General features: G+C 73.4%; 47 protein-coding genes and 1 pseudogene (2 of these 48 cut by a window edge). 18 read left to right on the top strand and 30 right to left on the bottom strand.

Annotation, left to right across the window (positions count from 1 at the left end):
- Positions 1-378, bottom strand: the 5' portion of a protein-coding gene (locus tag OG946_RS22970) for a cobalamin B12-binding domain-containing protein (RefSeq protein ID WP_047017636.1). Its footprint begins 36 nt before the window's first position; only the first 378 of its 414 coding nucleotides appear in the window; the start codon lies at positions 376-378; its stop codon lies off the left edge, out of view.
- A gap of 289 nt (positions 379-667) precedes the next feature.
- Between OG946_RS22970 and OG946_RS22965 the strand changes: the two genes are divergently transcribed.
- On the top strand, positions 668-2,470 hold the full coding sequence (locus OG946_RS22965) for a M23 family metallopeptidase (RefSeq protein ID WP_326797901.1): 1,803 nt from the start codon (positions 668-670) through the stop codon (positions 2,468-2,470).
- Positions 2,471-2,545: 75 nt separating this feature from the next.
- On the opposite strand, the gene pcrA is transcribed toward OG946_RS22965, so the two are convergent.
- Positions 2,546-4,999, bottom strand: a complete 2,454-nt coding sequence (gene pcrA, locus OG946_RS22960; protein ID WP_326797900.1) for a DNA helicase PcrA — start codon at positions 4,997-4,999, stop codon at positions 2,546-2,548.
- Positions 5,000-5,231: 232 nt separating this feature from the next.
- Here pcrA and OG946_RS22955 point away from each other — a divergent pair, with 232 nt between their 5' ends.
- Positions 5,232-6,392, top strand: a complete 1,161-nt coding sequence (locus OG946_RS22955) for a C40 family peptidase (RefSeq protein ID WP_326797899.1) — start codon at positions 5,232-5,234, stop codon at positions 6,390-6,392.
- Between the two features lie 60 nt (positions 6,393-6,452).
- Here the strand turns inward: OG946_RS22955 and OG946_RS22950 are convergent, their stop codons facing one another.
- Positions 6,453-6,806: a hypothetical protein gene (locus tag OG946_RS22950; protein WP_326797898.1), complete on the bottom strand. Its 354-nt coding sequence runs from the start codon at positions 6,804-6,806 to the stop codon at positions 6,453-6,455.
- A gap of 310 nt (positions 6,807-7,116) precedes the next feature.
- Between OG946_RS22950 and OG946_RS22945 the strand changes: the two genes are divergently transcribed.
- A complete protein-coding gene (locus tag OG946_RS22945; RefSeq protein ID WP_326797897.1) occupies positions 7,117-8,166 on the top strand; it encodes a C40 family peptidase in 1,050 nt (349 codons plus the stop codon).
- 38 nt (positions 8,167-8,204) lie between these two features.
- Here OG946_RS22945 and OG946_RS22940 read toward each other — a convergent pair whose 3' ends face one another.
- Positions 8,205-8,945: a response regulator transcription factor gene (locus OG946_RS22940; RefSeq protein WP_326797896.1), complete on the bottom strand. Its 741-nt coding sequence runs from the start codon at positions 8,943-8,945 to the stop codon at positions 8,205-8,207.
- Between the two features lie 40 nt (positions 8,946-8,985).
- Positions 8,986-10,287, bottom strand: coding sequence for an ATP-binding protein (locus tag OG946_RS22935; protein WP_326797895.1), 1,302 nt, complete (start codon positions 10,285-10,287; stop codon positions 8,986-8,988).
- 132 nt (positions 10,288-10,419) lie between these two features.
- Here OG946_RS22935 and OG946_RS22930 point away from each other — a divergent pair, with 132 nt between their 5' ends.
- Both OG946_RS22930 and OG946_RS22925 read left to right on the top strand, forming a co-directional pair.
- Positions 10,420-11,919, top strand: coding sequence for a PspC domain-containing protein (locus tag OG946_RS22930; RefSeq protein ID WP_326797894.1), 1,500 nt, complete (start codon positions 10,420-10,422; stop codon positions 11,917-11,919).
- On the top strand, positions 11,906-12,346 hold the full coding sequence (locus tag OG946_RS22925) for a hypothetical protein (RefSeq protein ID WP_326797893.1): 441 nt from the start codon (positions 11,906-11,908) through the stop codon (positions 12,344-12,346). Before OG946_RS22930 ends, OG946_RS22925 begins: the two co-directional genes overlap by 14 nt.
- A gap of 50 nt (positions 12,347-12,396) precedes the next feature.
- Here OG946_RS22925 and OG946_RS22920 read toward each other — a convergent pair whose 3' ends face one another.
- The 3 genes from OG946_RS22920 to guaA form a co-directional block, all read right to left on the bottom strand.
- Positions 12,397-12,939, bottom strand: a complete 543-nt coding sequence (locus OG946_RS22920; protein WP_326797892.1) for a DoxX family protein — start codon at positions 12,937-12,939, stop codon at positions 12,397-12,399.
- A 126-nt stretch (positions 12,940-13,065) separates the two neighbouring features.
- Positions 13,066-14,499, bottom strand: coding sequence for a hypothetical protein (locus tag OG946_RS22915; RefSeq protein WP_442814451.1), 1,434 nt, complete (start codon positions 14,497-14,499; stop codon positions 13,066-13,068).
- A gap of 83 nt (positions 14,500-14,582) precedes the next feature.
- Entirely contained in the window at positions 14,583-16,157 is a 1,575-nt protein-coding gene (gene guaA / locus OG946_RS22910) for a glutamine-hydrolyzing GMP synthase (protein WP_326797891.1), read from the bottom strand.
- Between the two features lie 289 nt (positions 16,158-16,446).
- On the opposite strand from guaA, the gene OG946_RS22905 reads away from it, so the two are divergent.
- Entirely contained in the window at positions 16,447-16,773 is a 327-nt protein-coding gene (locus OG946_RS22905) for a chorismate mutase (protein WP_326797890.1), read from the top strand.
- Between the two features lie 41 nt (positions 16,774-16,814).
- Here the strand turns inward: OG946_RS22905 and OG946_RS22900 are convergent, their stop codons facing one another.
- Positions 16,815-17,273 carry an ATP-binding protein gene (locus OG946_RS22900; RefSeq protein WP_326797889.1) on the bottom strand — a complete coding sequence of 153 codons (459 nt, stop codon included), beginning with the start codon at positions 17,271-17,273 and terminating at the stop codon, positions 16,815-16,817.
- Positions 17,274-17,457: 184 nt separating this feature from the next.
- Here OG946_RS22900 and OG946_RS22895 point away from each other — a divergent pair, with 184 nt between their 5' ends.
- Genes OG946_RS22895 through OG946_RS22885 form a run of 3 tightly spaced genes read left to right on the top strand, consistent with a single transcriptional unit; the run spans position 17,458 to position 19,478 of the window.
- Complete coding sequence (locus OG946_RS22895; RefSeq protein ID WP_326797888.1) at positions 17,458-18,300, top strand: DUF5919 domain-containing protein; 843 nt, start codon at positions 17,458-17,460, stop codon at positions 18,298-18,300.
- On the top strand, positions 18,297-19,082 hold the full coding sequence (locus tag OG946_RS22890; protein WP_326797887.1) for an inositol monophosphatase family protein: 786 nt from the start codon (positions 18,297-18,299) through the stop codon (positions 19,080-19,082). The genes OG946_RS22895 and OG946_RS22890 overlap by 4 nt, the downstream gene beginning before the upstream one ends.
- A gap of 15 nt (positions 19,083-19,097) precedes the next feature.
- Positions 19,098-19,478, top strand: a complete 381-nt coding sequence (locus tag OG946_RS22885; protein WP_326797886.1) for a hypothetical protein — start codon at positions 19,098-19,100, stop codon at positions 19,476-19,478.
- A gap of 77 nt (positions 19,479-19,555) precedes the next feature.
- Here OG946_RS22885 and OG946_RS22880 read toward each other — a convergent pair whose 3' ends face one another.
- Positions 19,556-20,344: an SDR family oxidoreductase gene (locus OG946_RS22880; protein WP_326797885.1), complete on the bottom strand. Its 789-nt coding sequence runs from the start codon at positions 20,342-20,344 to the stop codon at positions 19,556-19,558.
- Positions 20,345-20,465: 121 nt separating this feature from the next.
- Here OG946_RS22880 and OG946_RS22875 point away from each other — a divergent pair, with 121 nt between their 5' ends.
- Entirely contained in the window at positions 20,466-21,104 is a 639-nt protein-coding gene (locus OG946_RS22875) for a TetR/AcrR family transcriptional regulator (RefSeq protein ID WP_326797884.1), read from the top strand.
- 213 nt (positions 21,105-21,317) lie between these two features.
- Here OG946_RS22875 and OG946_RS22870 read toward each other — a convergent pair whose 3' ends face one another.
- The 10 genes and pseudogenes from OG946_RS22870 to OG946_RS22825 form a co-directional block, all read right to left on the bottom strand.
- Positions 21,318-21,695, bottom strand: a complete 378-nt coding sequence (locus tag OG946_RS22870; protein WP_326797883.1) for a VOC family protein — start codon at positions 21,693-21,695, stop codon at positions 21,318-21,320.
- 69 nt (positions 21,696-21,764) lie between these two features.
- Positions 21,765-22,079, bottom strand: a pseudogene (locus OG946_RS22865) (ankyrin repeat domain-containing protein); the annotation flags it as partial.
- 64 nt (positions 22,080-22,143) lie between these two features.
- On the bottom strand, positions 22,144-24,396 hold the full coding sequence (locus OG946_RS22860) for a hypothetical protein (RefSeq protein WP_326797882.1): 2,253 nt from the start codon (positions 24,394-24,396) through the stop codon (positions 22,144-22,146).
- A 402-nt stretch (positions 24,397-24,798) separates the two neighbouring features.
- Complete coding sequence (locus tag OG946_RS22855) at positions 24,799-26,424, bottom strand: succinic semialdehyde dehydrogenase (RefSeq protein WP_326797881.1); 1,626 nt, start codon at positions 26,422-26,424, stop codon at positions 24,799-24,801.
- 175 nt (positions 26,425-26,599) lie between these two features.
- The gene (locus tag OG946_RS22850; RefSeq protein WP_326797880.1) at positions 26,600-28,195 is read right to left on the bottom strand and encodes a serine/threonine-protein kinase; all 1,596 of its coding nucleotides are present in this window, start codon (positions 28,193-28,195) and stop codon (positions 26,600-26,602) included.
- A gap of 47 nt (positions 28,196-28,242) precedes the next feature.
- The gene (locus OG946_RS22845) at positions 28,243-29,451 is read right to left on the bottom strand and encodes an RNA-guided endonuclease InsQ/TnpB family protein (protein WP_326797879.1); all 1,209 of its coding nucleotides are present in this window, start codon (positions 29,449-29,451) and stop codon (positions 28,243-28,245) included.
- A 163-nt stretch (positions 29,452-29,614) separates the two neighbouring features.
- Positions 29,615-30,865, bottom strand: a complete 1,251-nt coding sequence (locus tag OG946_RS22840; RefSeq protein WP_326797878.1) for an APC family permease — start codon at positions 30,863-30,865, stop codon at positions 29,615-29,617.
- A 115-nt stretch (positions 30,866-30,980) separates the two neighbouring features.
- Positions 30,981-34,706: a protein kinase gene (locus tag OG946_RS22835; protein ID WP_326797877.1), complete on the bottom strand. Its 3,726-nt coding sequence runs from the start codon at positions 34,704-34,706 to the stop codon at positions 30,981-30,983.
- Positions 34,707-34,843: 137 nt separating this feature from the next.
- On the bottom strand, positions 34,844-37,048 hold the full coding sequence (locus tag OG946_RS22830; RefSeq protein WP_326797876.1) for a serine/threonine-protein kinase: 2,205 nt from the start codon (positions 37,046-37,048) through the stop codon (positions 34,844-34,846).
- 249 nt (positions 37,049-37,297) lie between these two features.
- Complete coding sequence (locus OG946_RS22825; RefSeq protein WP_326797875.1) at positions 37,298-39,004, bottom strand: glycerol-3-phosphate dehydrogenase/oxidase; 1,707 nt, start codon at positions 39,002-39,004, stop codon at positions 37,298-37,300.
- 262 nt (positions 39,005-39,266) lie between these two features.
- Here OG946_RS22825 and OG946_RS22820 point away from each other — a divergent pair, with 262 nt between their 5' ends.
- From OG946_RS22820 to OG946_RS22810, 3 genes are all read left to right on the top strand, one after another.
- A complete protein-coding gene (locus tag OG946_RS22820; protein ID WP_326797874.1) occupies positions 39,267-40,544 on the top strand; it encodes a nucleotide sugar dehydrogenase in 1,278 nt (425 codons plus the stop codon).
- Between the two features lie 124 nt (positions 40,545-40,668).
- A complete protein-coding gene (locus OG946_RS22815; RefSeq protein WP_326797873.1) occupies positions 40,669-41,121 on the top strand; it encodes a hypothetical protein in 453 nt (150 codons plus the stop codon).
- A 118-nt stretch (positions 41,122-41,239) separates the two neighbouring features.
- Entirely contained in the window at positions 41,240-41,761 is a 522-nt protein-coding gene (locus tag OG946_RS22810; protein ID WP_326797872.1) for a hypothetical protein, read from the top strand.
- Positions 41,762-41,860: 99 nt separating this feature from the next.
- Here OG946_RS22810 and OG946_RS22805 read toward each other — a convergent pair whose 3' ends face one another.
- The 5 genes from OG946_RS22805 to OG946_RS22785 all read right to left on the bottom strand — a co-directional run bounded on the left by OG946_RS22805 (position 41,861) and on the right by OG946_RS22785 (position 47,161).
- Positions 41,861-42,268 (bottom strand): hypothetical protein, encoded by a 408-nt coding sequence (locus tag OG946_RS22805; RefSeq protein WP_326797871.1) that lies wholly within the window; start codon positions 42,266-42,268, stop codon positions 41,861-41,863.
- A 477-nt stretch (positions 42,269-42,745) separates the two neighbouring features.
- Positions 42,746-43,861, bottom strand: a complete 1,116-nt coding sequence (locus OG946_RS22800) for a GuaB3 family IMP dehydrogenase-related protein (RefSeq protein WP_125936682.1) — start codon at positions 43,859-43,861, stop codon at positions 42,746-42,748.
- 53 nt (positions 43,862-43,914) lie between these two features.
- Positions 43,915-45,420 carry an IMP dehydrogenase gene (gene guaB, locus OG946_RS22795; RefSeq protein WP_326797870.1) on the bottom strand — a complete coding sequence of 502 codons (1,506 nt, stop codon included), beginning with the start codon at positions 45,418-45,420 and terminating at the stop codon, positions 43,915-43,917.
- Between the two features lie 225 nt (positions 45,421-45,645).
- Positions 45,646-46,248, bottom strand: a complete 603-nt coding sequence (locus OG946_RS22790; protein WP_047017609.1) for a sigma-70 family RNA polymerase sigma factor — start codon at positions 46,246-46,248, stop codon at positions 45,646-45,648.
- A 301-nt stretch (positions 46,249-46,549) separates the two neighbouring features.
- The gene (locus tag OG946_RS22785; protein WP_026276081.1) at positions 46,550-47,161 is read right to left on the bottom strand and encodes a response regulator transcription factor; all 612 of its coding nucleotides are present in this window, start codon (positions 47,159-47,161) and stop codon (positions 46,550-46,552) included.
- A gap of 413 nt (positions 47,162-47,574) precedes the next feature.
- Here OG946_RS22785 and OG946_RS22780 point away from each other — a divergent pair, with 413 nt between their 5' ends.
- Positions 47,575-47,976 (top strand): WhiB family transcriptional regulator, encoded by a 402-nt coding sequence (locus OG946_RS22780; protein ID WP_326797869.1) that lies wholly within the window; start codon positions 47,575-47,577, stop codon positions 47,974-47,976.
- A gap of 69 nt (positions 47,977-48,045) precedes the next feature.
- On the opposite strand, the gene OG946_RS22775 is transcribed toward OG946_RS22780, so the two are convergent.
- Positions 48,046-49,014 carry a LysR family transcriptional regulator gene (locus tag OG946_RS22775; RefSeq protein ID WP_326797868.1) on the bottom strand — a complete coding sequence of 323 codons (969 nt, stop codon included), beginning with the start codon at positions 49,012-49,014 and terminating at the stop codon, positions 48,046-48,048.
- A gap of 88 nt (positions 49,015-49,102) precedes the next feature.
- Between OG946_RS22775 and OG946_RS22770 the strand changes: the two genes are divergently transcribed.
- From OG946_RS22770 to OG946_RS22760, 3 genes are all read left to right on the top strand, one after another.
- Complete coding sequence (locus tag OG946_RS22770; protein ID WP_326797867.1) at positions 49,103-49,771, top strand: MOSC domain-containing protein; 669 nt, start codon at positions 49,103-49,105, stop codon at positions 49,769-49,771.
- Between the two features lie 110 nt (positions 49,772-49,881).
- Entirely contained in the window at positions 49,882-51,450 is a 1,569-nt protein-coding gene (locus OG946_RS22765; protein WP_326797866.1) for a multicopper oxidase family protein, read from the top strand.
- Positions 51,451-51,507: 57 nt separating this feature from the next.
- Positions 51,508-52,287: an SDR family NAD(P)-dependent oxidoreductase gene (locus tag OG946_RS22760; protein ID WP_326797865.1), complete on the top strand. Its 780-nt coding sequence runs from the start codon at positions 51,508-51,510 to the stop codon at positions 52,285-52,287.
- A gap of 230 nt (positions 52,288-52,517) precedes the next feature.
- On the opposite strand, the gene groL is transcribed toward OG946_RS22760, so the two are convergent.
- The 4 genes from groL to OG946_RS22740 all read right to left on the bottom strand — a co-directional run bounded on the left by groL (position 52,518) and on the right by OG946_RS22740 (position 56,678).
- Positions 52,518-54,143 carry a chaperonin GroEL gene (gene groL, locus OG946_RS22755; protein ID WP_326797864.1) on the bottom strand — a complete coding sequence of 542 codons (1,626 nt, stop codon included), beginning with the start codon at positions 54,141-54,143 and terminating at the stop codon, positions 52,518-52,520.
- Positions 54,144-54,268: 125 nt separating this feature from the next.
- On the bottom strand, positions 54,269-54,577 hold the full coding sequence (groES, locus tag OG946_RS22750; RefSeq protein WP_047017603.1) for a co-chaperone GroES: 309 nt from the start codon (positions 54,575-54,577) through the stop codon (positions 54,269-54,271).
- 236 nt (positions 54,578-54,813) lie between these two features.
- Entirely contained in the window at positions 54,814-55,749 is a 936-nt protein-coding gene (locus OG946_RS22745) for a polysaccharide deacetylase family protein (protein ID WP_326797863.1), read from the bottom strand.
- A complete protein-coding gene (locus tag OG946_RS22740) occupies positions 55,746-56,678 on the bottom strand; it encodes a polysaccharide deacetylase family protein (protein ID WP_326797862.1) in 933 nt (310 codons plus the stop codon). The genes OG946_RS22745 and OG946_RS22740 overlap by 4 nt, the downstream gene beginning before the upstream one ends.
- A 111-nt stretch (positions 56,679-56,789) precedes the next feature.
- On the opposite strand from OG946_RS22740, the gene OG946_RS22735 reads away from it, so the two are divergent.
- On the top strand, positions 56,790-57,671 hold the 5' portion of the coding sequence (locus tag OG946_RS22735) for a class I SAM-dependent methyltransferase (protein WP_326797861.1). Its footprint extends 327 nt past the window's final position; only the first 882 of its 1,209 coding nucleotides appear in the window; the start codon lies at positions 56,790-56,792; the stop codon falls past the right edge of the window.

Raw genomic sequence — 57,671 nt, 5'->3', positions numbered from 1 at the left:
CCACTCCACCACTTCGGTGGTCGCCGCGCCCGGCGTGAAGATCGCCGCGACGCCCAGCCCCTTCAACTGCGGGATGTCGTCCTCCGGGATGATCCCGCCGCCGAACAGCTTGATGTCCAGCGCATCCCGCTCCCGCAGCAGCTCCACGACCTTGCCGAAGAGCGTCATGTGCGCCCCGGAGAGGATGGAGAGGCCGATCGCCTCGGCGTCCTCCTGGATCGCGGTGTCGACGATCTGCTCCGGCGTCTGGTGCAGGCCCGTGTAGATGACCTCCATGCCGGCGTCGCGCAGGGCCCGCGCGATGACCTTGGCCCCGCGGTCGTGGCCGTCGAGTCCCGGCTTGGCCACCACCACGCGGATCGGACCGGTGCCACTCATCGCTGCCTCCATCGCGCCGTCCCGCGCGTCCGTGAGTCCTTCGAGGGTGTGAACGAACGTTATCCCCAGCATCGCGCACCCCGGCCGACCGCAACATCCGGGGAGGGGGAAATCACACGGGCGGCCACCGGCAAATCGGACAGCCCTGGCCCCGGTCCTACCCTCGGGTACTCGAAAAATCGGGCAAGTGCCCCGAACGCGCCCCGGTGAAACCAAGGAAAGATTGTCGAGCCGTGGGACGCCCGGTACAGTCGCGGCAGTCTCCTGCTCCCGAGGCGAAAGAGAAGTGGTGAACGACCGTCCCCCGCCGGGCTTCCCCACCCCGGCCTCTCCCGCTGGCGACGCCTCCGCCTATGGCAGCCTCGACAGCTACGGGTACGGCTACGACACCTCCGGCCACGGCGGCGGTTCCGGTGAAGAGCCTCTCCATCACGGCTATCAGAGCTACGACGAGAGCTATGACGGCTACGACGCGGGCCACTCGGCCGCGTACGACTCGGGCACATACGCCACCACCGGCTACGAGACCGGCGGCTATCTGACGCCCGACGCCGCCCCGTCGTGGGACACCGGCGCGCAGTCCGCCGACTTCGGCGTGTACGGCACGAACGGCCTGTACGGCACGGCCGATCCCTACGCCACCGACGCCCACGCCTCCGGCGGCTACGACGTCTCCCCGCTCTGGACGGAGGCCGCCACCGACACCCCGGCCGCCGGGGTTCCGGCCGGAGGCATCCCGCGGCAGGCGGGCCCTGCCGACGAGTACGACTACGGCTATCCGTCGGCGAGCGCCCCGGCCGCGCAGTGGAACACCACGGGCGAGTGGTCCGACTGGGACACCGGCGCGCGGTACGACGGCACGCAGTACGACGCCGCGCAGCAGCACGAGGCCGCGGCGTACGACGGCACGCAGTACGAAGCCGTGCAGCACGAAGTCCCGCGGCACCCGGGCACGCAGTACGACTCCGCCGCCGGCTGGGACACCGGCCACTACGACACCGCGGCGTACGCGGAGGCGGCCACGGACACGACGGGGTACCCGGACGCCACGGCGTACGCCGAAGCCACCGCATACCCCGAGGCGTTCGGCGACACCACGGCGGCCACCGCCGCGTACGACGAGCACGCGGCCTACGCCCCGGACCTCGCGAACGCCGCGCACGCCGACCCCGACGCGACCTCCGCCTGGGACTTCGCCGCCCTCGCCGAGCACGACGGCATCGAAGGCATCGGCGGCCCCGACAAGCCGGACGGGTTCGACCACCCCGACGCGCCCGAGACCCCCACGGCGCCCGACGCCGACCCCGCCCCCGCCGCCGCGCGCCGCCCGGCCGGCGTCCCCGTCGGCCGCGCCGTACGCGCCCGCCGCCGCTGTCCCAAGCGCTCCGCGCTGCTGACCGTGGCCGTGCCGTCCATCGCCGTCGTCGGCGTGGCCGGTGTCGCCGCCGCGAGCGTCACCGGCAAGGGTGGCGCCGAGGGCGACGGCAAGACCACGCAGGCGGCCCCGGACACGGGCTCCGCGAAGGTCTCGAAGGCCAACGCCGCGCTCGACACGCAGCTTCGCGGCGTCACCGAGGACGCCGACGACTTCGCCGACCGCGCCAGCCGCACCCAGGAGCGCATCGACCTCAAGGAGAAGCAGGAGGCCGAGCGGAAGCGGGAGGCGGAGGAGGCGGCGCGCAAGGAGGCGCTGCGCCCGAAGTTCGCGGTCCCGGTCGACAGCCCCGGGCTCAGCGCGTACTACGGCCAGGCGGGCGTCAACTGGATGTCCGTGCACACCGGCATCGACTTCCCCGTCTCGTACGGCAGCGAGGTCAAGGCCGCCACCGACGGCACGGTCACCACCCGCTACGACTACTCGTACGGGAACATGCTCGTCCTCACCGCCGCCGACGGCACCGAGACGTGGTACGCCCACCTCGACAGCTACGCCATCACCACCGGCCCCGTACAGGCGGGCGACGTCGTCGCCTACTCCGGCAACTCCGGCAACTCCACGGGACCGCACCTGCACTTCGAGGTGCACCCCGGCGGCGGCGCCGCCATCGACCCGCTCGCCTGGCTGCAGGAGAAGGGCCTCGACCCGCAGTAGGCCGCGCGTGCCGCCGGCGCCGCGCGGCACCGCCGGACCGCATCACGGCCCGCGACAACCGAGGGCACGCGCGCCCTACAGCTTCTCCACCGGCGCGTACCGCAGCAGCAGCTTCTTCGTCCGTCCGCCGTCGCCGAAGTCGATCGTCGCCTGCGCGTTCGCGCCCGAGCCCGACACCTCCACGACCGTCCCCATCCCGAACTGGTCGTGCGTCACCCGGTCCCCCACCGACAGCGCGATCACCGGCCGCTCCGTCGCCCGCCCCGTGGCGAAGCCCGAAGGGCCCTGCCGCGTACGGGCCGAGGATGTGGACGACGCCAGCGCCGCCGCCGCGGACTCCATCGGCGACCGCCCCCCGCCGCCGCCCCGGGTGGCCGAGGCGCCCGTACGCCGCCACTCCACATAGGCCGGCGGGATCTCGTCCAGGAAGCGCGACGGCGGGTTGTACGACGGCTGGCCCCACGAGCTGCGCATCACCGAGCGCGTCAGATACAGCCGCTCCTGCGCGCGCGTGATGCCGACGTACGCCAGCCGGCGCTCCTCCTCCAGCTCCTTGACGTCGCCGAGGGCCCGCATGTGCGGGAAGACGCCGTCTTCCATGCCGCTGAGGAACACCACGGGGAACTCCAGGCCCTTGGCGGTGTGCAGCGTCATCAGCGTTATGACGCCGGAGCCGTCCGTCTCCTCCTCCGGGATCTCGTCGCTGTCGGCGACCAGCGCGACGCGCTCCAGGAAGTCGGCGAGCGTCCCGGGCCCCTCCTCGCCGCGCTCCTGCTCGAACTCCAGGGCCACGGCGGCCAGCTCCTGCAGGTTCTCGATACGGGTCTCGTCCTGCGGGTCCGTCGACGCCTGCAACTCGGCGAGATAGCCCGTCTGCTCCAGCACCGCCTCCAGCACCGTGGCGGGCCCGGCGCCGGACTCGACGACCGTGCGCAGCTCCTCCATCAGCGTGTTGAACCGCTTGACGGCGTTGACCGAGCGGGACGCCATCCCGTACGCCTCGTCGACGCGCACCAGCGCCTGCGGGAACGAGATCCGCTCGCGCTGCGCCAGCGCCTCGATCATCGCCTCGGCGCGGTCGCCGATGCCGCGCTTCGGCACGTTCATGATGCGGCGCAGCGGTACGGAGTCCTCGGGGTTGGCGAGCACGCGCAGGTACGCGAGGACGTCGCGGACCTCGCGGCGCTCGTAGAAGCGGACGCCGCCGACGACCTTGTAGGGCAGGCCGACGCGGATGAAGACTTCCTCGAAGACACGGGACTGGGCGTTGGTCCGGTAGAAGACGGCGACGTCGCCGGCGCGCGCCTCGCCGGCGTCCGAGAGCCGGTCGATCTCGTCGGCGACGAACTGCGCCTCGTCGTGCTCGGTGTCGGCGACGTAGCCGACGATGCGGGCGCCGGCGCCGGCGTCGGTCCACAGGTTCTTGGGGCGGCGGGAGGCGTTGCGCTCGATGACCGCGTTGGCCGCGTTGAGGATCGTCTGCGTGGAGCGGTAGTTCTGCTCCAGCAGGATCGTGCGCGCCTCGGGGTAGTCCTCTTCGAACTGCAGGATGTTGCGGATGGTGGCGCCGCGGAAGGCGTAGATCGACTGGTCGGCATCGCCGACGACGCACAGCTCCGCGGGTCCCTCCGGGCCCGTCGTACGTCCCGCGCCGCCGTCCTCCGCCGCGGTCCCCTCCTCCGCCGCGGCCGCGGACCCGCCCTCCCCCGGCGCCTCGGCCGGCGGCCCGACCAGCTCGCGCACCAGCATGTACTGCGCCCGGTTGGTGTCCTGGTACTCGTCGACCAGCACGTGCCGGAACCGGCGGCGGTAGTGCTCGGCGACGTCCGGGAACGCCTGCAGCAGGTTCACGGTCGTCATGATCAGATCGTCGAAGTCCAGCGCGTTGGCCTCGCGCAGCCGCGACTGGTAGAGCGCGTACGCCTCGGCGAGGGTCTTCTCGAAGCCGTCGACGGCCTGGGCGGCCCAGCTCTCCTCGTCGATCAGCTCGTTCTTCAGGCTGGAGACCTTGGCGCTGAGCGCCTTCGGCGGATACCGCTTCGGGTCGAGGTCCAGGTCCCGGCAGACCAGTGCCATCAGCCGGCGCGAGTCGGCGGCGTCGTAGATCGAGAACGAGGACGTGAAGCCCAGCTTCTTCGACTCGCGGCGCAGGATGCGCACGCAGGCGCTGTGGAAGGTGGAGACCCACATCGCGTTCGCCCGCGCGCCGACGAGCTCCTCGACGCGCTCCTTCATCTCCCCGGCCGCCTTGTTCGTGAACGTGATGGCGAGGATCTGGCCGGGGTGGGCCCGCCGCTTGGCGAGCAGGTACGCGATCCGGTGGGTCAGCACCCGGGTCTTGCCTGAGCCGGCGCCGGCGACGATCAGCAGGGGCGAGCCGGTGTGCTCCACGGCGGCGCGCTGCTGCTCGTTCAGCCCCGTGAGCAGCGCTTCCGGGTCCGTCACGGGGCGGGGCGCGCCATCGCGGTAGTACGGCTCGGGGGTGCTCGCGGCGAGGGCGAGATGACTGTCGTCGAAGAGGCTGCTCATCGTCCACAGAGTCTAGGGCGCCGCACCGACAACCCACTCCCGCAGCCCTTCTTTCCACCCCGGCCGGGCGACCCGGCGGCCGGCCCCACCGCCCGACCGGGATGTCCCCCTTGCACGGAACCGTGCCTCGGATCACGAAACGGTTTCGGGCATATCGAACATCAGACTTCACAGCAGTCCCACCGAGTGGCTACCGTGCACGGCACTGCCCGGACGGAAGGAGTGGCCTGCCTTGGCTTCCCACCGAAAGCCGCGGACCCGGATCCTCGAGTCGCCTGCGGGGCGCCGTACCGCCGTCGGCGTCGGCTCCGCGGCACTGGCCTCAGCGACGCTTCTCACCCAGGAAGCCGGCGCGACCCCGGCCGAGCGGTCGATCGAGGACGTGCAGAAGGAAGTCGACCACCTCTACCACGAGGCGGAGCGGGCCACCGAGCGCTACAACGGCGCCAAGGAGCGCACCGCGCAGCAGCGCACCCGGGTCGAGCAGCAGCTCGACGAGGTGGCCAAGGAGACCGCGCGGCTCAATGAGTCGCGGCGCGAGCTGGGCCGGCTCGCGGCCGCCCAGTACCGCACCGGGGGCGTCACGCCCACCGCGACGTTCATGCTCGCGCCCGACCCGCAGACCTACTTCGACCAGGCGCACCTCATGGAGCGGCTGACGAACCGCGAGAAGGCCGCGGTCGACCAGTTCCAGGTGCGCCAGGCCCAGGCAGCCAAGAAGCGCACGGAGGCGCAGGAGAGCCTGCGCAACCTCACCGACTCGCAGGAGCAGCTCCAGGAGTCCAAGCAGGAAGTCCAGACCAAGCTGTCCGACGCGCGCAAGGTGCTGGACCGGCTCACCGAGGCGGAGAAGGAGCGCCTCGCCGAGCTGGAGCGCAAGCGCGAGGAGGAGGCGCGGCGCAAGGCCGAGGAGGCCGCGCGCCAGGCGGAGTTGGAGCGGCAGCAGCAGGCCGAGCAGGAGCGCCGCGAGCAGCAGCAGCGCGAGCAGGAGCAGCAGGAGGAAGAGGAGCAGCAGGAGGAGCCGCCGCCCGCGGACCCCGGCCCTTCGAAGTCGGAGCAGGTGCTGGCGTTCGCCGAGGCCCAGTTGGGCAAGCCGTACGTGTGGGGGGCCACAGGCCCGGACTCGTACGACTGCTCGGGCCTGACCCAGGCGGCCTGGCGGGAGGCGGGCATCTCACTGCCGCGTACGACCTACGACCAGGTCAACGCCGGCACGCAGGTGGCCAAGGCGGATCTGCAGCCGGGCGACCTGGTCTTCTTCTACGACGACATCAGCCACGTCGGGATCTACGTGGGCAACGGGCAGATGATCCACGCCTCCAAGCCGGGCGACGACGTGAAGTACGAGTCGATCGACTACATGCCGTTCCACAGCGGGGTGCGCCCGGCCTGAAGGCGTGGGTTGCAGGAGGTTGGTGCAGGGGTTCCGAGGGCCGGAAGAACGGTCCCGCCCTCAGGTCCAGGTGGTGGCGATGACGACGTTGGCCATGGTCAGGAGTCCGATGGCGGCGAAGTAGGGCTTCGGGATGCGCTCTTCCTTCCGCTTGATGAAGACCATGACGAGGATCGCTATCAGGATCAGGCTCTTGACGCTGATCTTCGTCTGATTGAGTTCCACGTCATCGGCCTCGTTGAGGCCGACGAGGATGAATCCGGTCACCAGCATGACCAGCGCGCCGTGCACCATCGAGGGCGCGATGCGCACGTCGCCCGTGCTCAACGACTTCAACTGGGTGAGCCAGCCGCCCAGCAGCGCGGCGACACCGATGATGTGCGAGGCGACGAAGAGGTTGATGAGTACATCCATGAGAGGGGAGCGTAGCGGTCCGTAACAGCTCGCCCCAATGGGGGTGACTACTTCCGGAACATCGGTCACGGATACCAACCCGCAGATCACTAGACCGTGTTCGGTCGATCACAAATTGTCACCGCCAGACAGGTCCGGTAAGTCTCTTTCATCCCCTCCTCCCGCGCCGCGCCCTCGGCTTAGCGTCTCCGCTCAGGTGGTCGGCTTCTCACCGCCGCCCGCGTCACCGGCGCGGCAGCCGGCCACCCCCGCCGAGAGTCGGCGGCGGTCCGCTCCCCCGTGCGGGCCGCCGCCGGACCGCTAGGAAGGGGTGAACGCCCGAGTGGCGTCCCACAGGAGGACCAGGGCCCGTGCCGCCGGGGCGATCGCGCTCGTCGGCGCCGCCACCGCCACCGCGCTCGGCGGCTTCGCGCACGCCGACCCGCAGCCGACACCCGCGGAGGTCAGGGCCAGGGTCGACCGGCTGCACCACGAGGCCGAGCAGACCGTCGAGGAGTACAACGGCGTCAGAGAGAAGGCGGACCGTACCGAACGGGCCCTGGACGACCTCCGCGACGAGGCCGCCCGCAAGACCGCGCGGCTCAACGACGCCCGCAACGCCCTCGGCTCCTTCGCCACCGCCCAGTACCGCAACGGCACCGCCGACCCCACCCTGCAGCTCGCCCTCTCCGCCGAGCCGGAGGACTACCTGCGCCAGGCCGCCCTGCTCGAACGGGTCGGCAACCGGCAGGCCACCGCGCTCGAAGGCGTCGGGCGGCAGTTACGGGAGGTGGAGCAGGTGCGCGCGGAGGCCCGCGACCGGCTGGCGGAGCTGAAGGACGCGCGGGCGGAGCTGAAGCGGCACAAGAGCGCGATCGAGGACAAGCTCACCGAGGCCCGCGGGCTGCTCGACACCCTCACCGCCGAGCAGCGCGACGCCGTCCTCGGCGCCGACGGGCACAGCGGCGCGGGCGGCGCGGCGGGCGACCGGGCGGGGCGCGGCGCCGCGCGTGGGCCGGTGCAGGCGCCGAACGCCCGCGCCGCGCGCGCCGTGTCGTACGCCCAGGGCGCGGTCGGCAGCCCGTACGTCTGGGGCGCCATCGGCCCCGCCGCCTTCGACTGCTCGGGACTCACCCAGGCCGCCTGGGGCGCCGCGGGCGTCTCCCTGCCCCGTACGACCTACACCCAGGCCGCGGCGGGCAGCACCGTCCCGCGCTCCGCGCTCGCGCCCGGGGACCTGGTCTTCTACTACTCCGGCCTCAGCCACGTCGGCATCTACGCGGGCGGCGGCCAGATCATCCACGCGCCCCGGCCAGGGGCGACCGTGCGCTACGCGCCGGTGGACTCGATGCCGTTCGTGACGGCGGTACGTCCCGCCTGAGCCCGGGGAGGCGCGGGGAAGCGCCGGGGGGCGGTCCGTCAGACCAGGCGGCGGGCCGTCGCCCAGCGCGTCAGCTCGTGCCGGTTCGACAACTGGAGCTTGCGCAGCACCGCCGAGACATGCGATTCGACGGTCTTCACGGAGATGTAGAGCTGCTTCGCCACTTCCTTGTACGCGTACCCCCGGGCGATCAGCCGCAGCACCTCCCGCTCCCGCTGCGTCAGCCGGTCCAGGTCCTCGTCCACCGGCGGCGCGTCCGTCGACGCGAAGGCGTCGAGGACGAAGCCGGCGAGCCGCGGCGAGAACACCGCGTCGCCCTCCGAGACCCGGAAGATCGCGTCGACGAGGTCCGTGCCGGTGATGGTCTTCGTCACGTACCCGCGCGCGCCGCCGCGGATGACGCCGATCACGTCCTCGGCGGCGTCCGACACCGACAGCGCCAGGAAGCGCACCGGCGCCTCGCCGCTCGGCGACTCCCCCATCAGCCCGGAGCAGCGGCGCAGTACCTCGACGCCGCCGCCGCCCGGCAGGTGCACGTCGAGCAGCACGACTTCGGGGCGGGTGGCGGTGATGACCGTCACGGCCTGCTCGACGTCCGCCGCCTCGCCGACGACCTCGACGCCGGTCTCGTCGGTCACCCCGATCTCCGCCTGCACCCCGGCCCGGAACATGCGGTGGTCGTCGACGAGCACGACCCGCACCCGGCGGCCCTCCTCCGGGCCCGCGCCGCTCACCGGGGTCCCTGCCGCCGGTGTCCCGCCCGCTGCGTCGTCCGTCATCGTCCGCTCCTCACTGCGCCCACCGCGTCCGCGTACGCGCTCACTCCGCGCGCTCCATCTCCAGCTCCACCTCGGTGCCCCCGCCCGCCGGCGTGCGCAGCCGGGCGGTGCCGCCGTTGCGCTCCATCCTGCCGATGATGGACTCGCGTACGCCCATTCTGTCGGCCGGGACCGCGTCGGGGTCGAAGCCGGGACCGCGGTCCTTCACCGAGATGAAGACCTGCCGCCCCTCGACCTCCGCGAAGACCTGCACCGGCCCCGCCTCGCCACCGTACTTGGCCGCGTTGACCATCGCCTCACGCGCCGCCTGCAACTGCGCGCTCAGCTTGTCGTCCAGCGGGCAGTCGCCGACGCACACCACCTCCACCGGCACCCCGTGGTAGTCCTCCACCTCCGCCGCCGTCTTGCGCACCCCCTCGGCGAGCGTCCCGGGCCCCGCCCCTTCCTCCTCGTCCTTGCCGGTCCCCTCCGGCTTGTAGAGCCAGGTGCGCAGCTCCCGTTCCTGCGCGCGGGCCAGCTTGCGCACCTCGCCGGCGTTGTCCGCGTTGCGCTGGATGAGCGTGAGGGTGTGCAGCACGGAGTCGTGTACGTGGGCGGCGACCTCCGCGCGCTCCTGCGCCCGGATGCGCATCAGCCGCTCCTCGGACAGGTCCTGCACCATCCGTACGAGCCAGGGCCCCGCCAGCAGCGCCACGCCCACCAGAACCGCGAGCGACGCCTGCACCACCGCGCCGATGTGCCGCGTGGAACCCTGCATGACGAATATCGCGCTGACCCCCGCCCCGACCAGCAGCACCCCGGCCGCGCCGCGCGCCAGCGGCAGGAACTTCGTGCGCCGCGTGACCGCCGCCCACTTCGCCCGCCGCGCGTTGTCCGCCTGCCGCCACACCAGGGCCACACCGGCGCCGATGAGCAGCAGCGGCCAGACGAAGGCGTTGGAGCGGCCCAGGTCCAGGCTGCCGGCGAAGATGCCGGCGCCGACGAGGAGGGCGAGGAGGGCGAGCAGTTGTCCCTTGTCGGGCTTGCGGAGCCGCTTGCGGCCGTCGGCGTCGGCATCGACGAGCGGCTTCTCCGCCCTGCCGCCCTGGCCGAGCGGGACGACGAACCAGAAGACCGCGTACAGCAGCACGCCCAGGCCGTTCGCCAGGAGCAGGCCGATGAAGACGATCCGCACCCACGACACCGGCAGCCCCAGGTGCCCGGCGAGGCCGCGCGCGACGCCGCCGAGCCAGCGCCCGTCGGCGCTGCGGTACAGGCGCCTGACGGGCCGCTCGTACGGGTCGTACGGGCCGCCGGGCGCGGCGGCGCCCTCGGGGGCGGGCGCGGCGGTGGGGGCGGTCATGCCACGCATCGTCACACGGGTGGGGCGGCTCTGGCATCAGGGTTGGCCCCCCATCGGTCCCCGGAGGATTTCAGGGTGGGCTCGGGGTGGTCCCGCCTCCCGCACCGCGGCGGCGTCCGCCACCATGGACCCATGACGGACACGAGCCCCGGCGCGGACGGGGGTACATCCCCGGGCGCGGACGCGGGCGCGCCCCCGGACGCGGGCGCGCGGGACGCGGCGGGCGGTCGCGCCGCGGCGGAGGCCCGTATGCGTACGGCACGCGCGGGGGTAGGGGACCGGACCGGCGGCTCCGCCGCGGACCCGGCGCCCGGGACGCCCGACGGCTCCCCCCGCCGGCCTCGGCTGCGGCGCAGCCGCCGCTACAAGGTCGTCGGCGGCGTCTGCGGCGGCCTCGGCCAGTACTTCGGCATGGACCCCGTCATCTTCCGCGTCGTCCTCGGCGTACTCACCGCCACCGGCGGCCTCGGCCTCGTCGCGTACGGCTTCGCCTGGCTGCTGATGCCGCTGGACGGGGAGGACGACAGCGAGGGCCGCCGGCTGCTGTCCGGCCGGGTCGAGGGCTCGGCGCTGACGGCGCTGCTGTTCGCCATCGTCGGCTGCGGCCTGTTCCTGTCCGTGCTGAACTCGACGGACACCCACTTCTTCGCCGCCCTGCTGCTCCTCTGCCTCGGCGGCGCCGCCTACTGGTCGCACCACCGCCGGGAGGCCGAGGAGCTGGCCGCCGACGGCGTCCCCGTGGACGACGCCACCGCCCACGCCGTGGCCGACGCCCCGCCGGAGACCGCGCCGCCGCCCGTGCCGTACTCCCCGTCCTGGTGGCGCGACCCGCTCACCAAGGACGGCGACTTCCCGCCCTACCTCTGGGGCCCCGACGACGGCGCGGGCGCGGAGGACGCGGCGCCGGGCGGCCCGCCGGGCGCCGGCTTCCGCCCGCAGAAGGCGACGCCGTCGGGCGGCGGCCGGGACGAGCACGAGGCGGCCGGCATCGGCGGCTGGACGTTCCTCGCCGCCGCCGGCACCTGCGCCGTCGTCATCGGCGCCACCTGGGGCGCGGAGCCGCTGGGCACCACCCTGGCGTACGGCCTGGGCAGCGCGCTCGCCGTCTTCGGCGCGGGCTTCACGCTCAGCGCCTGGATCGGCCGCACCGGCGGCGGCACCGCCTTCTGGGCGCTGCTGACGACCGTCCTGCTGGCCGTCGCGCTGTGGCTGCCCGACACCATCACCGCGGACTGGGGCACGCGGAACTGGCAGCCGGCGGCGGCCGCGGACGTGCGCGACCGGTACGAGCTGGGCAGCGGCGAGGCCCGGCTCGACCTCAGCCGGCTCGATCTGGACAAGGGCCGGCGGGTCGAGACGGCGGCCCAGGTGGGCCTGGGCCAACTGACGGTGCGGGTCCCCGACGACGTACGCGTGGAGGTGCACTCCCGGGTCGACATCGGCGACATGCAGCTCCCGCCCGCCACCGGCAGCGAGGACCCCGGCGACGCCGACATCGACGTCTCCCCGCGGCAGGAGCGCACGACGGTGCTGGAGCCCACGGCCGGCGGGTCCGGGGGGCCCAAGGGGACGCTGGTGCTGGACCTGACGGTCTCGATCGGGCAGTTGGAGGTCCAGCGTGCGGCGTCATAGGTTCGAGCCCGCGAAGCTCGTCGCCGGGCTCGTGCTGCTCTCGGGCGCGGCGTTCGCCCTGCTCGACGCGGCGGACGCGCTGCGGCAGCCGGACTGGGTGCCGCTGGCCGTGGTGCCGCCGGGGCTCGCGCTGGCCGGGCTGGTCGCCGCCGTCGGCTACGGCGCGCGCCGCGCACGCCGGCGGGCGCGGGAGGCGCGCGCGGCGGCGGCACGGGACCGGGATGCGGACGTGGACGTCGGCGCGGACCTGCGGGGGCTGCCGATGGACGAGCTGCGCGGGACGTACGACGCACGCTTCGGCGCCCGGGACGCGGGCGGCCCGGGCGCGGACGGCTCCGGTGCGGACGACTCGGGCGCCGGTGGCTCTTCGGGGAACGGGAACGCGGACGGGGGCGGCCGGCGGCGCGGGCCGGGGAACCGGGCGTAGAAGCAGGGACGACGGGTGCGTGATCCGGAGCGGACGCCGAAGCGCCCGCGCTAGGTGAAGAGCTGCTGGCCCTTCCTGCGGCGGCGGACGGCGAGCACCGAGTCCAGCGACCAGTACGGCGCGCCCGCCAGGATCAGCGGGATCCACGCGATCATGTACGGCAGGTCCTGGCCGTAGTAGTACGGGTCCGCCGACCAGCTCATCGTGAACCACAGCGTCATCGACAGCAGCGCCCCGCCGACCGCCGCCAGCCGCGCCCACAGCCCGGCGAGCGTGCCGAGCCCCACCGCGATCTCACCGAGCGAGATGGCGATCCCGAACTCCGTGGGCGCCTGCTGCGCCAGGTCCACCAGGGCCGGGATGGCGACGTCCGGCAGGGTGTCCAGGGTGTTGTGCAGCGAGCCGGGGCCGCTGGAGTCGAGGAACGCGTCGTCCATGAGCTTGTCGAGGCCGGCGTAGACGAACGTGATGCCGAGGAAGATCCGCAGCGGCAGCAGCGCGAACCGGGCGGCGGCGGCGCGGAGGCCGCCGGGCGGCTCTCCCTGGGGCACCCTCCCGAGAACCGTGGTGCCGGACGCTTGGTCCTGTGCCATGTGTAGTCCGCCTCTCCTGCCGTGGACCGTGCCGGTGATCGCCCCGGCGCCGATACTTCATGTGTGAGAGGGGATACGTAAAGCGTTTCGTGAACGCTCAACCGGATCGGGTCGTTCGCGTCCGCTTCAGTCGACGATGTCGAGCAGGTACGGAGCGGACTCCGCGCCTCCGGCGGTGACGACCCGCAACTCCGTGCGGCCCGGCTCCACGTCCACCGGCACCGGCACCGTCAGCCGGGTGGCCGCGGGGTTGGCGAAGCCGCCGGGCACGGGGACCAGCGGCACGTGCACGTGGACGGCGCCGATCCGCACGACCACCCGCGCCAGCAGCTCCGGCGACTCGGCGCCCGGCGGCACGAAGCCGGTGCCGCGGACCTCGATGTCGTCGCCGGTACGGATCGCGGTGTGCAGGTCGCCGGGCTCGCGGACCCGGACGACGGAGAGCACGGCGGGCCGCCCGCCGTCGACGAGCCGGGCGGCCAGGTGCACCGCCGCGCTCACCGCGACCAGCGCGGCCACGCCCCAGGGCAGCCCCGGCAACTGCTCGGGCCCGCGGCCGAGTTGCACCAGGGCGAAGAGCAGGGCGGCGGCGGAGACGACGACGTACTGGATGTCGACGGCGGCGGCGCGGCCGGCGTCGTCGGTGAGCAGGTCGGCGCCGCGGGGGCGGTCGGCGCGGGTCTTGGTCAGCCCCCCGCTGCGCAGCCGGTACGCGACGACGGCGCGGGCGCCGAGGGCGGCGGCCCACGCGACGGCGACGGTGACGACGAGCCCGGCGGCACCGCCGGTGCCGGCGCCCGTGCCGGACCAGCCGAGGCCGTCGAGGAGCCGGTCGCGGGCGGCGGAACCGTCGGCGAGGGCCAGGGCAAGCGCGAGGTGCAGCAGGGCGTATCCGGCGAGCAGCGTCCAGGCGCCGGCCACCGCGCGGCCGGTCGACAGCCGGCCGTCCTCGCCGACGACGGGGGCGAGGAGCCCGCCGCGGGCGCGGTTGAGCCACGCGGCACCGGCGAGGAGTCCCGCGGTCAGCACGGCGGCGAGCAGCGCCGCGGTACGGGCCCGGGTCCAGCCGGGGCCGAGAGCGGTGAGCCCGATGACGAGGAGGAGGGCGAGCAGGCCGGCGCCGATGACGTACAGGCTGCGCCGCCACAGCGACGCCAGCCACGTCCCGCCCGCGGCGGCGCCACGCTCGGCGAGGGTGTCGGCGGAGCGGGTCAGCTCGTCGGAGACCCACTGGCGGGAGGCGCCGGGCGAGTAGGCGACGCCGGCGGGCACGCCTTCGCCGGCGGCGAAGCCGTCGCGGCGCCTGGCGAACTCGACGGCGGGGTCGGCGGGGGAGGCGCCGGACGGCGCAGGGGCAGCGCCCGTCGACGTACCGGCAGGGTCCGTCGACGTATCGCCTGACCCGCCGGACGCGGACCCCCCACCGGACGCGGCCGTGTCGCCACGTCCCAGGGCACCCGTGTCCGTGTCCGTGCCCGCACCCGCGACCGGCGGGCCGGGCTGTACGGGGACCTGTGCGGCTCCCGTAGCCGTCTCGTCGCCCCCCGCTTCCACCGCCACCTCGTGCCCCCTTGACCGCAAGCCGTCCATGTGATGAGAGCGAATTCTGCCCTACCGCCGCCGCGGCGGGGTCGCCGGGCCGCTCACTCCCACTCGATCGTCCCCGGGGGCTTCGACGTGACGTCGAGAACCACGCGGTTGACGTCCGCCACCTCGTTCGTGATCCGCGTCGAGATCCGCGCCAGCACGTCGTACGGGAGCCGCGACCAGTCCGCCGTCATCGCGTCCTCCGACGACACCGGCCGCAGCACCACCGGGTGCCCGTACGTGCGCCCGTCGCCCTGGACGCCCACCGACCGCACGTCGGCGAGGAGCACCACCGGGCACTGCCAGATGTCGCGGTCGAGCCCGGCGGCGGTCAGCTCCTCGCGGGCGATGGCGTCGGCCTCACGCAGCAGGTCGAGCCGGTCCTTCGTGACCTCGCCGACGATCCGGATGCCGAGCCCCGGGCCGGGGAACGGCTGGCGCTGCACCATCGCCTCGGGCAGCCCCAGCTCCTTGCCGACCATCCGGACCTCGTCCTTGAAGAGCCGCCGCAGCGGCTCGACCAGCTCGAAGTCCAGGTCTTCCGGCAGCCCGCCGACGTTGTGGTGGGACTTGATGTTCGCGGTGCCGGTGCCGCCGCCGGACTCCACGACGTCCGGGTAGAGCGTGCCCTGGACGAGGAAGCGCACCGGCGCACCGGTCTCCCCCGCCGCGGCCACGATCTCGGCCTGCGCCTGCTCGAAGACCCGGATGAACTCCCGGCCGATGATCTTCCGCTTCTGCTCCGGGTCGGACACCCCGGCGAGCGCGGTCAGGAACCGCTCCGCCGCGTCGACGACCTTGAGCTGCACGCCGGTCGCGGCCACGAAGTCCTTCTCGACCTGCTCCGACTCGCCCTTGCGCATCAGCCCGTGGTCGACGTACACGCAGGTGAGCCGGTCCCCGATGGCCCGCTGGACGAGCGCCGCGGCCACCGCCGAGTCCACGCCGCCGGACAGCGCGCAGATCGCCTGCGCGTCGCCGACCTGCGCGCGGACGGCGGCGACGGACTCCTCCACGACGCTCGCGGTGGTCCAGGTGGGGGCGAGGCCGGCGCCGCGGTACAGGAAGTGCTCCAGGACGAGCTGGCCGTGGGTGGAGTGCATGACCTCCGGGTGGTGCTGCACGCCGTACAGCTTCCGCTCGTCGTCCTCGAAGGCGGCGACGGGCACGCCCTCGGTCGACGCGGTGACCGTGAAGCCCGCGGGGGCGGCGGAGCAGGCGTCGCCGTGGGACATCCAGACGTCCTGGCGCTCGGGGGTTCCCGTGAAGAGGGTGGAGTCGGGGCGGGTGACGTTCAGTTGCGTACGCCCGTACTCGCGGCTTCCGGTGTTGTCGACCGTGCCGCCGAGGGCCTGGGCCATGAGCTGGAAGCCGTAGCACATGCCGAAGACCGGGACGCCGGCGGTGAAGATCGCCGGGTCGATGCCGGGGGCGTCCTCCGCGTACACCGAGGAGGGGCCGCCGGAGAGGATGATCGCCTTGGGGTTCTTCGCCAGGATCTCCGGCACCGGCATCGTGTGGGGCACGATCTCGCTGTAGATGCGGGCCTCGCGCACGCGGCGGGCGATGAGCTGGGCGTACTGGGCACCGAAGTCCACGACGAGAACGGTGTCGGGGGTCGCTGAGGTCACTGCTGCGGCCTTCCGGCGGTGGGAGGGGAGATACCGCCGAGTCTATCGGCTGGCGGCGTCTCACCATGCGGGCCGCCTTTGGCCGAGGGGGGCCGGGGGTGAATACTGGCGGCCATGCGCACGCGGAGCTTCCTCTTTACCTATGGCAACCGGCCCGTCCGGCTGCCATGGTCGTGCGCTTGAGCTGACAAGCGACTTCCCAGGCGCCCCGGGCCGGCAGGCCCGGGGCGCGCTGCGTTTGCCGCCGCCGGGCGGCGGGCTCCGGGTCCTCAACCCCAGGAGCGACGAGATGAACGCAACCCAGTCGAGCGACCGCACCACGGCCTCCGCGACGGCCGGCACCACGGACCGGACGGGAGCCCGCACGGACGAGGCGGCGACGGAGATCACGGACGCCCGCGAACGGATCGACGACCTGGACACCCGGATCATCGCGCTGGTCGAGGAACGGATGGCGGTCTCGGCCCGCATCCAGAAGGCCCGCATCGCCTCGGGCGGCCGCCGGGTGAACCTCTCCCGCGAAATGGAGATCCTGGCCCGCTACCGCGACCACCTGGGCCGCCCGGGCACGACCCTGGCGATGACCCTCCTGGAACTCAGCCGCGGCCGCGTATGACGCCCGCCGGGGCACCGGGTGAGGCCCCGGGCCGGGGCGGCTCACGTCACCTTGCCGCCCTCCGGGCCCGGCCCCCCGGCCACCGGCGCGACGACCACGGCCCACACCACCTTGCCGACCCCGCCCCGCTCGGCGACACCCCACCGGGAGGAGAGCGTCCCGACCAGGAGCAGCCCGTAGCCCCCGTCCTCGTCCGGCACGCGAGGCACGGGCCACACGCTCGACGCGTCGTGCACCTCGATCCGCACCCCGTGGTCCTGCCGTACGAAACGCGTCTGGATCTCCCGCCCCGGCGGCACACGGGCATGCACGACGGCGTTCGTCACCAGCTCCGACACCACCAGCACAGCCGGCTCCTCCAGCTCGGCCATCCCCCACCCGGCCAACGCCTTACGCAACTGAGCCCGCGCCAGCCCGACACACCCGCGATGCCTGCGCCACTGCCACTCCACCACGTGCAGGTCAGGAATGCCCGCCTGAACGGTCGCCCTACTCGGCATCTGCTATCGCCTCAAAGCTGGTACTCGGTCGGCTGCTGTGGACATGCCGCACAGTGGCATTACCGCTGGTCGCATTTCGATACCGCCCGCATCCCTCCTTCACTCTTTCCGGTATCACCTTGTATCTTCCCGGTCTCATCCGGAGTATCGTGAGGGGTTCAAGCAGCCGGGGGTGAGGCAGCCTATGGGCGAAGAAGTGGTGGCCATCAAGGCATTGATTCAGCAGCGCCACCTCAGCTACGCGGGCTTCTGCCAGGAATGGGAGAAGCCCGCGGAAGGGATTGACAAAAGACTGAGCGGCAGCCACCCTGGGCACGCCCAGTTCTACCGGTGGTTAAAGGGAGACCTTCGGAGCGGAAAGCCTCGCACCGACTCCTGCAGAGTCCTGGAGACCATGTTTCCCGGCTGGACGATCGACGAGCTTTTCGCTCCTTACCGCAAAAGAGCGTCAGACGACCACCGACAACTTCCCGACCAGGGGAATCGACACCTGGACCTGACGGGTGTCTACATGTCCCGACCGCAACTCCTCTCCGAGGTACCGCTTTACGAAATGATCGAAAATGCCTCTCTCGTTCGGGCGAGCGGCCTCTCCCTCAACCTTCTCATCCAGCATTATCCGGACGCGCAGATTCGCCGCTTGATCGAGTCCGGCACACGGTTTCAGTTGCTCTTCCTGGATCCGGGCAGCGAGGCGATGAAGGTCCGCGAGCGTGAGGAAGGGTACGACATCGGGTTCCTGGCCGGCCTCACCGAGATCAACCTGAAGATCGCGAAGGATCGTGTGCGGTCCCTTCTGGAGACAGACAAACGCGATCGAGTCGAGATCGGCATCTCGAATGAGACCCTCAGGTTCAACATCACCCTCATCGATGACGCGACCGGGGTGATCCAGCCTTATCTTCCGCAAGCCCGCGGTGTAGATTCTCCGACATTTCTGGTCGAGCGCAGGGTGCACGGCGGTGAACTCTTCCACGCGTTCGAGCAGATCTTCACCTCACTCTGGGATCGAGCGACACTGCTATGACCGACCTTGCCGATCTGCTCAAAGTCGCCGACGGCGCCGTCGAACTCGCCAAGTCCATCATCATCAGCCGCGACCCCGGCGAGATCACCGCCAAAGGTGACCGCGACATGGCGTCCGAGGTCGATTTCGCCGTCGAGGCGTCGGTGCGGGAGTATCTGGCCGACCTGACTCCGGACATCACCTTCCTGGGCGAGGAGGAGGGGAAGTCGCCGTCGGCAGGACGGTTCATGTGGGCCCTGGATCCGGTTGACGGGACCGCAAACTTCGTTCGCGGCATTCCGCTCTGCTGTGTCTCCCTGGGGCTCTTCGACGGGAAGCGCTGCGTCCTCGGCGTCGTCGACCTGCCGTTCATGGGCGCCCGGTACCACGCCGTCGAAGGCGGCGGCGCGTACCGCGGATCCAGAAGGATCCACGCGAGCGCCACAAGCGACTTGAGCGCGGCCATCGTGTCCATCGGGGACTACGCCGTCGGCCCGGACGCGCGCGTGCGCAACGAGCGGCGGCTGGCGATCACCGAGCGGCTGGCGGGGCGGGTTCAGCGGGTGCGCATGTGGGGAACCGCGGCCCTGGACCTGGTGTGGGTGGCGGAAGGGAAGACCGACGCGAGCGTCATCTTGTCCAACAACCCGTGGGACACCTCTGCGGGCGTCGTGATCGCGCGCGAAGCCGGTGCGCGAGTCGTCTCCGCGTCCGGAAGCGCACACGACATCGACTCGGGCGAGACCATCGCCGTGACCCCGGGGTTGCTTTCCCAGATCATTCCGCTGGTCCAGGAACAGTGACCTGAACTTCTCGGCATGAAAGGGAGATCCGTGGACATCGAGGCAGGCCGTATCTTTCGCGAGGCGTGGATTGCGGGGGTCAGGAAGCACTTTCCCGGAGAGCCGAAACCCGGGTACGTCACACCGTGGGAGAAGACCCCGGACTGGGAGCGGGAGGCCGCGGCGGCCGTGTGCCGTCAGGTGCGGGAGTTCATCGAGGTGTCCGGCGGCAGCACGGAGCGGCTGAGCAGAGAACAGCGCGGGCGCTTCGTCGCCATCTGCTGGATTGCGCAGATCCATCACCGCATCGAGGACCCGAAGCCGGGTTACGTCGCGGACTGGTCCGAGCTTCCCGAGTGGCAGCAGGAGACAGATGCGGACATCTTCGACGCCATCGAGCGGGCCAGCAGCCGCTAGTGCCGCATCGGCCTGTGCCGGTGAAGCAGCCGTATGGGACGTCCCGCGACCGCACGCCCCCATACTGCAATGCCGGCTCAAGCTGCGATGTCGGCTTCGGGCTGGAGTGCAGGGCCGAGCAGCAGGCCCCCGTCCAGGACGAATTCCGAGCCCGTAGCGAAAGATGCGTCCTGGGAGGTGATGAAGAGCAACAGGCGGGTGATCTCAGAGGGTTCGGCGAGACGGGGGATGGCGAACGGATCGGGCGAGTAGAAGTCGGCGATGGCCGGCTGGCCTGCGACGGTGGGTTCGTTGATCAGTGGTGTGGAGACGACGCCGGGGTGGATGGAGTTGACCCGGATGTTGTCCCGTCCCAGCTCCAGCGCGGCCGTCTTGGTCAGTCCGCGCACGGCCCACTTGCTCGCGGTGTAGGGGGCGTAGAAGGCCGTGCCGGCGTGGGCCATGGTCGAGGCGATGTTGACGATGGTTCCGCCACCGCCCCTGCGCATCGACGGAGCCACGGCCCTGATGCCGAGGAACTGGCCGGTGACGTTGACGCTGAAGGTGTGCTCCCAGGTGTGGAGTTCGGTGTGCTCGATAGGGGCCGCCGGGTTCTGGACGCCCGCGTTGTTCACCAGGACGGTGATCGGCCCGAAGTGGCCTTCGACGTCTCGAACCACCGCCGCCCAGTCGTCCTCACCGGCGACATCCAGGTGGACGGAGAGAGCCCGACGACCGAGCTGAGCAGCGAGATCGCGGCCGGCGTCGTCGTCGCGGCCGGCGATGACGACGTTCGCCCCCTCGGCGTGGTAGCCGTGCACATGACTGCTGCCCATGCCCCCGGTGCCACCGGTGACGATGACGGTCTGGCCCTCAAAGCGCCCCATGATGCTTCCTTCCAGGCTTACATAGTGGTGAGCCGAGTGACTCACCTCCTCTCTCAAGGTAGGATCAGGACTAGAGGTGAGTCAAGTGACTCACCTCGCAGTGAGAGGCATACTGGAGGTCATGACGGCACAGCCTTCGGAATACCACCGGCGCGTCGCAGCTCAGAAGCGGACGTCCATCATCGAGGCGGCGACGAAGCTGTTCCTCGACTCCGGCTACGACGGCACCTCGCTGGCCCGCATCGCGGAGGCGGCCGGAGTGTCGAGGGCGACGCTGTTCAAGCAGTTCACCACCAAAGCGGCCCTGTTCGAGGCGATCGTCACCGAGTACTGGAAGGTCGACGACGGGGAGGCACCCCTCCCCGAGCCGGGGAACCTCCGCGCAGGGCTTGAGACCATCGGACGCCGATACGTGGCGCTGCTCACCCAGCCCGGCATGGCCGCCCTCTTCCGCATCGTCATCGCCGAGGTACCGCGCTTCCCCGAGCTCGGCGAAACCCAGTTCAAGCTCGGCAAGATGCCCTACTTCGAATCGGTCCGCCGCTACCTGGCAGCGGAGAACGCCGCTGGTACAGCCCGGCTTGACGATGCGGAGATGGCGGCGACCCAATTCCTCGGGATGATCTCCAACTACGTGTTCTGGCCGCGGATGCTGCTCGCAGGCTGGGAACCTGACGACTCCGCCCTCACCAACGCGGTCGACCAAGCGGTGCTGACCATGCTCGCCCGATACGGCGCGCCGGGGACCCGCGACGCCTGAGACCCCAGGTGCCCCCACCGCTCTGCGGCACCACCCGATACCTCCCGCACAGGCAGGCCCTCGACCCGTCGAGTACACAGTCGCTCACCCGCGACGCCGGATGCGGATTCCCTGCGGTTCAGCGATCACGGGCGGAGTCTCGCCCGACCGGCCGCGAGCATGCCGACGGATTTCCGACGTCACGTTCGTCACGCGTGGGGGCGGCCCTTCGGGTTACCTCGTGCCGGCTACGCCGATCAGATGGCCCTCCGGGTCGGTGAAGTGGCCGACCACCAGGGTTCCGGGGGTGCCCTCCGGGCCCATGCGGCGGGTGCCGCCCAGGGTCTCGGCCTTCCGGAGTGCGGCTTCCACGTCGGGGACCCCTACGTAGAACAGGACGCGGCCCTCGTAGTCCTCGCCGCCGCCGACGCCGCCGTTGATCCCTCCGTCCGTCGTGCTGCCGTCCACGAAGCCGTAGTTGCCGGGCTGGGAGACCGCCTCGGTCGCCGCGTCGCCTACGCCGAACTCCCAGCCGAACAACTCGCCGTAGTAGCTCCGGAGCTTCTTGGGGTCGCGTCCGATGATCTCGAAGTGCACCACGGGGTTTCCCATCGGATGTCCTTTCTGCGCTGATTACCGGGTCGCCCATCATCGACCCGGGCCGGCGGCGAAAGTCATCGGTCAGGCGCGTTCCAGCAGCGCGGCGATCTCCGTGAAGCCGCGGTTGGCCGCGTGCCGGAGGGGCGTCACGCCGTCCTTGTCGGCGATGTCCGGGTCCGCGTCGGCGGCGAGGAGGAGCGCGACGATCTCCTGGTGGTCCTTGCCGCCGTCGCCGAGGATCACCGCTTCGAGGAGGGCCGTCCAGCCGAGGTCGTTGACGTGGTCGACGTCCATGTCGGTGTGCTCGGTGACCCAGCGGACGTACGCGACGTGGCCGCGTTCCGAGGCCGGGATCAGCGACGTGCCGCCGAAGCGGTTGGTGACCGTCAGGTCCGGGGCACGGGTCACCCCCATTTCGTCGCACCCGCGCCGGAGGCGCGTCGCCGGGGTGCGCTGCGCCTCAGGAGATCGGGTCCGGGCCCGCCTGGGGCGTGGTCGGGCGGGAGGGCGGGTCGGCGGGCGTGGGGGCGAAGAGCGGGGCCAGCGCCGCCAGATCCAGGGCCTGCAGCGCCTCCGCCAGCGTGCTGCGGGGGCGGCGCGTGCCCGCCGTGCGCAGCACGCCCGTGAGCGGTCTGGCGTCCGCGACCGCCAGCGCCGCGGCGATCGCCTCCGCCGTGTCCCGTACCTCCGCGAACTGCGCCACCCGCCCCGTACCGCCCCGCGGTGCCCGCTCAGGACCGCCGGGCGCCGCCGCGCCGCCGCCGCCGGGCGACGCGCTCTGCGCCACGTCCCGTACGGTCGCCGCCACCGCCGCGCCCGACGCGCGCCACGTGAACTCCGCCGTCCGCTCCCCACCCCGGTACACCGCGATCCCCGCCGCGCCGTCCGCCGCGTACAGCGCCACCGCGGGCCAGCCCTCGCCCCGCGTCATCGCCGCCGCGGCGGCGAGCAGCGCGTCGGGCGACGGCGGTTCCCCCGCCGCCGTACGGCCCCGCGGCCACCGGCCCGCTGCCCGCCCCGGCACGCGCACCGGCGCCCGGCCCGGCTCCGGGCGCTGCCGGGTGCGCAGTTGGGCGCAGGTGCGGGCGCCGCCGGTGGCGGTCAGGCGCAGCCGCAGGTCCGCCGCGTGGGCCGCCCTGGCGACCGCGGCAGGCGGGGCGGTGCAGACGACGATCCCGGCGTACGGGGCCGGCTCGGGCCGGGCGCCGGTGCCGGCGGGCCCGAAGGCCGCGCCGGGGCCGGGGGCGTTGTCGGGGCGGGGGCCGAAGAGCGGGACGCGCCGGGCGAGTTGGGCCCGTACCTCCTGGCGGGCGAGGAGGAAGCGGCGCCGGATGGCCTCGGCGTCGTCTCCGGGGTGCGCCCAGGGCACGCCGCGGGCGTCCGAGCCGACGGCGCGGAAGACCTCCAGCGCCTCGTCCCAGCGCCGGGCGCGGACGAGCGCGGCGGCGAGGCAGTTGCGGAAGCCGGCGGCCTCGGGGTCGCCGGGCTCGTAGTGCGCGGACAGCTCCAGCGCGCGTTCGACGGCCCAGGTGGTGGACGAGCCGGGGGCGGCGGCGGGGTCGGGGCCGCCGGACCGTGCGCTACGGGCCCGGCACACGCCCAGCGACGCGGCCTCCAGCGGCAGCGCGTGCAGCAGCGACCCCGGCAGCGCCTCCTCCGCCGACTCCTCCGCGAAGACCATCAACTCCTCGACGTCCGCGTCCCCGACGATGGCGAGGTAGTGCAACGCCGCGACGTGCGCCCCGTGGTGGCCGGGCGCGCGGACGACCGCCTCGGCGAACCGGGAGACGAACGCCTCCCGCGGCGCCCGTACGGCGGTGGCGTGTTCGAGGGCGATGCGCCACGGCACAGGATCGCCCGGCGCCTGGGCGGCGGCCAGCCGGACGAGGGGCAGGACGTCGCGCAGCACGGCCCGGGGGTCGGTGGCGGGAAGGCCGCCGGCGCCGTACGGTCCCCGGGACCGCCGCCCGCCGCCAGCGCCGGCCGCACCGGCGGGTCCAGCGGTTCCGGCAGTTCCGCCCGGTCCGGTACGGGTATCCCCGCGGTCCCCCGGCGCCGGGCCCACCCCCGGTCCGGCGCCGGGGTCGGCCCCCGCACCGGCGCCCGGCCCCGCCCCCGTACCCGTACCCGGCCGGCCGTGCTCCGTTCCCGAACCTGGCCGTCCGTACCCGGGCCCCGCGCCCGGCACCCCGTACCACGGCCACGACTCCGCGTCGGCCACCCCGGACCACGCGCCACCCGCCCCGTCACCGCCCCCGGCACCGGCGTCCTCGGCGGACCCCGCGCCCGCCCACGGCCCCGGCACCGCCCCGCCCCGCCGCCGTACGCCCCACCCCTCGAACCGGCGTCTGCGCGGCCCGTACCGCTCCACCCGCCACGCCCGCAGCAGCCGCTCCGCCTCGACCACCGCCGCGTCCCCGCACTGCGGGTCCCACTCCCGCCACCGCCGCAGCCACCCGCCGTCGTCGAGGGCCGCGGTCGCCAACTCCGCGACGTACGTGTCCCGCCGCTCCCACTCCGCCGCCCGCCCGGCACCGGCGAGGAGTTCGCGGGCCGGGCGGAAGTCGCCCGCCTCGGCGGCCGTGAGTACCGCCCGGACGCGGTGTCCCGGAGCGTCCAGCAGGACGTCTTCGTCGAGGGGTAAGTCGGCGCCGACCCAGGAGTAGTGGCGCACCACGCGCGGGAACGTCACAAGGGGCCGGAGGAAGTGCATGGCACTGCATTCAAGGCCATACGAACCCCCGCGTTCCAGACTCCTACGGTGACGATCCGATATCCGAAGGGGAGTCCGGTCCATCCAGTCACAGAATGGTTTCAGCAGGAGGGACGGGCAGGGGCAAATCCGTTCTCACCGGTCACCCGGTCGGCGTCCGGGTGGCGTGACCGCCGCCACACCCGGTTCGTTGAACCGGACGCGGTGACCGGAGGCAGGGGACAGCTTCCCGGTCCCGGCAGGGATGCGGCCGGCTCCGGGGACGCCCGGACCGGTCGCCCCGCGCCCCCGCCCGCGCGCCGACCGGACCGGTCGCCCCCCGCGCCGCCGCCCGCGCGCCGCCCCCGGGTGCGCACCGCCCGCGTACGCGCCGCGCGCGACGGCTCCGTACACACACCCGCCTCAGCGGAACCGCAGCGCCTTCAGCGCCCGCAGCCCGCGGCTCATGAAGGCCGCGTAGCTCTTGTCGTCGTCGTACCGCAGCGGCCCCAGCGCGAACGGCGCCAGCGGTACCACCCGCTGCTGCGCCACCGTCTGCGACTCCGTGTACTTCAGGATCCCCTCCGAGCCGTGCCGCCGGCCGACCCCGGAGTCCTTCATTCCGCCCGCGGGCGCCTGCACGCTGCCGTACGCGGCCACGTACGCCTCGTTGACGTTCACCGTGCCCGCCTGGATCCTGGCCGCGATCCGGCCGCCCCGGCGGCCGTCCTTCGTCCACACGCTCGCGTTCAGCCCGTACGGCGTCGCGTTGGCGCGCGCGACGGCGTCGTCTTCGTCACGGAAGCGGTAGACCGAGACGACGGGCCCGAAGGTCTCCTCGTCGCAGACGGTCATGCCGGGCTCGACGCCGTCGAGGATCGTCGGCTCATAGAAGTACGGGCCCACATCGGGCCGCGCCCGCCCGCCGGCCAGCACCTCGGCGCCCTTGCCGACCGCCTCGTCCACGTGCCGGGTGACGGTCTCCAACTGCTGCGCGCTGACCAGCGAGCCCATGTCGGCGCCGTAGCCGAGGGTGTTGCCCAGCCGCAGGGCCCTGGTCCTGGCGACGAAGCGGGCGAGGAAGGCGTCGGCGACCGACTCGTGCACGTACAGCCGCTCGACGGAGATGCACAACTGCCCCGCCGACGCGAACGCCGCGCGCACCGCGCCCGCCGCCGCCTTCTCCACGTCGGCGTCGGCGAGCACCAGCATGGGGTTCTTGCCGCCCAGTTCCAGCGAGGCGCCGACGAGCCGGGCCGCGGCGCCCTGGGCGACCTCGCGTCCGGTGCGGGTGGAGCCGGTGAAGGAGACGTAGTCGGCGTGCCGGACGATCTCGGGGCCGACGACGGGACCCGGGCCGATCACGACCTGCCACACCTCCTCTGGCAGCCCGGCCTCGACCAGCTTCCGGCGCGCCCACAGGGCGGTCAGCGGGGTCTTGGAGTCGGGCTTCATGACGAGCGCGTTGCCCGCGACGAGGGCGGGCAGGGCGTCGCCGACGGAGAGTTCGAGCGGGTAGTTCCAGGGCGCGATCTGGCCGACGACGCCGCGCGGGTGCCGCAGTTCGGTCACCTTGGTCAGCGTCGGCAGCGCGCCGGTGTGGCGCTTGGGGCCGAGGTAGGCGGGGGCCCTGCGGCCGTAGTGGCGGGCGGCCACCGTGACGGACTGCACCTCCTCGTGGGCGTGCAGCCGCGCCTTGCCGGTCTCCAACTGCACGAGGTCCAGCACCTCGTCCTGGTCGCGCAGCAGCAGGTCGTGGAAGCGCAGCAGCACGGCGGCACGCTCGCGTACGGGCCTGGCCGCCCAGGCGCGCTGCGCGGCGCGGGCCCGCTCGAACGCGGCCTCCACGTCCGCGGGTCCCGCCTCCGGCACGTCGGCCAGCACCTCGCCGGTCAGCGGGGACCGGACGGCGACGGTGCCGGTGCCGGCGACGCCGCGGGTCAGGCGCTCGACGAGCGCGGGCGTGACGAACTCGGCGGCGACGGCGCCGGCGGTGCGGGCGCCGTCGGAAGCGGAAGCGGTGGGGTTGCCTACGGCGGTCTCCGTCATAAGGCCGAGGGTAGGACTCCGGCGGCGCCTTTGGATACCTGCGGGTAACCGAATTCCGCCAGCGATTGCTGGCTCATACGTGCGGGGCGGTACCGGCGCCGGGCACGGCCGGTGCTGCGGCTCCCGCCGGGGCACCGGCGGGAGCCGGGGCGTACCGAGGGCCGCCCCGCCCCCGTCACAGGTCCTGGATGTCGAGCGAGTCGACGACCTCCTCGAAGACCCGCTCGCCGTCCCGCTTGCCCTCGCCCGCGGCCGGCATCTCCACGGTCAGGTGCCAGCCGATGTTGTCGTCGTTGACGTAGAAGAACTCCCGGCTGCGCATCTCGGTCTCGGTCTGGTACCCCTCGTCGCGGGTCCACGTCGTGACCATCTCGGCGGCGTCCTTGCCCCGGTACTCGAACTCCTTGACCGACCCCTCGACGTCGGAACTCAGCTCGGTGCACCCGATGGTGTCGCCCTTGTCGCACTCCAGCGTCTGGTTGGCCTCGCTCAGCGCGCTGTCCTCGTTGCCGGAGGAGCGGGTGAGCCACAGGCTGGGCGTGCCGCCCGGGTCCGTGTACGTGACCGTGCCCTCGTCGACGCTGCGCTTGTAGTCCTCCGGCACCGCCAGCGACGCCTTGAGCTGTTCCGTCTCGTCGTACGTCTTCCAGCCCTCCGGCGCGCCGTCGCCACCGCCGAACGGGTTCGCCAGCGTCAGCACCAGCGCCGCCGCCACGGCTATCGCCCCGCCCAGCACGGCCAGCCTCCCGCCGCGCCCCTTCGGCAGCGCCGCCGCCAGCTTCCCGCCGCGCCCGCCGCCCGCGCCGCCGCCCACCGGGGCGATCATCGTCGGCGCCGGCACCGGCCTGGCTACCGCCTCCAACTGCCGGCGCACCTCGTCCGGCGCCGGCCGCGCCGCCGGGTCCTTGCGCAGCAGCTGCATCACGACCGTGCCCAGCGCCCCGGACCCGCGCGCGGGCGCCGCCGGTTCGGCGGAGAGCACGGCCTGGAGCGTCGCCGGCGCGGTCTGCCTGCGGTACGGGGACATGCCCTCCACGGCCGCGTACATCACGACGCCCAGCGACCACAGGTCCGACTCGGGACCCGGCCGCTGGCCGAGCACCCGCTCCGGCGCGATGTACTCCGGCGACCCGACGAACGCGCCGGTCTCCGTCAGCCCCTGCTCCCCCTCGATCTGCGCGATGCCGAAGTCGGTGAGCACGACGCGGTCGTGCCGGCCGAGCAGCACGTTGTCGGGCTTGACGTCGCGGTGCAGGATCCCCGCCTCGTGCGCGGCGGTCAGCGCGCCGAGCACGGCGACGCCGATGCGCGCCACCTCGCGCGGGTCGAGGGTGCCCTCGGTGAGCTGGTCGCCGAGGGAGCGGCCGCGGACCAGCTCCATCACGATCCAGGGCCTGCCGTCCTCCATCACCACGTCGTGCACGGTGACGACCGACGGGTGGTCGATCCGGGCCGCGGCGCGGGCCTCGCGCTGCATCCGCTCGTACGCCGTCTGCCGCGTCCGCTCGTCGAGGTCGGCGGGCAGCCGGGGCTCCTTCACGGCGACGTCGCGGTCGACGACCTCGTCGTGGGCCCGCCAGACGGTGCCCATGCCGCCGGCGCCGAGGCGGGCGGCGAGGCGGTAGCGCCCGCCGATCAGCCGGCCTACCGCGGGATCCGCGACTACCTGCGTGGCCGCGGCCTCCTGCGCCGCGTCCCCGGCGTTCTCGTGCGGTGGCCGCAGGCCGTAACTCGTGGGCTCGTCCCCCACCTTGTCCCCCTCGTACGTCATGGCACCATCATTGACATCCTCGCCGTCCTAGAGTCGGCGATCCCCGCCTACCGCGCCGTTGAAGGCTGCGGTGTCGGGCGGGTTCCCGCTTCGCTGCGCGGTGCCGGTACGAGTACCGGTCTTACCTGCGCTCCACGGGCTGTCACGGCCAGTCCGGCCGCCTTGGCGACGTTGACCGCCGCGTTCACATCCCGATCCAGGACGGCCCCGCACGCCCTGCACGTCCACACACGGACGTGCAGAGGCTTAGGTCCGTCCTTGACCCCGCACTGCGAGCAAACCTGTGAGGTCGGCTCAAACCGGCCGATGCGCACGAAAGCGCGCCCGTACCGTGCGGCCTTGTACTCCAGCATGCTCACGAACGCCGACCACCCGGCGTCGTGCACGGACTTGGCCAGACGTGTACGGGCTAATCCCTTCACCGCCAGGTCCTCCACGGCGACCGCTTGGTTCTCACGGATCAGCCGGGTGGAAAGCTGGTGATGGAAGTCGCGCCGCGCGTCCGCCACTCGGGCATGCGCACGAGCGACCTTCGCTCTGGCCGTGTCCCTGTTATTCGAACCCTCCTCCTTGCGGGACAGGACCCGCTGCGCCTTCTTCAGGCGCTTCTCGGCGCGGCGCAGGAACCGGGGCGAGTCGACCCTCGTGCCGTCGGAGAGGACCGCGAAATGACCGAGGCCGAGGTCGATGCCGACCTCGGGCGTCGTCCGCGGCAGCACCTCGGACGGGCCGGTCTGAACGACGAAGGACGCGAAGTACCGGCCCGCGCTGTCCTTGACCACACTCACTGTGGACGGGGCAGAGGGCAGCGCGCGCGACCACCTCACCCGCACGTCGCCGACCTTCGGCAGGCGCAGCTTCATCCCCGGCGTGATCGACCAGCGGGCGTTCGCCGTGAACCGCACCACCTGACGGGTGTCCCGCTTCGACTTGTACCGGGGCGCACCCACGCGCGGACGCTTGCCCTTCAGGCCCTCGAAGAAGTTCCGGTACGCCGCGTCCAGATCCCGCAGAGACTGCTGCAACACGACGGCGGAGACCTCGCCGAACCAGGCCCGCTGCGGAGTCTTCTTCGCCTCGGTGATCAGCCGCCTGGACAGCTCGCCGGTCTTCGGGAATGGTTGCCCCTCGGCGCGGGCAGTCTCCCGGGCCCTGAGGGCGTCGTTGTAGACCACCCGCGCACACCCGAACGCCCGCGCCAGCGCCGTGCGCTGACCGGCGCTCGGGTATAGGCGGAAGCTGTACCGAAGCTGCACACCGAGCACGATACACAGTTGGTTTATCGGTACCGATGAGAATGTTCGCACAGGCTGTCACGGATTCCGCATCCACGTTGAAGTGGTCTTCAGGGCCAGGCAGGGCCGCGGGGCGGGGTCCCGGCGGTGGCCGAGCCCGCGGGTCCCCTCGTCCCCGTCGTGATCACCGCTCCGCCCACCGTCCCCGTACCGCATACGCCACCGCGCCCGCCGCCAGCACCCCCGCGCCGGCCGCCACCGACGCCGGCGGCAGCGAGAACGCCAGCACCACGCACCCCGCAAGACCCACCGCCGGCACCACGCGCGGCGGGCGGCCCTCCTGGGGACGGAGCGTCCACGCCGAGGCGTTGGCCACGGCGTAGTACAGCAGCACCCCGAACGACGAGAACCCGATCGCCCCGCGCACGTCCACTGTCGCAGCCACCACTGACACCACCGCGCCGACCGCCAGCTCCGCCCGGTGCGGCACCCGGAACCGCTCGTGCACCGCGGCAAGACCGTGCGGCAGATGGCGGTCCCTGGCCATCGCGAGCGTCGTACGGGAGATCCCGAGGATCAGCGCCAGCAGCGACCCCAGCGCCGCCACCGCCGCCCCGGCCCGCACCACCGGCTCCAGCCACCCCGCGCCCGCCGCCGACGCCGCGTCCGACAGCGGCGCCGTCGCGTGCGCGAGACCCCCGGCGCCGAGAACGGCGAGGACGGCCACCGCCACCGCCGCGTACGCGACGAGCGTGATGCCCAGCGCCACCGGCACCGCGCGCGGGATGGTGCGCTCCGGGTCGCGCACCTCCTCGCCGAGCGTGGCGATCCGCGCGTACCCGGCGAACGCGAAGAACAGCAGCCCGGCCGCCTCCAGCACCCCCCACACCGAGGTGTCGCCCCCCGGCTGCAGCCGGTCCGCCTCGGCGGCGCCGCTGGTCAGCGCCGCCACGACGACGGCGGCCAGCACCGCGAGCACGGCCGCGACGATCACCCGGGTGAGGAGCGCGGACTTCTGCACCCCGCGGTAGTTGACGGCCGTCAGCGCCACGACGGCGGCCACCGCGACGACGTGCTTCTGCTCCGGCCAGGCGTACGCGCCGACCGTCAGCGCCATCGCCGCGCACGACGCGGTCTTGCCGACGACGAACGCCCACCCGGCGAGGTAGCCCCAGAAGGGGCCGAGGCGCTCGCGGCCGTAGACGTAGGTGCCGCCGGAGGCGGGGTAGCGGGCGGCGAGGCGGGCGGAGGAGGTGGCGTTGCAGTACGCGACGACGGCGGCGGCGCCGAGCCCGATGAGCAGCCCGGAGCCGGCGGCGCGCGCGGCGGGCGCGAGGGCGGCGAAGATCCCGGCGCCGAGCATGGCGCCGAGGCCGACGAGCACGGCGTCGGTGACGCCGAGGCGGCGGGCGAGCGGGGTGGCCTGGTCGGACATGGGCGGGAGGGTAGCGGAGGGAGGTGACGGGAAGGGGGCGCGCGGGGGCACGCGGGGGGCGTGTGGCGCGTACGGGACGGAAGGGGCGGGTCCGGCCAGAGGGCCCGCCGCCCCCTCACCCCGTGGGCTGGTAGCTCTCCGCCGCGATCCGGTGGAACCGCTCCACCTCGTCGTTCTTCCCGTCCGGGCCGATCAGCAGCACCACGTGGTAGCTGTCGTCCCAGATCATCGCCAGGTTGCGCGCGTGCACCTGCCGTCCGCTGCCGTCGGTCCAGTCGAACTCGCCCTCCGCCATGACCCGCTGCCCGACCTCGATCCGCCGCAGCCCGTCGGCCTGCGCCCACGCGGAGTCGCGGTACTCGTCCAGCTCCGGCTCGCTCTGCTGCTGGTACGCCATCGGGTCGCTGCCGAACTCGCCGACCCCGTCGCGGCCGGGGACGACGAGGAGTTCGTAGTCCCCGCCGACGTAGCTGACCTGGCCGTCGCTCCCGGCGGTGCGCTGCCAGTCGTCGCGGACGGCGACCTCGAAACCCGCCGGGTCCTCGCGGAGCACGAAGCCGTCGGGCAGTTCGGAACCCGCGCCGCTGCCCTGCCCGCCGTCCTTCGGCTTGTCGGGGGCGTCCCCGGACTCCTTGGGCTGCCCGCGTTCCCCGGCTTCGTTCGTGTCGTCGGAGTCCGAGGGCGGTGCCGCCGACTCCCCCGGCTCGTCGCCGCGGCCCGCGCCGACGGCGCTGCGCTGGTCGCGGCCCGCCTCGTCGGCCCCGGGCATGAACATCGCCGCGTACGCGATGGCGCCCGCCATGGCGACGAAGATCAGCGCGATGAGCGTACGGCCCAGGCTGCGCGGCCCGCGCGGGCCGCGCCGCGCCCGGCGTTTGTGCCGCCGCCGCACCGGCACCGGCGACTTGCTGGCGCGCCGCCTGCGCATCAGCTCGCCGCGCCTGCGCAGTATCGGCAGCCGCCGCGGATCGCCGCCGCGGCCGGTGCCGTGCTGCGGCACGGTGACCGTACGGCTGCCGATGCCGGGCTCGGGCGCGGTCCGGATCAGGGACCGCAGCCAGCCGCGCAGTTCCTCGAAGTCCGGCCGCTCCGTGGGGTCCTGGCGCAGCAGCGACTCCACGACGGGGCGCAGGGCCCCGCACTCCTCCGCGTGCGCGGGGGGCTCGGCGCAGACGAGCTGCACCAGCTCGGCGACGTCCTCCTCGGGGTACGCGGAGTGCCCCTGGACGGCGCGGAAGAGCAGCGCGCCGAGCGCCCACAGGTCGGCGGCGGGGCCGACGGGGGGCGCGAGCTGCCAGTGCTCGTGGATGGGCCCGGCCTGCTCGGGCGCCCAGCGCTCGGTGACGGCGCCGACGACCTGCATCCGCGTCTGCCGCGCGCGCTCGGCGGCGAGCCGGGTGCTGGGCCCGGGGTAGCGGGTGGCCCCGCCGGTCTCGGGTCCCGGCATCTCGTCGCGCGCCGCGGGCACGGCCTGTGCGCCGACGGGCACGGCGATGGACGCCCCGGGGCGCACCCCCGGCAGGCTGCCGCCGTAGGAGGCGCCGCCGGGGAGGGACTGCTGCTCGGGCTCGGCGAACTCGGCGGGCCTGGCGCCGGGGTTGCCGTAGGCACCGGGACCGCGACCGCCGGGCTGCGCGGCGCCGGGATGAGCCCCGGGGGCGCCGGGCGCGTGGCCCGGCCCCGGCCCGCGGGATGCAGCGGGTCTGCCGGGCTCAGGAGATCCACCGGCTGTGCCCGGGGCTCCGTAGGCGGAACCGGAGTGGTCGTAGGAACCGGACCCGACGCCGCCGCGGGTCCCGGGGGCACCCGTACCTCGATACGGACCGGGCGCACCGCCCGGCGGCGCACCGCCGGGTGCCCCGCTGCCACCGCGCGGCGCCGCACCACCGGCCGGGCCGGGACCGTACGAGCCTGGGGTACCGGTCGCGTCGGTAGCGCCGGGCGCACGACCGGGCCCGGGTACGCCAGGCGCACCGCCGGAACCGGGGGCGCCGTGCGGAACAGGGCCGCCCGCGTGGGGCGCCGGGGCGCCGGGGGCCCGGTACGGGCCGGGCGGGGGCGCGGTGCCGTAGGGGTCCGCGGTGCCGTACTCGTCGTAGCCGTCGTAGCCGTCGTAGCCGTCGTAGCCGTCGTAGCCGTCGTCGCCCGCGTCGTGCGGCAGGTCGTCCCAGGGGGCGCCGGTATCCGGTGAACCGGCGGTCTGCGGGGCCGGGTTGGCGGCACCGCCCTGTGCGGGCTGGCTCCCGCCGATGTCGATGCGGTCGCTGTACGCCGGACCCGCCCCCGCGCCGGGAGGCCGGCCGGCCTCGGGCGTACGCGCCGCCTGCCCCGGCACGACCGGACGTCTCGCATCACCGGCGCCGTCGGCGAGCCGCGCCTCGGCGGCCCGCGTACCGGCCTGGTACGCGGCCATCACCCCGGCCCGCGCCGCAGGCACATCTCCGCCACCGGCGGGGGCGGAGCGACCGTGCAACTGCCCCTCCGGCTGGGCCGGATCGGCACTGCGAGGCCCTTGCCCCCCGGCCGCCCGCCCAGCAGCACCACCGGGCTGCCCGCCGGGATGGCCGCCTTGCGGCCCACTCCCGTACGGCTGTTGGACCGGTCCACCGCCCGGCGCCCCGGGACCCTGCCCAGGGGCTCCGGAAGGGCCGCCGCCCGGCTGCCCACCCGGCGCACCCTGCGCGGCGCCGCCCTGCGGGCCACCCGCGTACGGCCGTTGGGCCGGGCCGCCGCGCTCGCCGCCCGCCGCACCCGCTGCCGGGCCGCCCTGTTGCCACGCGCCGAACGGCCAGCCCTCCGCCGCGGCTTCGCCGGTGCCCGCTCCGGTAGCCGAGCCGCCCTGCGCGCCCCAGCCCGGTGCGCGGCCTTCGCGGCCGTCGCCGCCCCGCGGCTCGCCCTCCGCCGGATCGGGTCCGCCGCCCGCCCCGTACGGAGCCGAGCGCCATACCTCGTCGTCCTCGTCGTACGGCGGCGTGCCGTACGGGCCCGCGCCGCCGCGCGCCTCCGCGCCGTCGCCGTACGGTCCCCCGCGGTCGTCCCACCCCGGCGGTAAGACACCGCCCTCCGGCTGGCCGACCGCTCCCCGCGGAGCGCCGGGCGCGCCCTGGGCCGGCAGGAACCCCGTTGCCGGGTCCGGGAGTTGCGGCAGGCCCGGCGCCTCGCCGGGACCCGGTTCCGGTCCCGCCCCCGGGTCCGCGGTGACGCCGGGGCGGGGCCCCGGGCTGCCCGACGGGCGCGGGGGTTCGCCACGCCCCGGCGGCGGGGGCAGCGGATCGTAGCCGCACAGCGCCTCTTCCGCCGCGCCCGACGCCAGGCCCGTCAGGACCACCCGGCCGTCGTCGCAGACGAGCACCGTGCGCGTCGTGATGTTCCGGTGCGTCCAGCCGTGCGCGTGCAGAGCGCGCAGCGCCGTGAGGATGTCCGCCGCGACCTCCGCCCCGCGGTAGGGGCTCAACGGCCGCTCCTCCAGCAGCCCTTCGAGCGTCCGCGCGGGCACCAGCTCGCTGACGATCCAGAGGCTGCCGCCCTCCTCGAAGACGTCGAAGACCTGCGCCAGCCGGGGGTGGTCCGGTATGGCCGCCGCCGCGCGGGCCGCGTCCATCGCGCGCTGCACCACCGCGCTCGCCGCGCTCCGGCCCGCCCCGTCGCCGTACCCGGAGGGATCCGCGCCGCCGCCGTCCTCCAGCAGCTCGGCCTCGACGATCTCCGGCAGCGGCACCTGTCCGATGAGGACGTCCTGCCCGCTGTACGTGTCGAAGGCGCGCGTGTGGATGGGTTCGGCGTCGACGGCAGCCGGTAGCCGGTAACGGTCGGCGAGCACTCGGCCCGCGTAGTCGTCCACGAACGCCTCCCCACAACCGCGCAATGAGCCTGAGACCGGGCCAAATGCGGTCGGTATTCAGCCTGGTCCGGATGCGTACGGTCCGCGAGACATCACGATACGTGCTCGACGGGTGGTCTGTGCCCCGCTCGCGCGGGTTAGTCGACCGGCTTGAAGGTTTCGAACGCCGTGTCGCGCAGCTCGCGGCACTCCGCGCCGTCCCACTCGCTTTCCGGACAACTGATCATTATCGCGTAGCCGTGGCTGTCGTCCACGGCGAACCCGCGGTCCAGGACCCTGATCCGCCGGCCGTCCTGCACGCGGCTGAACTGCCAGTCCGCGACCGTGGGATACCCGCGCCACTCGATCTCCTTCATCGAGATCTTGCGGTAGCCGGAGCTGGAGGAACTCACGGCGCCCTCTATCTCCTGCCAGTTCGACAGCGCGCCGCCCTCGGTGTTGTTGGGCTGGGACGTGAAGTCGATCTGTACGCGCGGGAAGGAGGACGATCCGCTGAGGATCGCGCCGCCGCCGCCCGGCGAGGTGCCGGTGCGCTTCCAGCCGTCGGGGAGGGCCACGGAGAACTTGAACTCCGGCTCCTTGAGCGTCGCGTAGCCGTCGGGTGCGCCCGCGGAGTCCTTCCCGGAGCCGGATCCGGAGCCCTCGTCGCCCTTGTCCTCGTTCTTCCCGGACCCCGGGCCCGAGGAGTCGTCGTCCTCGTCGCCCGCGGCGCCGTCGTCGTCCTGCTGCCGCTTGTCCTCCTGGGCGTCGTTCTTGCCGGTGCCGCCCTGGTCCTTGTCCTGCTTCCCTTCCTTGCCGTCCTGCGTGCCCGCGCCCGCGCTCTGCCCGCCGTCGTTGCCGGACGTGCCCGAGTCGGAGTCGCCGCCGCCCAGCGCCACGGCGAGCACCGTGCCGAGGATCGCCAGCGCCACCACAGCGGCGATGACCGCCAGCGTGCGCCGGGGCAGCGCCGCCACCCGCGCGGCGAGTTCACCGGCGCCCGCCCGCGCCCGGGCAGCCGGCGGTGCCGCGCCCGTGGCCGTCGTACGGGCGGCGGGGCCCTCGGCGCCGTACGCACCGGCCCCCGGGCCTCCGTCCCCGGCCGACCCCGACCCGGCGGTACCCGCGCCCGAAGTCCCGGCGGCCGCCCCGGACCGCGGCGGCGGCGCGGGCCGATCGGGCGTACCGGTCCCGGCGTCGGGGCGCGGCGGTGTCTGCGGCATCCCGGGCGCCGTCTGCGGCGGGGCCGGCGCGTCGGCCGGAGCCGCCGCCTCCGCCGCCGCGGCGGAACCCGTACCGGCAGCGGCGGCACCGGCGCCCAACGCGCCCGCGGCCGCGCCCGTCCCGGCCCGTCCCGGCGTACGCCGGCTCCCCTGCGTCCCCGAAGCCTGTCTGCGCGCCGCCTTCTTCCGCTCCGTCTTCCGCCGCGCCGGCGCCGCGGCGCCCGCCCCACCGCCCGCGTCCGGCACCACCGGCAGCGGCACCATCGTCGTCGGCGCCGTCGCCGAGGGCTCGCCCGGCGCGTCCTCAGGCGCGTCGACGACGGCGCGCAGCAGCGCCCGCGCGCCCGCGTCGTCGAGCCGCTCGTCGGGGTCCTTGCGCAGCAGTCCGTAGATGGCGTCTTCCAGCGGACCGGCGTTCTTGGGCGGGTCGATGGGCTTGGTCATCACCGCGGTCAGGGTGGCGATGGCCGACCCCAGGTCGTACGGAGGATGCCCCTCCACCGCCGCGTACAGCAGCCCGCCGAGCGACCACAGGTCGGCCGGGGGGCCCGGCTTCTGCCCGCGGGCGCGCTCGGGCGAGATGTACGACGGGGCGCCGACGAGCATCCCCGTCGTCGTGATGGACGGGTCGCCCTCGACCTGCGCGATGCCGAAGTCGCTGAGCACGACGCGGCCGTCGTCGGAGATGAGCACGTTCGACGGCTTCACGTCGCGGTGCAGGATGCCCTCGCGGTGGGCCGAGCGCAGCACGTCGAGCACGGCGAGGCCGACCTCGGCGGCGCGCCGCGGGGTCAGCGGGCCGTCGTCGCGGGTGAGATCGGAGAGCGAGCGGCCCTCGATCAGCTCCATGACGATCCAGGGGCGGTCGTCCTCGTCCACCACGTCGTAGACAGTGACCGCGCCGGTGTTCCTGATGCGGGCGATCGCCTTGGCCTCGCGGAGCGTTCGCGTGACGAGGCGGCGCTTCTCGTCCTCTTCCACACTGGTGGGCAGCCGCAGCTCCTTGACCGCCACCGCACGGCCCAGTACTTCGTCCGTGGCACGCCAGACGGTGCCCATGCCACCGCGGCCGAGCACCTCCCCGAGCCGATAGCGGCCGGCCAGCAGCCGACCCGTCGCGCCGTCCCCTTCGCGCCCCATCGATCCCCTCAGCGATTCACCCCGGCAGGACCTCCATTGTGTCTTATCGCACGGACACCCCTGAGCGCCGGGCGAGGTTTGCCACGATCGATCTCCCGCCTCCCGCGGCCCGATCTGCGGCGTTGTCGCCGCCCAAGTCCCGTGCCGCGGTTGCTTACATGCACCTACAACCGACATGCCGCCACCGCGGCGCCAGCCCTCCGCCGGACCCGCGGGAGCACCGGAGCGCGCACCCCCGCGGGGGCAGAATCACAACGGCACGATCTCCGGCGCGCCCAGCCGCGCCGCGTCCGCGGTCTGGTCGTCCGGCTGCCGCTGCGACTCGCGCTCCGCCTCGACCCGCTTGTCGTAGTGCGCCACCTCGCGCTCGACCTGGTCGCCGTCCCAGCCGAGCACCGGCGCCATCAGCGCGGCGACTTCGGCGGCACACTGCGTACCGCGGTCGAAGGTCTCGATGGAGATCCGGGTACGCCGCGTCAGCACGTCGTCGAGGTGGCGCGCGCCCTCGTGGGAGGCCGCGTACACGATCTCCGCGCGCAGATAGTCGTCCGCGCCCGTGAGCGGCATGCCGAGCGACGGGTCCTTCTCGATCAGCTCCAGCACCTCCTCCGACAGCGCCCCGTACCGGTTCAGCAGGTGCTCCACCCGCGCGACGTGCACCCCCGTACGCGCCGCCGTGCGCGCCCGCGCGTTCCACAGCGCCTGGTACCCCTCCGCGCCCAGCAGCCGCACGTCCTCCGTGACGCACGGCCCGACGCGCTGGTCCAGCCCGTGCACGGCCTCGTCGACGGCGTCCTGGGCCATCACGCGGTACGTCGTGTACTTGCCGCCTGCGACGACGACGAGCCCGGGCACCGGGTGCGCCACGGTGTGCTCGCGCGACAGCTTGCTGGTCGCGTCGGACTCGCCGGCGAGCAGCGGCCGCAGACCCGCGTAGACGCCCTCGACGTCGTCCCTCGTCAGCGGCACCGCGAGCACGGCGTTGACGTGCTCCAGCAGGTAGTCGATGTCGGCGGAGGAGGCCGCCGGGTGGGCCTTGTCGAGGTCCCAGTCGGTGTCCGTGGTGCCGATGATCCAGTGCCGGCCCCACGGGATGACGAACAGCACGCTCTTCTCGGTGCGCAGGATGAGGCCGGAGGTGGAGTGGATGCGGTCCTTCGGTACGACGAGGTGGATGCCCTTCGACGCCCGCACGTGGAACTGCCCGCGCTCGCCGACCATCGCCTGCGTCTCGTCCGTCCACACCCCGGTGGCGTTGACGACCTGCCGCGCCCGTACCTCGAACTCCCCGCCCTGCTCCAGGTCGTGCACCCGCGCGCCCACGACGCGCTCGCCCTCGCGCAGGAAGCCCAAGACCCGCGCGCGGTTGGCGACCTGCGCCCCGTACTGCGCGGCGGTGCGCACGAGCGTGGCGACGTAGCGGGCGTCGTCGACCTGTGCGTCGTAGTACTGCAGCGCGCCCACGAGCGCGTCCTTCCGCAGACACGGCGCGACGCGCAGGGCGTGCGAGCGGGAGAGGTGGCGGTGCGCGGGCATGCCGCGGCCGTGTTCGCGGGAGACGGACATGGCGTCGTACAGCAGCACGCCGGAGCCCGCGTACGCCCGCTCCCAGGCGCGGTGCTTGAGGGGGTAGAGGAACGGCACCGGCTTGACGAGGTGCGGTGCCAGGCGCTCGGTGAGCAGCCCGCGCTCCTTCAGCGCCTCGCGGACGAGGGCGAAGTCCAGCATCTCCAGATAGCGCAGCCCGCCGTGGATGAGCTTGCTCGACCGGCTCGACGTGCCCGACGCCCAGTCCCGCGCCTCGACCAGCCCGGTGGCCAGGCCGCGGGTCGCCGCGTCCAGCGCGGTGCCCGCGCCGACCACACCGGCGCCGACGACCAGCAGGTCCAGCTCGCGCTCGGCCATCTGTGCGAGGGCCGCGCCGCGCTCGGCCGGCCCCAGTACCGCTGTCTTCACGGATGCCTCCCGTCCTGTCGCCCCGTTGCGGCAGTCCACGTGCCCACGTCCGATTCTGTCCGCACCCGCGCCGTACAGCCACCGTGCGTCGACCTTTGCGGCACAGCGCAGGCGCCGTACGGCGGTCGCGGGCCGCCGCGCCACGGGCGCCGCAAAGCACCCAATACTGAATAACAGTCATATATGCCCGTAGCCTGACAAGAGCCTCTGCTCATCCCGGGCCCGGCACCCGGGGCCCTCCGGGAAGGAACGTCCCCCAGACATGCCCGCAGACGTCGCCGTCATCGGACTCGGCCACCACGGCCTGCCGCTCGCCCAGGCCGCGGCGGCGGCCGGCTTCTCCGTCGTCGGATACGACCCCGATCCGCGCGCCGTCGACGCCCTCGCCGCCGGCCGGCCGCCGGTCGGCGGCTCGCTGACGGCCGCCGAGGTACGCAGGCTCCTGACCACCGGGTTCCGCGCCTCCGCGGACCCGGCCGACCTCACCGGCGTCCGTACCGCCGTCATCTGCGTGCCCACCCCGCTCGCCGAGGACGGCGCGCTCGACCTCGGCCCGGTCGCCGACGCGGCGCGCGAACTGGCGCGGCACCTCAAGCCCCGCACCACCGTGCTGCTGGAGTCCGCCGCCTACCCGGGGAGCACCGAGGACCTCCTGCGGCCCCTCCTCCAGCAGGGCTCCGGGCTGCGCGCCGGGCGCGACTTCCACCTCGCCTACTCCCCCGGCCCCCTCGACCCCGCAGAACCCGCCTCCGCGCCGAAGGTCGTCGGCGGGCTGACCCCGGGGTGCACGGAGGCGGCGGTGGCGTTCTACGGGCGGTTCGCGGAGCGGGTCGTACGGGCCAGGGGACCGCGCGAGGCGGAGACGGTGCGGCTGCTGGAGGGCAACGTACGGCACGTGAACTCCGCCCTCGTCAACGAGCTGACGTGGTTCTGCCACGACCGGGGCATCGACCTGTGGGACGTCGTCCGCTGCGCCGAGACCCGCCCCTTCGGCACCGCCCACAGCTTCCGCCCGGGCCCCGGCGTCGGCGGCCACGGGGTGCCCGTCGACCCGGGCCGCGTCCCCGTCCGCGTACCGCATCCGGGCGGCAGGACCGCGCCCGGCTTCGACCACCCGCTGCGGATGGTCGATCTCGCCCGCGAGGTGAACGGCCGGATGCCGCGGTACGTCGTCCAGCGCTGCGCCCAGCTCCTCAACGAGCACGGCAAGTCCGCCCGCGGCGCCCGCGTGCTGCTCCTCGGCGTCACGTACGACCCGGACGTCGCCGACCTGGAGCGCACCCCGGCGACCGACGTCGCGGCGCGGCTGACGGAGCTGGGTGCACGGGTGGGGTTCCACGACCCGTACGTCACGGCGTGGCAGGTGCTGGGCCGGCCGGTGCCGCGGACGGGGTCGGTGTACGACGCGGCGGCGGACGCGGACCTGACGGTGCTGCTGCAGCCGCACCGGACGTACGACCTCCAGGCGCTGGCGGTGAAGGCGCAGCTCCTCCTGGACACCCGGGGGGCGACGCCACCGGGAGCGGCACACCGGCTGTGAGCGGCGAGCGGCCGGGCGGCGAGCGGCAAGGCGTGCGGCAAGGGGCGTAACACCCCGCGGATCACCCGTCCCCCAGGGTGCCGGAACCGGAGGTGCCCCGCCGGAACTGCTACCGTTCGGCCGTATGGGTGATGCGGTGATGACGACGGCCGGCGGCCGCCCCCGGCTGCTGCAGGCGCTCGCCGTCGGCGCCGCCGCCACCGTGGCGGGAGCGCTGGTCCTGGGCGTGACGCAGGGCCTGGTGGGCGAACGCGGCCTGGAGCTCGGCTACTGGGCGCTGGCCCTCGGCCTCCTCGTCGGCGCCGCCGTGGGCCGCGCGGGCGCGGAGACCCGCGGCTCGGCGTTCCTGGCGATCCCCGTGGCGCTCGCCGGCGTCTTCCTCACCCAACTCGTGGCGACGGCCGTACACCTCGGCACGGCGGACGTGGGCGCGGCGTTCGACTTCTGGCAGAGCGATGTGCTGGGGAAGAACGACATGACGTTCTGCCTCGTGGCCGCGGCGGAAGCGTTCCTGGTCAGCCAGCGAGTGTCCGAAGTTCGAAACAGCATGTCGCAGTCGCGTCACGACTCCCCTTAAGGGCTTGTTGTCGGGCACCGCTCAACTGCTAGCGTGCCGCGGGTTGTCCCACTGACCGCGCCCACCACACCAACTGTCCCCGGGCACGGCAGACCCATCACTCCGGGGGGAAATACCCATGTCCCAGCCTTACCAGCAGCAACCAGGCCCAGGCGCTCCGGGCCAGCAGCCGTACGGCGCCCAGCCGCCCTACGCGCAGCCGCCGGCCGCCTCCGGCAACACGGGCCTCGCCGTGGGCGTCGGCATCGTCGCGATGATCGTCGGCGCCGTCATCTACGCCGCCATCATGCGGGCGTCCGGGGGAGACGCCGGCGAGTACACGCTGTACGCCTACCCCGCCGCCGCGGCCGGCATCCTCGTCGGCCTCGCGTTCGGCAAGCTCGGCGGCCGGAACCCGGCGCTGCCCTTCGTCGCCATCGTCCTCGGCATCCTCGGCGCCATCATGGGCCAGTTCCTCGGCTACGCGCTGCTGATCAACCACTGGACGGACGGCCAGATCGGCATCGCGACGGCGTTCACCGACGAGTTCGACGTGCTGAAGGAAGCCTTCAAGGAGGACTTCGACGCACTGGTGGCCGCGATGTACGCGGTCGGCGGCGCCGCCGGCTTCGCCCTGACGAAGCGCCTCGGCAATAGCTGAGGCAGCCGCAGACGGCCAACGACGCAGGGCCGGGACCGCGACGAACGCGGCCCCGGCCCTGCGTCGTTGCGCCGCAGGACCGGCGGCGCTGCGGTGCCGTCAGGCGGGCGGCAGGGCGGTGCCCAGCCGGCCGTGCAGCAGCAGGTAGAAGACGTACAGCGACTCCCGGCCGCCCTTGCCGCGGTCGTAGCGACGGAGGGCGCGGCCGAGGGGGTTCCACACCCGCCCGTCCGGCATCCGTACGCCGACGGGCTGCTCGAAGTAGTCGCGCTGCCGGTCGTCGAGGTCCACCCAACTCCCGCCCCCGGCCCGGACCATGACCTCCCCGACGTACGCCCCGACCCCGCGCAGCGCCTGCGCCACCGCCCGCTCGTCGGCCCCCTGCCCGGCGCGGATCCCGGCGACGATCCGGTCCGCGACGCGCAGGCTCTCCACGGAGTAGTCCAACGGCAACCGCCGCGCCCCCCGCAACCACTCGGCCACCACCCCCTCCACGAACCGGCTCATCCCGGCCGCTTCGGGTAACACATCGCTCGCACGCCCCATGGGAATCCCCTCCACGCTCGTCGGTGGCGACCTTCACCTGAACAGCGCCGGAACCCCGATGAAACGTCACACCTCCGAGGGGTGACACTTCCCACACGAGGGGTCACCACCCAGGTCTGGACAAACCCCCGGCCTGCCAGCTCCGGCAATCAGCAAGGCGGCGCCGACCAGCGGGACTTCGAGAATTCCACGGATAAGTCCGGCTTGACGCGAATGTCCATGAGCTTGCGGTCGTCCGGCATCGGGCGTTAATCATGCGGGCACCCCCGATCGACCGCCGTCGCCGAGGAGTTCGGCGATGCGTGGGAGTCGGGTACGGGCCGAGCGTACGAGGGCGGAGAGACCCGGGCCGCCGGGAGGCGGTTCGTGAGCGCACCCCCTGGCCCCGCGGGACTGCCCTCCCGCCGGGGCCGGGGTGGTGCTCCCCTCACAGACGGGTCAGCGGGAGGCGGCCACCGTGACCTCGACGCGCTGGAACTCCTTCAGCTCCGAGTAGCCCGTCGTCGCCATCGCCCGGCGCAGCGCGCCGAAGAAGTTCATCGATCCGTCCGGCGTGTGCGACGGGCCCAGCAGGACTTCCTCCGTCGTGCCCACCGTGCCCAGGTCCATCACCTTCCCCCGCGGCACGTCCTCGTGGACCGCCTCCATCCCCCAGTGGTGCCCCCGCCCCGGCGCGTCCGTCGCGCGGGCCAGCGGCGAGCCCATCATCACCGCGTCCGCCCCGCACGCCACCGCCTTCGGCAGGTCGCCGGACCAGCCGACGCCGCCGTCCGCGATCACGTGCACGTAGCGGCCGCCGGACTCGTCCATGTAGTCCCGGCGCGCCGCGGCGACATCGGCCACCGCCGTCGCCATCGGCACCTGGATGCCCAGCACGTTGCGCGTCGTGTGCGCCGCGCCGCCGCCGAAGCCGACGAGCACGCCCGCCGCGCCCGTACGCATCAGGTGCAGCGCCGCCGTGTACGTCGCGCAGCCGCCGACGATGACCGGCACGTCCAGCTCGTAGATGAACTGCTTGAGGTTCAGCGGCTCCGCCGCCGACGAGACGTGCTCCGCGGAGACCGTCGTGCCGCGGATGACGAAGATGTCCACCCCCGCGTCCACGACCGCCTTGGAGAACTGCGCCGTACGCTGCGGCGACAGCGCCGCCGCCGTGACCACGCCCGACTCGCGGACCTCCGCGAGCCGCCGGCCGATCAGCTCCTCCTTGATCGGCTCGTCGTAGATCTCCTGCATCCGCCGCGTCGCGTCGCGCTCGTCCAGCCCGGCGATCTCGGCGAGCAGCGGTTCCGGGTTCTCGTAACGGGTCCACAGCCCTTCGAGGTTGAGCACCCCGAGGCCGCCGAAGCGGCCGATCCTTATGGCCGCCTCCGGCGAGACGACGGAGTCCATCGGGGCGGCGAGGAAGGGCAGCTCGAAGCGGTAGGCGTCGATCTGCCAGGCGATCGAGACCTCCTTCGGGTCCCGGGTGCGCCGACTCGGCACGATGGCGATGTCGTCGAACGCGTACGCCTTGCGCCCGCGCTTGCCCCGGCCGATCTCGATCTCAGTCACGGATGCTGCCCTTTCCAGACGGTTGCCGCCCCAGTATCCCCCGGCCGGTCCGGTCAGGCCTTGCGGGAGTAGTTCGGGGCCTCGGTCGTCATCTGGATGTCGTGCGGGTGGCTCTCCTTCAGGCCCGCGGAGGTGATGCGGACGAACCGGCCGCGGTCCTTCATCTCCGGGACGGTGCGCCCGCCGACGTAGAACATCGACTGCTTCAGCCCGCCGATGAGCTGGTGCACGACGGAGGCGAGGGGGCCGCGGTACGGGACCTGGCCCTCGATGCCCTCGGCGATGAGCTGGTCGTCGCTCTTGACCTCGTCCTGGAAGTAGCGGTCCTTGGAGTACGACTTGTTGCCGCCGCGCGACTGCATCGCGCCCAGCGAGCCCATCCCGCGGTACGACTTGAACTGCTTGCCGTTGATGAACAGCAGCTCGCCCGGCGACTCCTCGCAGCCCGCCAGCAGGCTGCCGAGCATCACCGTGTCCGCGCCGGCGACCAGCGCCTTGGCGATGTCGCCGCTGTACTGCAGGCCGCCGTCGCCGATGACCGGCACGCCGGCGTCCCGGGCCGCCTGCGCGGCCTCGTAGATCGCGGTGACCTGCGGGACGCCGACGCCGGCGACCACGCGGGTCGTACAGATGGAGCCGGGGCCCACGCCGACCTTGATGCCGTCGACGCCCGCGTCGACGAGCGCCTGGGCGGCGTCGCGGGTGGCGACGTTGCCGGCGACGACGTCGACCGCCGCGTTCGACTTGATCTTCGCGGCCATGTCGGCGACGAGCCGCGAATGGCCGTGCGCGGTGTCCACGACGATGAAGTCGGCGCCCGCCTCCACCAGCGCCTGCGCGCGGTCGTACGCGTCGCCCGCGACACCGACGGCGGCGCCGACGATCAGTCTGCCCTCCCCGTCCTTGGCGGCGTTCGGGTACTTCTCGGCCTTGACGAAGTCCTTGACCGTGATGAGGCCCTTGAGCACGTCCCGGTCGTCGACCAGCGGCAGCTTCTCGATCTTGTGCCGGCGCAGCAGCTCCATGGCCTCCGCACCGGAGATCCCGACCCGGCCGGTGACCAGCGGCATCGGCGTCATGATCGACCGCACCTCGACGCTGCGGTCGGGCTCGAAGGCCATGTCGCGGTTGGTGACGATGCCGACGAGCCGGCCGCCCTCGTCGGTCACCGGCACCCCGCTGATCCGGAACCGGCCGCAGAGCGCGTCCGCCTCGGCGAGCGTCGCGTCGGGCCGGATGGTGATCGGGTCGGCGACCATGCCGGACTCGGAGCGCTTGACCTGGTCGACCTTCTTGGCCTGGTCCTCGATGGAGAGGTTGCGGTGCAGTACGCCGACGCCGCCCTGGCGGGCCATGGCGATGGCCATCCGGGACTCGGTGACCCGGTCCATGGCGGCGGAGAGGAGCGGAATGTTCACCTTGACGTTCCGCGACACATGGCTGGCGGTGTCGATCTCGCCCGGGGCCATGTCGGCGGCGCCGGGCAGCAGCAGCACGTCGTCGAAGGTGAGTCCGATGGTGGCGAACTTGTCAGGGACGTCGGCGGCGCGCTCTGTCATGACACCCTTCCGGTGGGTCTTGCCCGATGGGACTGACCATGGTAACGGCGCGCCGGAGAGTCACGTAACGGGGCTGGTGGCCGGTGCACGAAGGGACGAAGTCCGGAGCCCGCGGGACCTTCGGACCGGCGTCGCGACCCGCTCCCCGTACGCCGTACGCGCCCATGCCGTACGCCCTGCGCGACGGCCCGTACGCCCCCGCGCCACGGCCCGTCCGCCCCGCGCTTACTGCCGCGCCAGCGCCCGCAGCCTGCTCAGCGCCCGGTGCTGGGCCACCCGCACCGCACCCGGCGTCATCCCGAGCATCTGGCCCGTCTCCTCCGCGCTGAAGCCCGCCGCCACCCGCAGCAGCAGCAGCTCCCGCTGGTTCGCCGGCAGGCTCGCCAGGAGCTGCTTCGCCCACTCCGCGTCGCTGCTCAGCAGCGCCTGCTCCTCGGGGCCCAGCGAGTCGTCCGGCCGCTCCGGCATCTCGTCGGAGGGCACGGCGGTGGATCCCGGACCGCGCATCGCGGCGCGCTGGAGGTCCGCGACCTTGTGCGCGGCGATGGCGAAGACGAACGCCTCGAAGGGGCGGCCGGTGTCGCGGTAGCGCGGGAGCGCGCAGAGCACCGCGATGCAGACCTCCTGCGCGAGATCGTCTACGAAGTGCCGTGCGTCGCCGGGCAACCGGTGCAGCCGCGTGCGGACATAGCGGAGCGCCAGGGGGTGCACGTGGGCCAGCAGGTCGTGCGTCGCGCGCTCGTCCCCCTCGGCCGCGAGCTGCACGAGTCCCCTGATCTCGACGGGCCTTTCGGCCGTCTGGGAAACAGTGGTCTCGTTGCCGCGCATCCGTCCATGGTGCCTCGCCCCCGAACGTTCCGCGGTATCGCGGCCGTCGTTGTAGACCGAAGCGTTATGCGCAACCGCGCGGACGCTCACCACGCGCGCCCTCCCTTCGCTGCCCCCGTGCGGGATTCGGCTGTGCCCGATGCGCCTCGTTCCGGAGAACCCATGCCTCAAGCATGCGCCTTCGCGCGGGAAACCGGATCGCCCCGTGGCCCGCGGCCCCGTTCCGCGGGCCCGCCGCCGGCTACGGGGCGGGTGTGCCGGCCCGGGGCGCGGGGCCCCGGCGCGGCGGATGCGCAGCAGGTCAGCGTACGAGACCCCAGCGGAAACCGAGCGCCACCGCGTGCGCACGGTCGGAGGCGCCGAGCTTTTTGAAGAGCCTGCGCGCGTGGGTCTTCACGGTGTCCTCGGAGAGGAACAGCTCGCGGCCGATCTCGGCGTTGGACCGCCCGTGGCTCATGCCTTCGAGCACCTGGATCTCACGCGCCGTGAGCGTCGGCGCGGCCCCCATCTCGGTGGAGCGCAGCCGCCGCGGCGCGAGCCGCCACGTCGGGTCGGCGAGGGCCTGCGTGACGGTGGCCCGCAGCTCGGCGCGGGAGGCGTCCTTGTGCAGATAGCCGCGGGCGCCGGCGGCGACGGCGAGGGCCACGCCGTCGAGGTCCTCGGCCACGGTCAGCATGATGATCCGGGCCCCCGGGTCCGCCGAGAGCAGCCGGCGCACGGTCTCGACGCCGCCGAGTCCTGGCATCCGTACATCCATCAGAATCAGGTCCGAACGATCGGCACCCCAGCGGCGGAGTACTTCCTCGCCGTTAGCCGCCGTCGTCACGCGCTCGACGCCGGGCACGGTCGCAACCGCACGGCGCAGCGCCTCTCGGGCGAGTGGGGAGTCGTCGCAAACGAGGACGGAAGTCATGGCCGCCCTCCGGAGCTGATGCGCGTCACCTTGAGCCTCCAGGGCTGGTACGTATCGTCACCTTCGGCGGTCGACCGCGCATCTGGCGCGCCCGGGACGAACGCGCTCGCAGTCAACCGCTTCCGCACTCTCAACGACGGTCACCCGAAAGAGTTACGGGGGCTCCTGGCACCTGTTGCAACGGCTGTCGCCACGGGGACCGGAGCCACACACGTCGCCACTCTACGTGAGGAAGCGGTCACCGAGAAGCAGTCACCGCGCCGCGCCGCGCCATGACCCGAATGCACCTTTTCCTGACGCTCTGATCTGCTATTTTCTATTTTCCCTATGAGTACTATTTACATCCAGTAAGCCCGGAGAGGTAGTGTCACGACCGTTAAGGGTCTCCCACGGCGCTCCCAAGGTGATACAAAATGGCTGATTTCTCCCGGCTGCCGGGCCCGAACGCCGACCTGTGGGACTGGCAGCTCATCGCAGCGTGCCGCGGTGTCGACAGCTCGCTGTTCTTTCACCCGGAAGGGGAGCGGGGCGCCGCCCGGAGCGCACGGGAAGCATCCGCCAAAGAGGTGTGCATGCGCTGCCCCGTGCGCGCGAAGTGCGCGGCGCACGCGCTGGCGGTCCGTGAGCCGTACGGCGTGTGGGGCGGGCTGACGGAGGACGAGCGCGAGGAGTTGCTGGGCCGCGCCCGGCACCGGACTCCGACTCCGGGGGCCACGTCTCCGGCACCCGCGGCGGCACCCGCTCCGGAACCGGAACCGGCGCCGGCACCGACCGCGACACCGACACGGACACCGACACCGACGCCGCACAACTGAGACGGGGCGTCGCAGGGAGTCGCCGGGGCGGCGTCGTACGTATCCCGCGCGCCTTCTGCTCCGTGCGTCCTACGTGTCCTGGGCGTCCTTCGCCGCCGCCGCCAGGCGGTCGAGCATCGCCGCCACCGCCGGCACCCTGGCCAGGTCCGGCAGCGTCAGCGCGACCACCTCCCGCCGCGCCTCCGGCGTCAGCGGCACGGTGACGACCCCCCGCGGCGGCACCGCGCGCACCGCGAGCCCCGGCAGCACCGCGACCCCCAGCCCGGCGCGCACCAGGCCGACGACGGCGGGGTAGTCGTCGGTCGCGAAGTCGATACGGGGCGCGAAGCCGGCCCCTTCGCACAGCTCCACCAGATGCCTCCGGCACCGCGGGCAGCCCGCGATCACCGGCTCCGCGGCCAGCTCCGCCAGCTCCACGCGGCCCGCCGCCGCGGCTGGGTGGCCCTCCGGCGCGAGGCACAGCAGCCGGTCGGCGAGCAACGGCCGTACGACGAGGCCGTCCCAGCCGTCGCCGGGGTCGCCGGCGGCACCGGCGCCCGCTTCGGCGGCATCGGCACCACGCTCCGGCACGGTCTCGCCCGCGGGCGGGTAGTGGAACGCCAGCGCGATCTCGCACTCCCCCTCCCGCAGCATCTCCACGGACCGCGGCGGCTCCGCGTCCACCAGCGAGATCCGCGTACCCGGGTGCGCCGCCCGCATCGCCGCCAGCGCGCCCGGCACGATCGTGGAGCTGCCGCTCGGGAACGACACCAGCCGCACCCGTCCCGCGCGCAGCCCCGCGAGCGCCGCGACCTCGTCCTCCGCCGCGGCCAGCCCGGCGAGGATGCCGCCCGCGTGCCGTGTGAGCGCCTCCCCTGCCTCCGTCAGCCGCAGCTCGCGGCCGGCGCGGACGAGCAGCGGCGTGGCCGCCGTCTGCTCCAGCGCCTTCATCTGCTGGCTGACGGCGGGCTGGGTCAGGCCGAGTTCGCGGGCGGCGGCGGAGAACGAGCCGGTCGCGGCGACGGCCCGGAGAACGCGCAGGTGGCGGGCGTCGAACATGCCCCCAGCCTAGGCGAGTCGGGCGCTCGGCCCTGCCCGATCGAAAAGCTCGTTGAGCGTTGCCGGAAGGGGCGGTTACGGTCGGGGGATGCAGGTGCTCTCCGTGAACCTCGCCCGGCCGCAGACCGCGCCCGGCATCACCGACGCCCCCGGCTTCGTCACCGGCATCGACAAGCGCCCGGCCGAGGGCCCGGTGCGCGTCGAGGAGCCGGGACCCAGGGGCGTCGGCGGCAGCGCGCTTTCCGGCGACGTCATCGGCGACCTGCGCCACCACGGGGGCACGTACCAGGCGGTGTACGCGTTCGCCCGCGAAGACCTCGACATCTGGGGCGCGGAGCTGGGCCGCGAGCTGCCGAACGGCGTCTTCGGCGAGAACCTCACCACCTCCGGCCTCGACGTCTGCGGCGCGCGCATCGGCGAGCGCTGGCGGATCGGCCCCGACCTGCTGCTGGAGGTCACCAGCTCACGCATCCCCTGCCGCACGTTCGCCGGCTGGCTGGGCGAGAAGGGCTGGGTCAAGCGCTTCACGCAGGCGGCCCGCCCGGGCGCGTACCTGCGGGTGATCGAGCCGGGCGAGATCCGGGCCGGGGACGGGATCCGCATCGAGCACCGCCCGGACCACGAGGTGACGGCCGCCTTCTGGTTCCGCGCGAGCACCCTGGAGCGGGAGTTGCTGCCCCGGCTCCTCGCCGCCGGGGACGCGCTGCACCCGGAGTCCCTGGAGAAGGCCCGTAAGGCGGCGGCCCGCGCGTCCTGACGGCCACGGTTCTCCGGGCCGACCCGGAGAGCGGGCTCAGGGTTCCCTCCGGGACGTACCCGTGGGATACCCGATGCCCGCCTGCCCCATGTGTCAGAAAACTCTGACACATGACAAAGACGAGTGGACCGAGACCGCGGCTCAAGCGCGTGCTCCTCGCCCTGACCGCGGTGGCGGTCGCGATCGTGACGGTGGTCGTCGGCGCCGGAGCATGGTTCTACGCCACCGCGGACGTCTCCACGGTCGGCAAGGTCGACTTCGCCGACGAGCTGCGGATACCGCCGCTGGAGGAAGGCGAGGTGGAGGCGGACGGCACCCGGGTCTTCCGGCTGGGGACGCGCGCGGGCGAGACGGAGTTCAGGCCCGGCAGGACCACGCCGACCTGGGGGTTCACCAGCCCCGCGACGGCCGCCGACGGGCGGTGGCCCGGGACGTACCTCGGGCCGACGCTGCGCGCCGAGCGCGGCGAGAAGGTCCGCGTCGAGGTCCGCAACGGGCTCGACGAGCCGTCCACCGTCCACTGGCACGGCATGCACCTGCCCGCCGCCATGGACGGCGGCCCGCACCAGATGGTCGAGGCCGGCGGCGAGTGGCGGCCCCACTGGACCGTCGACCAGCCCGCGGCCACCCTCTGGTACCACCCGCACCCGCACGGCCAGACCGAGCGGCACGTACAGCGCGGGCTCGCCGGGATGTTCCTCGTCGACGACGCGAAGGCGGGCAAGCTCGGCCTCCCCGACGAGTACGGCGTGAACGACGTGCCCGTCGTCGTCCAGGACGTGCGCTTCGACGGCGACCGGTTCGACCACGGCCACCGGATGATGCGCAACACCGGCTTCCTGGGGGACGAGACGATGGTCAACGGCACCCTTGCCCCGTACCAGGAGGTACGCGACGAGGTCGTCCGGCTGCGGCTGCTCAACGCCTCCACCGCGCGCGTCTACGACTTCGGCTTCGCCGACGACCGCGCCTTCGACCTCGTCGGCACCGACGGCGGCCTGCTCGGCGCCCCGTACCGCACCGACCGCGTGCTGCTCTCCCCGGGCGAACGCGCCGAGATCCTGGTGCGGATGCGGCCGGGCGAACGGACCGTCCTGCGCAGCAGCCCGCCGGGCGGCGGCGACTTCTGGCAGTCGCGCTTCGCGGGGGGCGACGACTCCTTCGACGTGCTGGAGCTGCGCGCCGCCGGCACCCTTCGCCCGGCGCCCGCCGTGCCGGCGCGGTTCGGCGACGTCGAGCTGCCCGACCCGGCCGACGCCTCCCGCGAACGCCACTTCGACCTGCGCACGAGCGGCATCAACGGACAGCCGATGGCGATGGACCGCATCGACGCGACCGTCGAGCGCGGCGCGACCGAGATCTGGACGGTGCGCAACCGGGACGGCATCACGCACAACTTCCACGTCCACGACGTGCAGTTCCGGGTGCTGGAGGTGGACGGCGAACCACCGCCGCCGGAGCTGCGCGGGCGGAAGGACACGGTGTACGTGCCGAACGGGCGGGAGGTGAAGCTCGTGCTGCGCTTCGACGGGCCGGCCGACCCGGACGTGCCGTACATGTACCACTGCCATCTGCTGTCGCACGAGGACGGCGGAATGATGGGCCAGTTCGCGGTCGTGAACCCGGGTGAGCAGGCCGGGCGGCCGCCGGGCGGCGGGCTGGAACACCGGAGGCACTGACCGGGTGCACCCGCCGGGTGCTGACCCGGTGCCGGCCTCGCCCGCTAGCGTGCGGACATGACGACTGCGCTGATTACGGGATCGACGGCCGGCCTGGGCGCCGCGTTCGCGCGCCGGCTGGCGGCCTCCGGGTACGACCTGGTGCTCGTCGCCAGGACGGCGGAGCGGCTGCACGAACAGGCCGCCGAACTGCACGAGCGGTACGGCGTGGAGACGTCGGTGCTGCCCGCGGACCTGGCGACGGAGGAGGGCATCGCGGCGGTGGAGAAGCGCCTCGGCGAGACCGGCGCCGGGCAGCCGGTGGACCTGCTGGTCAACAACGCGGGGTTCGGGCTGAAGGGGCGCTTCCTCCAGGTCACGCTCGCCGACGAGCTGACGATGCTGAAGGTGCACTGCGAGGCGGTGCTGCGGCTGACGACGGCCGCGGCGGCGGCGATGCGGGAACGGTCGCGGGGTGCGGTGGTGAACGTCGCGTCGGTGGCGGCGTTCGTGCCGCGGGGGACGTACGGGGCGAGCAAGTCGTGGGTCGTGCAGTTCACGCAGGGCGTGGCGCGGGATCTGGCGGGCAGCGGGGTGCGGCTGATGGTGCTGTGCCCGGGGTTCGTCAGGACGGAGTTCCACGAGCGGGCGGGGATGGGGACGGACAACATCCCGGGGTGGATGTGGCTGGACGCGGACAGAGTGGCGGCGGAGGGGCTACGGGACCTGAGGCGGGGGCGCACGGTGTCGATCCCGGATCCGCGGTACAAGGCGCTGATGGGGGCGGCGAAGCTGGTGCCGCGGGGGTTGCTGGGGCGGGTGTCGACGGGGGCGGGCCGCAAGTACGGGCCGCAGTAGGGGGTGGCGGCGCCCGGCCGGCCCGGCACCGTGGGGGGAGGGTTGTTCCCCGACCCCGCCCCTTCCCGAAACTCGGGGCTCCGCCCCCGAGACCCCCGGCCCTTCGTGGCTCCGCGGCACCGGGGCCACCGGGCCTCCGGCCCGAGCGGGCGGGGGCGTACGCCGCAGGGCCCCGCCTCCCGGGGAGGCGGGGCCCTGCGGTGTGCGTTGCTCGTGGTCCTGACCGGAGGTCAGTGGGAGTGGCCGTGACCGTGGCTGTGGCCCTGGTCCTCCTCGGGCTCCGGCTTCTCCACGACCGCGCTCTCCGTGGTCAGCAGGAGCGAGGCGATCGACGCCGCGTTCTCCAGCGCCGAGCGGGTCACCTTCACCGGGTCGATGACGCCGGCCTTCACCAGGTCGCCGTACTCGCCGGTGGCGGCGTTGAAGCCCTGGCCCGCGGTCAGCTCCGAGACCTTGGAGGTGATGACGTAGCCCTCCAGGCCCGCGTTCTCCGCGATCCAGCGCAGCGGCTCGACCGACGCGCGGCGGACGACCGCCACGCCGGTGGCCTCGTCGCCGGTGAGGCCGAGGCCGTCCTCCAGCACCTTCGCCGCGTGCACGAGCGCCGAGCCGCCGCCGGAGACGATGCCCTCCTCGACCGCCGCGCGGGTGGCGGAGATGGCGTCCTCCAGACGGTGCTTCTTCTCCTTCAGCTCGACCTCGGTGGCCGCGCCGACACGGATGACGCACACGCCGCCGGCCAGCTTGGCCAGCCGCTCCTGCAGCTTCTCGCGGTCCCAGTCGGAGTCCGTGGCGTCGATCTCGGCCTTGATCTGCGCGACCCGGCCTGCGACCTCGTCGGACTTGCCGGCGCCGTCGACGATCGTGGTGTCGTCCTTGGTGATGACCACGCGGCGGGCGGTGCCCAGCACCTCGAGGCCCACCTGGTCGAGCTTGAGGCCGACCTCCTCGGAGACCACGGTGCCGCCGGTGAGGGTGGCCATGTCGCCGAGCATCGCCTTGCGGCGGTCGCCGAAGCCGGGGGCCTTGACCGCCACGGAGTTGAAGGTGCCGCGGATCTTGTTGACGACGAGGGTGGACAGCGCCTCGCCCTCCACGTCCTCGGCGACGATCAGCAGCGGCTTCGCGGAGCCGGCCTGCATGACCTTCTCCAGCAGCGGCAGCAGGTCCTGGATGGAGGAGATCTTGCCCTGGGTGATCAGGATGTACGGGTCCTCCAGCACCGCCTCCATGCGGTCCTGGTCGGTCACCATGTAGTGCGACAGGTAGCCCTTGTCGAAGGCCATGCCCTCGGTGAAGTCCAGCTCCAGGCCGAAGGTGTTGGACTCCTCGACGGTGATGACCCCGTCCTTGCCCACCTTGTCCATGGCCTCGCCGATGAGCTGGCCCACCTGCTCGTCCTGCGCGGACAGCGCGGCGACAGCGGCGATGTCGGACTTGGAGTCGATCGGGCTGGCGGCCTTCAGCAACTCGTCGGAGATCGCCGCGACGGCCGCGTCGATGCCGCGCTTGAGCGCGGAGGGGGAGGCGCCGGCGGCCACGTTGCGCAGGCCCTCGCGGACCAGCGCCTGGGCCAGCACGGTGGCGGTGGTGGTGCCGTCGCCCGCGATGTCGTTGGTCTTGGTCGCCACCTCCTTCACGAGCTGCACGCCCAGGTTCTCGTACGGGTCCTCGACCTCGATCTCCCGGGCGATGGTCACGCCGTCGTTGGTGATGGTCGGGGCGCCGAACTTCTTGTCGATGACGACGTTGCGGCCCTTGGGGCCGATCGTCACCTTCACGGTGTCGGCAAGCTTGTCCACGCCGCGCTCAAGAGCGCGGCGGGCGTCCTCGTCGAACTTCAGAGTCTTCGCCATGGAACGTGGGTCCTCTCAAAGGGCGCCGTAGGGAGCGCCGACGCCCCGGCCCGTTTCGATATGTCCTGCTCGGCGAACGGATCCGGGGCGCGGCCTGGTGTGGGAAGAAGCGGGAAGCGCCCCGATTACTTCTCGATGATCGCGAGCACGTCGCGGGCAGAGAGGACGAGGTAGTCCTCGTTGTTGTACTTCACCTCGGTGCCGCCGTACTTGCTGTAGAGAACGACGTCGCCGACGGAGACGTCGAGCGGCAGCCGGTTGCCGTCCTCGAAGCGGCCCGGACCGACGGCAAGGACGACGCCCTCCTGGGGCTTCTCCTTGGCGGTGTCCGGGATGACCAGGCCCGAGGCCGTGGTCTCCTCGGCGTCGAGCGGCTGGACCACGATGCGGTCCTCAAGCGGCTTGATGGCAACCTTGGTGCTGGCGGTCGTCACGATCCGACCTCCCCCTTCGGAGATCTCGCGGGGTTGAATGTCTGGGGTGGCGACCCTGGAGGACCCGTCGTCGCGGGTGCCGGATCCGCCTCGTCGCTGTGTTGGCACTCTCCCTGGGGGAGTGCCAGAGCCGAGGTTATGCCGCCCTTTAGCACTCGGTCAAGCCGAGTGCCAGATTGCCACCCGCGTCGCCCGCCGCCGACCGTACTGTCGTACGGGCCGCGCCCCCGGCCGCGTCACATGTAGTCCTCAAGACGGGCCACCGTGAAGCCCTGCCGCTGGACTTCCCGTACGAACTCCGCCATCACGTCCGTCATCGTCCGCCCGCCCTGCTGCCCAGGACCCCGGAAGTGCGCCAGCACGATGTCGCCTGGGCGCAGCCGGTCGCCGCTGCGGTACTCCAGGCCGCTCGCCTTCATGTCGGCCCGCCACAGCGGCATCGCGCGGACCCCGCAGGAGGCGGCGGCCCGCAGCGTCGCCGCGTCGTACTTGCCGTAGGGCGCCCGGAAGAGCGTCGGGCGGACGCCGAAGGCATCGGCGACGCGCTCCTGCTGGCGGCAGATCTGGCGGCGCTGCCCGGCGTACGGGAGGGAGGTGAGGTCGGGGTGGGTGAGGGTGTGGCCGTGTACGGAGTTGCCGAGGCGCCGCAGCTCCTCGAAGTAGCCGTAGTCCCCGCCGGCCGCCGAGTCGGAGAGGAACATGCTGAACGGCAGCCGCAGGTCGGCCGCCATCCGGATCAGCTCGGGGTCCTTGTCCCAGCCGTCGTCGATCGTGAGGAAGACGACCTTGTCCCGCGTCGGCACCCGGCCCGCGACCGCCGGCAGCCCGGAGTCCCCCGGCTGCACCGGGCGGCTCGCGGGGGGCGTGGGCGGTGCGGCGAGGGGGCGGTCGAGGCCCCAGCGGCGGTACGCCCCGGGGCCGGTGGCGCGGGCGACGTCCTTGCGGGCCTTGCCGTCACCGCCGGGCAGCGCCCGCGGCGTACGCCCCGCGTGCCTCGCGCCCGGCTTGCCGTCCGCCCGCCCGTCCCCGGGCGCCGCGGGCTCCTCCGCGCTCTGCGGGAACCACTCCTCGGTCGGCCTGGCCGCGTCCGCGCAGGCGGTGAGCGCCAGCAGGCAGACGGCGGCTATCGCGGCGGCTGACGACCGCCGCCCGGAGCGGCGGGTGCGCCTCATACGTAGTCCTCCAAGCGAGCAACGGCGAAGCCCTCGTCGTTCGCCTTACGGAGCACCGTACGGAGCATATCGGTCATCGTGCCGCCGAATTCGGAAGGTCCTTCGAAGTGGGTGAGCACGATATCGCCGGGGTGGAACGCGGTGTCCCCGCGGGAGTACGTCCAGCGTCCGGGGAACGCCTCCTGCTGCCACAGCGGTACGAGATCGATGCCGCAGTCCTTCGCGGCGCGCAGGGTGTCGGCGTTGTAATTGCCGTACGGCGGGCGGAAGATCCGCGGCTTGGTGCCCATCTCGCGCTCCAGGACGCGCTGCTGGCCGCAGATCTCCTCGCGCTGGGCCGCGTAGGACAGTTCGCGGAGGTTGGGGTGGTGGAGGGTGTGGTTGCTGACGGTGGTGCCGAGGTCGCGGAGGTCGCGGAAGTAGCCGTAGTCGTCGCGCGCGACCTCGTCGGTGAGGAAGGCGCTGACGGGCACGTCGAGTTCGCGGAGCATGCGCAGCAGCTCGGGGTCCTTGCGGTAGCCGTCGTCGATGGTCAGGAAGATCACGCGGTCGTCGGTCGGTACCCGGGTGATGACGGGCGGCAGGCCGGGGCCGCCGCCGTTCGCCTCGAAGCCGGGTTCGGTGGCGAGCGCGGGTTTGGTACGCGGCGGGGCGGGCGGCAGCAGCGGGGTGGCGTCCATGCCCCAGGTGCGGGCGGCGGCGAGCCGCTGCGCGTGGACGCGCTGCTGGTGCTGCGCGGTGCGGGCGAGCGCGCGGGCGGGGGCCGCGGCGAGGCCGCCGGCGACAGCGGGCTTGGCATCCCCGTCGGGGTGGGTGAGGGGGCGGGGGTGGTCGGACTCGGCGGAGCCGGAGGAGCAGGCGGAGGCGAGGAGTGCGGTGGTGACGGCCAGGGCGAGGAGGCCGGCGCGGGGTCGGGCAGGTGGGAGCATTTTATCCTTTTGTCGTATTAGTTCCGGAGCCCGCATCCTGCCAGTAAGGAACGGGGTGTCATGGCGCCACGCCGTACGGCGCCCGTACGGCGGACAGCGGACAATGGGCCCATGCACGGCCCCGACGCCCCCGACGACCCCCTCGCCGCCCTCCTCACCCCCGAGGGGCAGGCGCTCCTCGCCGAGCTGCGGGAGCACGACCCCGCCGACGAACTGGCCCTCGCCACCCGGCTGCGCCGCACCCACCCCGCGGAGCTGGTCTCCGCCGCGCTCGGGCAGGCCCGGCTGCGGCAGCGGGCGGCGGCGAAGTTCGGGGCGGACGCGGCGCGGATGTACTTCACCCCCGACGGCGTCGAGCAGGCCACCCGGACGGCGGTGGCGGCGCACCGCGCGGCCCGGTTCGCGGCGCTCGGCGTCGACCGGGTCGCCGACCTGTGCTGCGGCGTCGGCGGCGACGCGGTGGCGCTGGCGCGGGCCGGGATCGCGGTGCTCGCCGTCGACCGGGACCCGGCGGCGGCCGCCGCCGCGCGGGCCAACGCGGCGGCGCTGGGGGTCACGGAGCTGGTCGAGGTGCGGTGCGCGGAGGTGGGGGACGTGGACATCTCCGGGTACGACGCCGTGTTCGTCGATCCGGCTCGTCGCGTCGGCGGCGGCGCCAGGGGGCGTACCCGCGTCTTCGACCCCGAGGCGTACTCCCCGCCGCTGTCCTGGGCCGTCGAGGTCGCCGGCCGGGTCTCGCACGCCGCGCTGAAGGTCGCCCCCGGCATCCCGCACGAGGCGGTGCCGGACGCCGCCGAGGCGGAGTGGGTCTCCGACGCCGGCGACGTGAAGGAGGCCGTGCTCTGGTTCGGCACCGACCCCGGCGGCCGCCGCGCGACCCTGCTGCCCGCCGGCGCCACCCTCGTGGGACGCGGCCTGCCCGACCCGGCGCCGGGACCCGTGGGGCGCTATCTGTACGAGCCGGACGGCGCCGTCATCCGCGCGCACCTCGTC

The sequence above is a fragment of the Streptomyces sp. NBC_01808 genome, assembly GCF_035917395.1.
Lineage (GTDB): Bacteria > Actinomycetota > Actinomycetes > Streptomycetales > Streptomycetaceae > Streptomyces.
This window is presented reverse-complemented; position numbering and strand designations above follow the sequence as displayed.

Coding starts and splice junctions, on each gene's coding strand:
- pcrA (WP_326797900.1), bottom strand. CDS start 4,999: ATGAGCAGCCTCTTCGACGACAGTCATCTCGCCCTCGCCGCGAGCACC.
- OG946_RS22950 (WP_326797898.1), bottom strand. CDS start 6,806: ATGGATGTACTCATCAACCTCTTCGTCGCCTCGCACATCATCGGTGTC.
- OG946_RS22940 (WP_326797896.1), bottom strand. CDS start 8,945: ATGACGGACGACGCAGCGGGCGGGACACCGGCGGCAGGGACCCCGGTG.
- OG946_RS22935 (WP_326797895.1), bottom strand. CDS start 10,287: ATGACCGCCCCCACCGCCGCGCCCGCCCCCGAGGGCGCCGCCGCGCCC.
- OG946_RS22930 (WP_326797894.1), top strand. CDS start 10,420: ATGACGGACACGAGCCCCGGCGCGGACGGGGGTACATCCCCGGGCGCG.
- OG946_RS22920 (WP_326797892.1), bottom strand. CDS start 12,939: ATGGCACAGGACCAAGCGTCCGGCACCACGGTTCTCGGGAGGGTGCCC.
- OG946_RS22905 (WP_326797890.1), top strand. CDS start 16,447: ATGAACGCAACCCAGTCGAGCGACCGCACCACGGCCTCCGCGACGGCC.
- OG946_RS22900 (WP_326797889.1), bottom strand. CDS start 17,273: ATGCCGAGTAGGGCGACCGTTCAGGCGGGCATTCCTGACCTGCACGTG.
- OG946_RS22895 (WP_326797888.1), top strand. CDS start 17,458: ATGGGCGAAGAAGTGGTGGCCATCAAGGCATTGATTCAGCAGCGCCAC.
- OG946_RS22890 (WP_326797887.1), top strand. CDS start 18,297: ATGACCGACCTTGCCGATCTGCTCAAAGTCGCCGACGGCGCCGTCGAA.
- OG946_RS22885 (WP_326797886.1), top strand. CDS start 19,098: ATGAAAGGGAGATCCGTGGACATCGAGGCAGGCCGTATCTTTCGCGAG.
- OG946_RS22880 (WP_326797885.1), bottom strand. CDS start 20,344: ATGGGGCGCTTTGAGGGCCAGACCGTCATCGTCACCGGTGGCACCGGG.
- OG946_RS22875 (WP_326797884.1), top strand. CDS start 20,466: ATGACGGCACAGCCTTCGGAATACCACCGGCGCGTCGCAGCTCAGAAG.
- OG946_RS22870 (WP_326797883.1), bottom strand. CDS start 21,695: ATGGGAAACCCCGTGGTGCACTTCGAGATCATCGGACGCGACCCCAAG.
- OG946_RS22860 (WP_326797882.1), bottom strand. CDS start 24,396: ATGCACTTCCTCCGGCCCCTTGTGACGTTCCCGCGCGTGGTGCGCCAC.
- OG946_RS22855 (WP_326797881.1), bottom strand. CDS start 26,424: ATGACGGAGACCGCCGTAGGCAACCCCACCGCTTCCGCTTCCGACGGC.
- OG946_RS22850 (WP_326797880.1), bottom strand. CDS start 28,195: ATGACGTACGAGGGGGACAAGGTGGGGGACGAGCCCACGAGTTACGGC.
- OG946_RS22840 (WP_326797878.1), bottom strand. CDS start 30,865: ATGTCCGACCAGGCCACCCCGCTCGCCCGCCGCCTCGGCGTCACCGAC.
- OG946_RS22830 (WP_326797876.1), bottom strand. CDS start 37,048: ATGGGGCGCGAAGGGGACGGCGCGACGGGTCGGCTGCTGGCCGGCCGC.
- OG946_RS22820 (WP_326797874.1), top strand. CDS start 39,267: ATGCCCGCAGACGTCGCCGTCATCGGACTCGGCCACCACGGCCTGCCG.
- OG946_RS22815 (WP_326797873.1), top strand. CDS start 40,669: ATGGGTGATGCGGTGATGACGACGGCCGGCGGCCGCCCCCGGCTGCTG.
- OG946_RS22810 (WP_326797872.1), top strand. CDS start 41,240: ATGTCCCAGCCTTACCAGCAGCAACCAGGCCCAGGCGCTCCGGGCCAG.
- OG946_RS22805 (WP_326797871.1), bottom strand. CDS start 42,268: ATGAGCCGGTTCGTGGAGGGGGTGGTGGCCGAGTGGTTGCGGGGGGCG.
- guaB (WP_326797870.1), bottom strand. CDS start 45,420: ATGACAGAGCGCGCCGCCGACGTCCCTGACAAGTTCGCCACCATCGGA.
- OG946_RS22790 (WP_047017609.1), bottom strand. CDS start 46,248: ATGCGCGGCAACGAGACCACTGTTTCCCAGACGGCCGAAAGGCCCGTC.
- OG946_RS22785 (WP_026276081.1), bottom strand. CDS start 47,161: ATGACTTCCGTCCTCGTTTGCGACGACTCCCCACTCGCCCGAGAGGCG.
- OG946_RS22780 (WP_326797869.1), top strand. CDS start 47,575: ATGGCTGATTTCTCCCGGCTGCCGGGCCCGAACGCCGACCTGTGGGAC.
- OG946_RS22775 (WP_326797868.1), bottom strand. CDS start 49,014: ATGTTCGACGCCCGCCACCTGCGCGTTCTCCGGGCCGTCGCCGCGACC.
- OG946_RS22770 (WP_326797867.1), top strand. CDS start 49,103: ATGCAGGTGCTCTCCGTGAACCTCGCCCGGCCGCAGACCGCGCCCGGC.
- OG946_RS22765 (WP_326797866.1), top strand. CDS start 49,882: ATGACAAAGACGAGTGGACCGAGACCGCGGCTCAAGCGCGTGCTCCTC.
- OG946_RS22760 (WP_326797865.1), top strand. CDS start 51,508: ATGACGACTGCGCTGATTACGGGATCGACGGCCGGCCTGGGCGCCGCG.
- groL (WP_326797864.1), bottom strand. CDS start 54,143: ATGGCGAAGACTCTGAAGTTCGACGAGGACGCCCGCCGCGCTCTTGAG.
- OG946_RS22745 (WP_326797863.1), bottom strand. CDS start 55,749: ATGAGGCGCACCCGCCGCTCCGGGCGGCGGTCGTCAGCCGCCGCGATA.
- OG946_RS22740 (WP_326797862.1), bottom strand. CDS start 56,678: ATGCTCCCACCTGCCCGACCCCGCGCCGGCCTCCTCGCCCTGGCCGTC.